Source organism: Streptantibioticus rubrisoli, assembly GCF_024436055.1.
GTDB lineage: Bacteria > Actinomycetota > Actinomycetes > Streptomycetales > Streptomycetaceae > Streptantibioticus_A > Streptantibioticus_A rubrisoli.
Map to the genome: position 1 here is coordinate 1 of NZ_JANFNH010000030.1, position 55397 is coordinate 55397.

Consider the following 55397-nt stretch of genomic DNA (forward strand, 5'->3'; position numbering starts at 1 on the left):
GTGGGGATCCCGCGCGAGGGATCGAGACGTGGCACGCCTTCTCGTTCAGCGGCCACTACGACCCGGAGAACGCGTTCTTCGGGTTCCTGATCGCGTGCAACGAAGAACGCCTCGCCCTCAACGCCGGATTCGCCCAACACCCGCACCGCGACGTGGAGATCGTCACCTGGGTCATCGAGGGCGAGCTGTGCCACGAGGACGACGCGGGGCACCGCGCCCTCGTCCGTGAAGGCGAGATCCAACGCCTGAGCGCGGGCTCAGGCGTCCTGCACAGCGAGCGCAACGCCTCCGCGGACAAACCGCTCAGGTTCCTCCAGATGTGGCTGCACCCCGCCGAGTTCGGCACCCCACCCGCGTACGCGATCACCCGCGGTCAGGACGTCAGCCCGCTGCGCCAGCCCGGCGCGCTGCTCGCGGTGCACACCGCGACCGCCCGGCTGCCCGAGGCCCCGTTCGTCTACGTACACGTCGTGCGCGGCCAACTCCGGCTGGAGGCGGAGCAGTTGGGCCCCGGCGATGCGGCGCGGATCAGGGACGCGGCCGGGCTGACCGCCCACTGCGACGGCCCGGCCGAGTACCTGGTCTGGGCGATGCACGGCGAACCGAGTTACGGCTGAGCGGCTCGGGGCGGGATCCGCTGCGGTTCGGCAGCGCCCGTAAAGGGGCGCGGGGCTGTGTTCATGTGCGGCTCCGCCGCGTGGGCGCGACCAGCCACGAGGTGCCGCGGCCGACCTACGGCACATCGCGGCACTTCCCGCCAAGCGCCTAGCCGCCCAGCTCCGCCAGCACCGCGTCGGTCAGCGCGGGCCACAGCGGATGCGCCCACTCGCCGAAGTCCCGGTCGGTGAGGCAGACGCACGCCGCGTCCGCCACCGGGTCCACCCACAGGAACGTCCCGGACTGCCCGAAGTGGCCGAAGGTGCGCGGCGAGGACGAACTCCCCGTCCAGTGCGGGGACTTGTGGTCCCGGATCTCGAAACCGAGGCCCCAGTCGTTGGGGTTCTGGTGCCCGTACCCGGGCAGTACGCCCTTCAGCCCGGGGAAGGCGACCGCCGTCGCCGCCGCGTGCGTCTGCGCCGCGACCAGCCGCGGGGACAGCAGCTCGGCGGCGAACCGGACCAGGTCGTCCACCGTGGAGACCGCACCCCACGCCGGGGAGGCGGTCAGCTCGGTCGCGGCCATGCCCAGCGGCTCCAGCACCGCCTCGCGCAGATAGTCCGCGAACGGGATGTCGGTGGCCTTGGCGATGTGGTCGGCCAGCACCTCGAAGCCCGCGTTGGAGTACAGCCTGCGGGTGCCCGGCGCGGCCTGTACCTGGTGCTCGTTGAACGCCAGCCCGGAGGCGTGCGCCAGCAGGTGCCGTACCGTCGAGCCCTGCGGGCCCGCGGGCTCGTCCAGCTCGACCGCGCCCTCCTCGATCGCGACCAGCGCCGCGTAGGCGGTGAGCGGCTTGGTGACCGAGGCCAGCCGGAAGCGGTGCCCCGTCGGACCGTACGATCCGGCCACCCGGCCGTCCGCCCGGACCACGGCCGCCGCCGCGGTGGGCACCGGCCAGTTCTCCATCAACCGCAGACTCTCCATGACGGCGAGCGTACTTGCCCGTCCCGACCGGCCTCCCAGGGCCCCGGACGGCCGTGCTTGCCTAGAGTGCACTCGAACTCTCTAGCGTTGAGGACATCGAGGGACCGAGAAGGCGACAGCCGGAAGGGGCGGTACGGCATGACGGTCGTGGAAACCGAACGCAGCGCTGTGACCAGCTGTCTTGAAGTGGCGGCCAGGCAGCGCCCACGCGGTCACGACCGCTACACCATCAGTGAGGTCGTCGCCTACACCGGGCTGAGCGCCCACACCCTGCGCTGGTACGAGCGGATAGGCCTGATGCCGCACGTCGACCGCTCACACACCGGGCAACGCCGCTACACGGACCGTGACCTGGACTGGCTGGATTTCGTCGGCAAGCTGCGGCTGACCGGTATGCCGGTGGCGGACATGGTCCGCTACGCCGAGCTGGTGCGCGAGGGCGACCACACCTACCCCGAGCGGCTGGAGCTGCTGGTGGCGCACCGCGAGGACGTACGCCGCCGGATCACCGAGCTGCGCGACACCCTCGAGGTTCTCGACTACAAGATCGACTTGTACGCGGGCGCCAAGCCGGCGCCGGAGAGGCACTGAGGTTCGATGAGCATCGAGAAGATCAGCCAGGTGGCACTGGGCACCAACGGCCCGCGGGTCGGTGTCCAGGGCCTGGGCTGCATGGGCATGAGCGAGTTCTACGGCGACACCGACGAGGCCGCCGCGCGGGACGCGCTGGACGCGGCGCTGGAGGCGGGCGTCACGCTGTTCGACACCGCTGACGTGTACGGCTCCGGCGCGAACGAGGAGTTCCTCGCCCCGTTCGTCAAGGCGCACCGCGACGAGATCACCCTGGCCACCAAGTTCGCCATCGTCCGCAAGGCGGACGACCCGCACTACCGCGGCATACGCAACGACCGGGCGTATGTGCGGCAGGCCGTCGAGGGGAGCCTGCGGCGCCTGGGCGTCGAGGTGATCGACCTGTACTACATGCACCGCCGCGACCCGCAGGTGCCGCTGGCCGAATCGGTCGGCGCCATGGCCGAGTTGGTGGCCGAGGGCAAGGTCAGGCACCTGGGCCTGTCCGAGGTGACCGGCGCCGAACTGCGCGAGGCGCACGCGGTGCACCCGATCGCCGCGCTCCAGTCGGAGTGGTCGCTGTTCAGCCGTGACGTGGAGAAGTCCGCGGTGCCCGCCGCCGCCGAGCTGGGCGTGGCGTTCGTACCGTACTCGCCGCTCGGCCGGGGCTTCCTGACCGGCGCGTTCGCGGACGCCGCCAAGGACCTGTCCAGCAGCGACTTCCGGCAGTACCAGCCGCGCTTCACCGGCGACAACGCCAAGGCGAACGCGGCGCTGCTGGAGCCGGTGCGCCGGATCGCCGCCGCCCACGGCGCCACGCTCGGCCAGATCGCGCTGGCCTGGGTGCAGCAGCAGGCGAAGCCGCGCGGCCTGGCGGTGGTGCCGATCCCGGGCACCCGCAAGCGGTCCAGGGTGCTGGAGAACACCGCCGCCACCAGGATCACCCTCAGCGACGAGGAGCTGGCGCTGCTGGAGCCGATCGCGGCCAAGGTCGCGGGCGACCGCTACCCGGACATGTCCTCCACGTCCGCCGCGCGCGAGTAGTCAACTCACGAAACGGCACAGGGGTGTTGGGGAGGTACCTCCCCAACACCCCTGTGCCCGCGCGTCGATCAGGCCGCGGCGGCACCCGCCTTGCACGAGGCGTCGCTTGTGGCGCAGCTCACCGATCCGTACTCGCCCAACGCTATGTGGGTGAAGTTCTTCAGGCTCTCCGTGCCGGAGGCGAAGTACCCGGTGTGCTGCTGGGCGCCCGCCGCGGAGATCACCCGGGCGCCGAACGAGCTGGAGACCGGGTCGGTGCCGTGGCCGATACCGGCGACCTCCAGATACGGCACGTCCTGGATCCAGTCGGTGTCGTCCCGTGCCGCCCACACCCGCGCCCGGGTGTGCAGCCCGGCGACGTTGTCCGCGCGCATACCGGGGCTGCCGTAGACCGTGATGTCCGTCACCTTCTGCTGCGGCAGCCGCGCGGCGGCCACCCCGCAGGTCACCGAGCCGTAGGAGTGGCAGAACAACTGGACGCTGGTGTTCTGCGGCAGCGCCCGCACCATGTTGTTGAGCCGGACCGCGCCCGCCTCGGCCATGGTGCCGGTGGAGGCGTCCAGGCCGACGCCCTCCGGCGTGGTGTAGTCCGCCCAGGCGATGACCGCGGTGCGCGCCGCGGGATCGGCGGCCCGCTCGGCGTTGTAGAGCGCCTCGGCCATCCCGTCCGGGGTGGAGTACGGCTTCACGGACTTCTCGAACGACAGGATGTCGGTGTCCACGCCGGGCACCACCACGGAGGTGCGCTGCGCCGTCTCCAGGTCGCCGAAGACCTCGGCCACCCGGCCGCGCCCGCTCGGGTCGAAGGCGAGGATCTGCCGCCCGGGATCGCGCAGCGAGTCGAAGCGGTGCGCGAGCTGGAGCGCGGACTGGCGGCCCTCGGCGGTAAGGTCCGCGGCCTTCGAGCGCTCCAGCTGCCAGCTCTCGGCCTCTGTGAGTGCCTGCCGGTTGGCCTGGTAGCGCAGTTGGACCGGGGCGCCGTTGAGGTTGCCGACCACCAGCGGGTAGCGGTCCGCGAGTTGCCGGGCCTGCGCGTTGCCCAACGAGGCGAAGAACCGGGAGATGGTCGCCGCGCTGGCGGTGTCCGGGTTCGGCAGTCGGCGCCCGGCCACCGAGCCGTGCAGCCAGGCCGACACCGCGGCGGCGCGTGGATCCTGCGGCGGCTTCTGGTGGCGCATGGCGGTCCAGCCACTCGTCGCCAGCAGCACGAAGACCACCATCACGGCCAATGCCGCCCGCCCCGGCGAGGTCAGGTCCTGCGCGATGACGCGCAGCCAGTACCAGCCGAGGGATCGAGGGGAGGAGGGAGCGCCGGCGCGCTCGTCGAAGAGATTCACCGGGGGCCACGATAGGAGAAAGACGCCCCCGACCGTGAATACGGTGACCCAGATCACGTTTATATCGGTCACAAGGGGCCGTTAGTGGCACATGAGTGACGCTGACTCAGTCAACGGGTGATGCTAAGCGGCCTGGGTGACGTGCCTGGCATCCCCGAGGCCGCTTATGTGTCCTGGGTGCGCCATCCGCCGATGAGTGCCGCGCCGAGGGTGTTGAGGTGATCTGCGACACTTCGCCGCATCTGCTCGACGCTGTCGTCGGCGCACTTCCCCCAGTACCCGGACGCCGCCCGGATCACCCCGCCGAACGCCGCCACCAGCACCCGTGGCCGCAGGTCCACCGCCGGATCCAGGCCCTCCCGCCGGGCGATCTCGGCGCTGATCCGCTGCTCCGTCTCGGCCTGCCGCCGCATGCGGGCGGCCAGTAGCGCGGGTGTGGTCTCGATCACCTGGTACATCCGCATGTACAGGTCGAGCGGTACCACCTCGTGGATCGCGGTGTTGACGTCGTCCCAGGTGCCCAGCAGCGCGTTGCGCAGCGCCTCCAACGGCGGTTCCGTGGCGGGCCGTTCGCGCAGCGCGGCCAGGAAGTGGCCCTCGATCAGCTCCTCGACGGCGAGCGCGGCCTGCTCCTTGTTGCTGAAGTAGCGGAAGAAGGTGCGCTGCGAGACCTCCACCGACTCGGCGATCTCGTCCACCGTGGTGCGCTCGAACCCGCGGGTGGTGAACAGCTCCATGGCCGCCCGGGTCAGGGCGTCCCGGGTGCGCTGCTTCTTGCGTTCGCGTAGGCCGGCGGCGCCCGGAGCGGGCTGGGTCGTCGCCGTGGTTCCCGGCATCGCGGCCACCCTCCTCGTCGTGTTGCGGCAGGTCACCATACCCGCGCTGCTTCTGTCAGTTACTGGCAGGTGAAGTCGTTTGTCAAATGTCAGCCACTGACATAATCTCGCGCCCATGAGCCAAGCACCCCTCGTCACCGACCAGATACCGGACCGGATACCGGCGCCCAGAAGGTCGCTGCGCGGTCATCCCTGGCTGACCCTGTTCTCCGTCGCCATCGGCGTGATGATGGTGGCCCTGGACGCCACGATCGTCGCGGTCGCCAACCCGGCCATCCAGCAGCACCTGGGCGCCTCGCTCGCCGACGTGCAGTGGATCACCAACGGCTATCTGCTCGCGCTGGCCGTCGCGCTGATCACCGCGGGCAAGCTCGGTGACCGGTTCGGCCACCGTCAGACGTTCCTGATCGGCATCACCGGATTCGCCCTCACCTCGGGCCTGATCGGCCTGTCCAGCAGCGTCGCCATGGTCATCGCGCTGCGCGTCTTCCAGGGCCTGTTCGGCGCGCTGCTCCAGCCCGCCGCGCTCGGCCTGCTGCGGGCCACCTTCCCGGCGGAGAAGCTGAACACCGCGATCGGCATCTGGGGCGCGGTCATCGGCGCCTCCACCGCCGCCGGGCCGATCATCGGCGGTCTGCTGGTGGAGCACGTCAACTGGCAGTCCGTGTTCTTCATCAACGTGCCGGTCGGCGCGATCGCGTTGGCGCTCGGCCTGCTGATCCTCAAGGACATCCGGGCGGAGAAGGCCCCCAGGTCCTTCGACGTTCCCGGCATCGTGCTGCTGTCGGCCGGGATGTTCTGCCTCATCTGGGGCCTGATCAAGGCTCCCGCCTGGCACTGGAGCTCGCTGAGCACCTGGGCGTTCATCGGCGGGGCCGTGCTGCTGTTCGTGGTCTTCGCCCTGTGGGAGACCAGGTCGCGTGAACCGCTCATCCCGCTGGGGCTGTTCCGCTCGGTACCGCTGTCGGCGGGCACCGTGCTGATGGTGCTGATGGCGTTCGCGTTCATGGGCGGGCTGTTCTTCGTCACCTTCTACCTGCAGAACGTGCACGGCATGAGCCCGGTCGACAGCGGTGTCCATCTGCTTCCGCTCACGGCGATGATGATCGTCGCCTCCCCGGTGGCCGGTGCGCTGATCACCCGGTTCGGGCCGCGCATCCCGCTGGTCGGCGGGATGCTGTTCACCACCGCCGCCATGATCGGCATGTCCCGGCTCACCGCGGACAGCGGCACCGGCACCACCTCGCTGTGGTTCGCGCTGCTCGGTCTCGGACTCGCGCCGGTGATGGTCGGCGCCACCGAAGTCATCGTCGGCAACGCCCCGTTGGAGCTGTCCGGGGTGGCCGGTGGCCTTCAGCAGGCCGCCATGCAGGTCGGCGGCTCGCTGGGCACCGCCGTGCTCGGCGCGGTGATGGCGGCCCGGGTGGACAACCAACTGCCGGGCCACTGGGCCGCCGCGGGCCTGCCCGCGCTGCCGCCCGAGCAGGCGAAGCAGGCCGCCGACGCGGTGGCGGTCGGCGTGCCGCCCGTGCCGCGGGGCGTGCCCGCACAGGTCGCCGAGACCATCACCCGGGTCGCGCACGAGACGTTCGTCTCCGGGATGGGCCTGTCCTTCACAGTGGCCGCGGTCGTCGCGGCGTGCGCCGCGGTGGTGGCGCTGTTCACCAAGCGGGGCGCCAACGCCTCCGAAGGCGGGGGCGTGCACATCTGACCGGTGCGGTCAGGCTGGCGTTCAAACGAATTCCCGCCCATCCGCCCCTCGAAAGGGGCGGATGGGCGGGAATCACCGGCTTACCCGCCGTACGGCGGTTACGCGTCGCCGCCCGCCGCGCCGGGGTCGGCCGCGGCCACGTCCAGGAGCTGGTAGCGGTCGATCGCCTGCTTCAGCGCGGAGCGGTCGATCTTGCCCTCCTTGGCCAGCTCGGTCAGCACCCCGAGCACCACCGACTGCGCGTCGATGTGGAAGAAGCGGCGCGCCGCACCACGGGTGTCGGCGAAGCCGAAGCCGTCCGCACCCAGCGACTGGTAGGTACCCGGAACCCAGCGCGCGATCTGGTCCGGAACCGACCGCATCCAGTCGGAGACGGCCACGAACGGACCCTCGTGACCGGACAGCTTGGTGGTCACGTACGGAACGCGCTGCTCCTCCTCCGGGTGCAGCAGGTTGTACTCCTCGACGGCCACCGCGTCGCGGCGCAGCTCGTTCCAGGAGGTGGCCGACCACACGTCGGCCTTGACGTTCCACTCCTCGGCGAGGATCCGCTGCGCCTCGACCGCCCACGGCACCGCGACACCGGAGGCCAGGATCTGCGCCGGGATCGCGCCGCCCTCGGCGGCCTTGTACCGGTACAGACCCTTGAGGATGCCGTCGACGTCCACGTTCTCCGGCTCGGCGGGCTGCTGGATCGGCTCGTTGTAGACGGTGAGGTAGTAGAAGACGTCCTCGCTGTCCGGGCCGTACATCCGGCGCAGACCGTCCTTGACGATGTGCGCGATCTCGAAGCCGAAGGCCGGGTCGTACGCGACACACGCCGGGTTGGTGGAGGCCAGCAGCTGCGAGTGGCCGTCGGCGTGCTGCAGACCCTCACCGGTCAGCGTGGTGCGGCCAGCGGTCGCACCCAGTACGAAACCGCGCGCGAGCTGGTCGCCCATCTGCCAGAACTGGTCACCGGTGCGCTGGAACCCGAACATCGAGTAGAAGACGTACACCGGGATCATGTGCTCGCCGTGCGTGGCGTACGCCGAGCCCGCGGCGATCAGCGAGGCGGTGCAGCCCGCCTCGGAGATGCCGTCGTGCAGCATCTGCCCGGTCGGCGACTCCTTGTACGCCAGCAGCAGCTCGCGGTCGACCGACTCGTAGGTCTGGCCCAGCGGGTTGTAGATCTTGGCGGACGGGAACAGCGAGTCCATGCCGAAGGTGCGGTACTCGTCCGGCGCGATCGGCACGAAGCGCTTGCCGATCTCCTTGTCCCGCATCAGGTCCTTCAGCAGCCGGACGAACGCCATGGTGGTGGCGATCGACTGCTGGCCGGAGCCCTTCTTGACGGCCGCGTACGCCTTGTCGTCCGGCAGGTTCAGCGGCTTGGCGCGGACCACGCGGGTGGGCACGTAGCCGCCGCACTCCTTGCGGCGGTCGTGCATGTACTGGATCTCCTCGGAGTTCCGGCCCGGGTGGTAGTACGGCGGCAGGCCGGACTCCAGCTCCTTGTCGGAGATCGGCAGGTGCAGCCGGTCGCGGAACCGCTTGAGGTCCTCGACGGTCAGCTTCTTCATCTGGTGGGTCGCGTTGCGGCCCTCGAAGTTCGGGCCGAGCGTCCAGCCCTTGACGGTCTGCGCCAGGATGACGGTCGGCTGGCCCTTGTGCTCCTTGGCCGCCTTGTACGCCGCGTAGATCTTGCGGTGGTCGTGACCGCCACGGCCCAGGTGCAGGATCTGGTCGTCGGTCATGTTCTCGACCATCTTGCGCAGCCGGTGGTCGCCGCCGAAGAAGTGCTCGCGGATGTACGCGCCGGTCTCGGTGGCGTACGTCTGGAACTGGCCGTCCGGCGTCGAGTTCAGCTTGTTGACCAGCACGCCGTCCCGGTCCTGCGCCAGCAGCGGGTCCCAGCTGCGGTCCCAGACCAGCTTGATGACGTTCCAGCCCGCGCCGCGGAACTGCGACTCCAGCTCCTGGATGATCTTGCCGTTGCCGCGCACCGGGCCGTCGAGCCGCTGCAGGTTGCAGTTGACCACGAAGGTCAGGTTGTCCAGGCCCTCACGGGCGGCCAGGGACAGCTGGCCGAGCGACTCCGGCTCGTCCATCTCGCCGTCGCCGAGGAAGGCCCATACGTGCGAGTCGGAGGTGTCGGCGATGCCGCGCGCCTCCAGGTAGCGGTTCATCCGGGCCTGGAAGATCGCGCCGAGCGGGCCGAGGCCCATCGAGACGGTCGGGAACTCCCAGAAGTCCGGCATCAGCCGCGGGTGCGGGTAGCTGGACAGACCGTAGGGGGCCTTGGACTTCTCCTGCCGGAACGCGTCCAGTTGCTGCTCGCTGAGCCGGTCCAGCAGGTAGGCGCGCGCGTAGATGCCGGGGGAGGCGTGCCCCTGGAAGAAGACCTGGTCGCCGCCCTTGCCGTCGTCCTTGCCCCGGAAGAAGTGGTTGAAGCCCACGTCGTACAGCGAGGCGGAGGAGGCGAAGGTCGCGATGTGGCCGCCGACGCCGATGCCGGGGCGCTGGGCGCGCGACACCATGACGGCCGCGTTCCACCGGGTCGCGTTCAGGATCTTGCGCTCGATCTCCTCGTTGCCGGGGAAGAACGGCTCGTCCTTGGTGGCGATGGTGTTGATGTAGTCCGTGCTACGCATCTCCGGCACGGCCACACGCTTCTCGCGAGCGCGCTCGATGAGCCGCAGCATCAGGTAGCGGGCACGCTCACGGCCGCGTTCGTCGATGGCCGCGTCGAGCGAGTCGAGCCATTCCGCCGTCTCCTCGGGATCAAAGTCCGGGACCTGGCTGGGAAGGCCGCCAATGATGATCGGGTTGCGATCGGATCCGGAAGCCACGCTGTTCCTTCGCTACTAGGTAATGCTCTGTTGTGTCGCGCCGCCTCCATCGTGTACCGCGGCTGGAGATCCGTCATCTCTACTGAGTGGTAACTACCACCTAGTGAGACGGGTCGAGACCCGCGACGGTCGGCGCAGTGGCGCGCGAGCGCCTCCGGTACGAGGGTGGGAGGGGGTACCTTCCATGCCCTCAACGGTGTGGGGGAGTGCGGCGGGCGGGCCAAATCGCAACTCTACGCCCAGTCGGGCAGCGGTCGGACACCCGTACCGGAAGCGCTGTTGCGTTCGGGCCGCCCAGACCCCCTACGCCGTCCTAATGCCGCAACCCCGGCAAAACGCCGTGACCGGCGTCACAGAGGTGGGTGCGATGTGAGACGACACGTCAACGTTTGGGCGGGATCGGTAGCTGGGTACTTGCGCGATCCGCCCGCTGCGTGTGGACTACGGCCATCGCCCCGTACACGCGCGGGGCCGACAGACATCCCCAAGTCAGGAGGCAATCCGTGAGCGCGACCGCGGGCCACGCGGAGGAGCGGACCAACCCGGCGAGCCGGTTGGGTTTCGAGCCCGGACAGGTGGTCCAGGAGATCGGCTACGACGACGACGTCGATCGCGAGCTCCGTGAGGGCATCGAGGCCATCATCGGACAGGACCTTGTCGACGAGGACTACGACGACGTGGCCGACGCCGTCCTGCTGTGGTTCCGCGACGAGGACGGCGACCTTACGGACGCCCTGGTGGACGCCATCACTCTGCTTGACGACGGCGGTGTGGTGTGGCTGATGACCCCCAAGACCGGCCGTGACGGTCACATCGAGCCCAGCGACATCAGCGAGGCGGCGCAGACCGCCGGCCTGTCGCAGGGCAAGAGCATCAGCGCCGCCCAGGACTGGACCGGCAGCCGACTGGTGGCCCCCAAGCGCTGAGCGCCCCGCACGACCCGACCCGAACATCCCGCGCGCCCCCGTCAGCCCACCGCTGACGGGGGCGCGCCCTGTTGCCGACCGCCGACAGTGCGAGACTGTGCGTGCCCGCTGCGCCACGAACGGCGTAGCGGTACCGGTGTGACGCGCAAGCGAGATCGGAAGGGAAGCACCCATGGCCATTGAGGTCGGCACCAAGGCCCCCGACTTCGAGCTGAAGAACCAGCACGGCGAGCTGGTCAGGCTCTCCGACTACAAGGGCGAGAAGAACGTCGTCCTGCTGTTCTACCCGTTCGCCTTCACCGGCGTGTGCACCGGCGAGCTGTGCGCCCTGCGCGACGAGCTGCCCAAGTTCGTCAACGACGACGTCCAGCTACTCGCGGTCTCCAACGACTCCCCGTTCAGCCTGCGGGTCTTCGCCGAGCAGGAGGGCCTGGAGTACCCGCTGCTGTCCGACTTCTGGCCGCACGGTGCCGCCAGCCGTGCCTACGGCGTCTTCGACGAGGAGAAGGGCTGCGCGGTGCGCGGCACCTTCATCATCGACAAGGAGGGCGTGGTCCGCTGGACCGTCGTCAACGCGCTGCCGGACGCCCGTGACCTGAACGAGTACACCAAGGCGCTCGCCGAGCTGTGACCCGTTCGCGCGGCGTGCTTCCCGGCGCGCCGCGTGAGCGCTCCCCAGCCGGGGAACCGGTCACTAGGATCAGGGCGTTGATCCGGTTGTACGTACACGCACCAACGGGGGCACCGCGTTCGACGTCCCCCTCGGACATTGGGAGGACTCGTGGGAGTCAGCCTCAGCAAGGGCGGCAACGTCTCACTCTCCAAGGAGGCGCCGAACCTCACCGCGGTCCAGGTGGGTCTCGGCTGGGACGCCCGGACGACCACCGGCGCGGACTTCGACCTGGACGCCAGCGCCCTGCTGACGAACGCGGCCGGACGGGTCCTCACCGACCAGCACTTCGTGTTCTACAACAACCTCAAGAGCCCGGACGGCTCGGTCGAGCACACCGGCGACAACCTCACCGGTGAGGGCGAGGGCGACGACGAGGTCATCAACGTCGACCTGGCACAGGTGCCGCACGAGGTGGACCGGATCGTCTTCCCGGTCTCGATCTACGACGCCGAGGACCGCCAGCAGAGCTTCGGCCAGGTGCGCAACGCCTACATCAGGGTGGTCAACCGCGCGGACAACCGGGAGTTGGCGCGCTACGACCTGACCGAGGACGCCTCCACCGAAACCGCGATGGTCTTCGGCGAGTTGTACCGCAACAACGGCGAGTGGAAGTTCCGTGCCATCGGCCAGGGCTACGCGTCCGGCCTGCGCGGCATCGCCCAGGACTTCGGCGTCAACGTCTGACGCCGCACCGTCCGGCGCCGCGCACCGCGCCACCGCGGCGCCGGACCCGCGGGGACCAAGGAACTTCGGGGAGGAACGAACCACATGGGTGTCACGCTCGCCAAGGGGGGCAACGTCTCCCTCAGCAAGGAAGCACCGAACCTCACACACGTCATGATCGGCCTCGGCTGGGAGGCCAGGTCGACCACCGGTGCGGACTTCGACCTGGACGCCAGCGCCCTGCTGTGCTCGCAGGGCCGGGTGCTGGGCGACGAGTACTTCGTGTTCTACAACAACCTCAAGAGCCCCGAGGGTTCGGTCGAGCACACCGGTGACGAACTGGTCGGCGGCAGCGGTGGCGACGACGAGACGATACTCGTGGACCTCACCAAGGTTCCGGACCGCGTGGACAAGGTGGTCTTCCCGGTCTCGATCTACGACGCCGAGGTCCGCTCACAGGCGTTCGGCCAGGTGCGCAACGCCTACATCAGGGTGGTCAACCAGGCGGACAACCGGGAGTTGGCGCGCTACGACCTGACCGAGGACGCCTCCACCGAAACCGCGATGATCTTCGGTGAGCTCTACCGGTACGGCGGTGAATGGAAGTTCCGTGCGGTGGGCCAGGGGTACGCGTCGGGTCTGCGCGGCATCGCCCTAGACTTTGGGGTCAACGTTTCGTAAAAACGCGGCAGCCGCCGCACCAGGGACCACCAAGGATTGGATCGCCAGTGCTCGTCAGAACGTTCGGCTGGTCATTCGCCATAACCGTCGCCGGACTTGCGTTCGCGGGTGTCCTGTGGGGGTGGCAAGGCCTCGCGGTGGTCGCGATCCTTTCGGTGCTGGAGATCTCGCTCTCCTTCGACAACGCGGTGATCAACGCGGGCATCCTGCGGAAGTTGAACGCCTTCTGGCAGAAGATCTTCCTGACCGTGGGCGTGCTGATCGCCGTCTTCGGCATGCGGCTGGTCTTCCCGGTCGTCATCGTGGCCATCACCGCCAAGATCGGGCCGATCGAAGCGGTCAAGGTGGCGGTGAACGACCCGGACCGCTATCAGCACCTGGTCACCAGCGCCCATCCGGCGATCGCCGCGTTCGGCGGGGTGTTCCTGCTGATGATCTTCCTCGACTTCCTCTTCGAGGACCGGGACCTCCACTGGCTGGCCTGGCTGGAGCGGCCGCTCGCCAAGGTCGGCAAGCTCGACACCCTCTCGGTGATCGTCGCCCTGGTCGCACTGCTGGTCACCGCGACCACGGTGGCCACCTCGGTCCCGCTGCAGGGCGGCGGTACCGCCGACAAGTCGGCGACGGTGCTGCTGGCCGGGGTCGCCGGACTGGTGACGTACCTCGTGGTGGGCGGCGTCTCCGGATTCTTCGAGGGGCGCCTTGAGGAGGACGGCGACGAGGCCGCGGCCGATGCGGACGGCGCCGAAGAGACCGCCCCCGCGCGCAGGGGCGGTGCCTCGGCGCTCGGTCTGGCCGGTAAGGCCGCCTTCTTCATGTTCCTCTACCTGGAGGTCATCGACGCCTCGTTCTCCTTCGACGGCGTCATCGGCGCGTTCGCCATCACCAACGACATCTTCATGATGGCGCTCGGCCTCGGCATCGGCGCGATGTACATCCGCTCGCTCACCGTCTTCCTGGTCCGCAAGGGGACGTTGGACGACTACGTGTACCTGGAGCACGGGGCGCACTACGCGATCGGCGCGCTCGCCGTCATCCTGCTCGTCACCATCAAGCACGAGGTCAACGAGGTCGTCACCGGTCTGGTCGGCGTCGTACTGATCCTCGCCTCGTTCCTTTCCTCCGTGGTACGCAACCGTCGACTCGGGGAAGGCTCCGAGCAGTTGGAGGAGCAGGCGGAGATACCCTCGGGTGTCTGAGCCTGGACGTTGGCCGCGGCAGGGGAGGGCTACATGGCTGGCGTATGGCAGTTCTTGCGGGGCGGGAACAGCTCACCCCAGTTCGACATGGGCATCGCCCACACGGTCACCCTGACCAAGAGGAACCAGGTCGTCTCGCTCAACCACCAGGGCTCGGCGCACGGCAACCTGCGGGTCAACCTCACCTGGTCGATGCGCACTTCGGACTTCAGCGATCCGAACCGCGACCGGGGCGGTCTGTTCCGCAGGCCCTTCGGTCTGTTCAAGCCGGAACTCGTGCAGGCGCAGGGGCCCGCGATGGTCAACGTCGACCTCGACCTCGCCTGTATGTACGAACTGGCCGACGGCAAGAAGGGAGTCGTCCAGCCGCTGGGCAACTTCCTGGGGTCGTTCAACGAGGAGCCGTATATCCAACTCAGCGGTGACGACCGGTTCGGCTCGGGCTCCGGCGAGACGATATACATCAACCTCGACCACAAGGAGCAGTTCCGCAGGCTGCTGGTGTTCGTCTACATCTACGACGGCACCCCGGCGTTCGACCGTACCCACGCGGTCGTCACGCTCTACCCCAGCGCTGGCCCCGCCATCGAGATCGCCCTCACCGAGCGTGCCCCGGAGGCCCGTTCGTGCGCGGTGGTGCTGATCGAGAACAACAAGGGCGAGCTGACCGTGCGGCGCGAGGTGAAGTACGTCTACGGCTTCCAGTCCGAACTGGACCGGCTCTACGGCTGGGGCCTGCAGTGGGGACGGGGCTACAAGTCCAAGGCGTGAGCGCTCCGCTCGAAGTGCCGCGATATGCCGTCGAGCGGCTGCGGCACCGTCGTGGCTGGTCGCGCCCACGCGGCGGAGCCGCACATGAACACAGCCCCGCGCCCCTTAGGGTCGCTAGCGGGAGTCGGGCGGGCTACCGCCCGTGCTGGAACTGCGGCCCCTGCGGCGGCAGGGTGATCGCCGGGACGGTGGGTGCGGCCGCCTGCTGAGTGGCGGTGGCCGGCTGCGGATATCCGTATGCCGGGTGCGGCGGGTAGCCGTATCCGCTCTGCTGTGTGGTGGGCACGGGCGCGGCGGGAGGCGGGAAGCCATAGCCGCCGGGCTGTTGCGGATAGCCGTATGACGGTTGCTGCGGATATCCGTAGCTGCTGGCCGTCAGTTGCTGCGGATAGCCGTACGCGGGCTGGGAGTTCGGCACGGGCGGCACCGCGGGCGGCGGCGGAACGCTGGGCGGCGGGGTCACCGAAGCGGGCGTCGAAGGGGCCACCGAAGCGGGCGCCGGAGCAGACGCCGAAGGGGCCACCGGAGCAGGCGCCGAAGGAGCCACCGGTGCGGCCACCGAAGCGGGCTCCGGGGTCACCGGTGCGGCCACCGAAGCGGGTACCGGCTCAGGCTCGGCGGCGGCCACCGTCGGCTCGGGTGCCTGAGCCTCCGCGTCGTCCACCGCGATGCCGAACTCCGTTGCCAGCCCCACCAGTCCGCTGGCGTACCCCTGCCCCAGCGCACGGAACTTCCACCCGGTACCGCGCCGGTAGAGCTCGCCGCAGATCATCGCGGTCTCTTCGCCGGTGTCCGGTGTGATGTCGAAGGTGGCGACCGGCTCCGAGTCGTCCCCCGCCGCGAGGTCAAGGAGCAGCAACCGCAGCTCGGGAACGCTGCCGAACGCCCCACCGTCCGCGGAGGCGGCCAGCACCACCCGGTCCACCGAGGGCTCCAGCGCGCCTAGTTCGATGTCCAGGCTGTCCGTGAGCCCCCGTCCGTCACGCCGCTTGGGACGGTGCCGGACCCGGCCGGAGGGGTGCCGCGGCTGGTTGTAGAAGACGAAGTCCGAGTCCGAGCGCACCCGTCCGTCACCGCCCAGCAGCAGCGCCGAGGCGTCCACATCGGGCACCCCGGCGCCCGTGTTCCACCGCAGTACCGCGCGGACCGCGGATGCCCGCAGCGGGATGTTGGACCCCTTCACCATCACGTGCGTCATGACGGTAATCCTGCCCTCCCGCCCCCCGGCCGGACAACGCAGGGGTGCGGGCGACATCGATCCGATGGCCGATCACCAACTGATGCCGATCTGACGCCTGATGGTCAAGACTTCATCAAGAGACCGCGTGCGATGATCACCGATGCCTGCCAGGGCGAAGATCCGCGAACCACCGCACACCACTACCGGGAGCCGTATGCACCACCTTGGACCCGCCGTGCCACCGGCGCGGAACGCCCTGTTCCGCAACGTGCCCGCGAACGTCTCCGGGACCGGCCCCGCATGAGCACCGGCACCGCCGTCTGGACCGGTCAGTGGGCCGCCGACCACCTCGGCGTCACGCTCACCGGCTCGCCGGAACTGCCCCGGCTGCTCGGCCTCGCGGTACGGGAGAACGACAAGCGCGCGCACCTGCTGGTCTCCAACGTCCTGGGCAAGTACGTACCGCAGCGCCCGCACATCGTCCACCAGACCGGACTGGCCCTCGGCCGCAGGGTGCTGGCACTGCTGGGCGAGGCCGCCGCCCGTGCCGTGGTGCTCGGCTACGCGGAGGCCGCGGCCGGGCTCGGCCAGTGCGTGGCCGACGGCCTGGGGCGCGCACCGTATCTGCACTCGACGCGCCGCCCGGTGCCCTCGGTACCGCCCGTGGCCCGGTTCGAGGAGGAGCACAGCCACGCCGCCCACCATCTGCTGCTGCCCGCCGACCCCGAACTGCTCGCAGGCGGCGGCCCGTTGGTGCTGGTGGATGACGAACTGTCCACCGGCAACACCCTGCTGAACACCGTACGGGCGCTGCACACCCGCTATCCGCGCGACCACTACGTGGTGGCGGCGCTGGCCGACCTGCGTGGCCCACTGGACCGCGCCCGGCTGACGGCGTGCGCGGCCGAACTCGGCGCCCGCGTGGACGTACTGGCCCTGGCCGCCGGTGAAGTACGGGTCCCGCCCGATGTGTTGACCCGCGGCGCCCACCTGGTACGCCGCTACGGCACGGCCGCACCGCCGCACCCGCCCGCGCCGAGGCGGGGCGCCGTGTCCCGCGTCGACCTCGGCTGGCCGCCCGAACTGCCCGACGGCGCACGGCACGGCTTCACCCCTGGGCACCGCACGCGCCTGGAAGCGGCGCTGCCGGGCATGGTGAACCGGCTGGGCAGCGCACTGCCGCCCGGCGCGCGCCGCGTCCTGGTGCTGGGCTGCGAGGAGTTGATGTACGCGCCACTGCGGCTGGCGGCGGCGCTCGACGCCGAAGCCGACGGCATCGAGGTGTACTTCTCGTCCACCACACGGTCCCCGGCACTCGCCCTCGACGACCCCGGCTACCCGCTGCACACCCGTATCGCCTTCCCCACCCACGACAACCCGTTGGACGGTGCGGGTGAACGTTATGCCTACAACGTGGCGCCGAGCGCCCACGGTATGCGACGCTTCGACGCGATCGCCGTCGTCGTGGACTCCGCGGGCGACACCCCTCGTCTGACGGCGCCCGACGGACTGCTGGCCCGGCTCGCCGCCCACACCGACCGGCTGCTGGTCGCCGCCATCCCCTCGTACGTACCCGAACCGCAGAACCACCCCCACCGGCACTCCACCTTCCCACGGCAGTACAACCCCAACGGCAGGACCGGAACCATGCCTTGTGAACCCCTGCGCGGACCGGCGTTCTCCAGCTACGCCCCGGACGAGGTCGGCTGGCTGCTCAAGGACCTCTCGGAGGTGGCCCTTGAGCAGCCGATCGAGGAGCGCGAGGAGGCGGTGCAAAACGGTGCGCACTACGCCGAGTCACTGCCCGTCGAGTACCAGCCGAGCGCCGAGTACCGGCGGTTGTTCCGCACCGCGCTCGCGCGGTCCGCGCGACGCCTGGCCCGGGCCGTCGGCATCGTCACCGAAACCGTGCTGAGCGAGCGCTCACCGGCGCCGGTGCTGGTCTCACTGGCCCGCGCCGGAACGCCCGTCGGGGTGTTGATGCGCCGCTGGGCGCAGCAGGCGCACGGCCTGGAACTGGCGCACTACACGGTGTCGATCGTGCGTGGCCGGGGCATCGACACCACGGCGCTGCGCTGGATCGCGCAGCGGCACGATCCGTCCGACGTGGTCTTCGTCGACGGCTGGACCGGCAAGGGCGCCATCTGCCGCGAACTGCGCGCCGCACTCGCGCCGTTCCGGCAGATGGGATTCGACCCACGGCTCGCGGTGCTCGCCGACCCGGGCTCCTGCGTGGACACCTTCGGCACCCGCGAGGACTTCCTGATCCCCTCGGCCTGTCTGAACTCCACGGTGACCGGGCTGGTCTCACGCACAGTGCTGCGGCCGGACCTGATCGGTCCCGGCGAGTTCCACGGTGCCAAGTTCTACCGGGAGTTGGCGGAAGCGGACGTCTCCGGGGTCTTCGTCGACACCGTGACGAAGTGCTTCGGAGACGTGGTGGACACCGTCGCCACCGAGGTCAAGGAGGCCCGCGCGCAGGACCGCATCCCGACCTGGGCGGGCTGGGCCGCCGTTGAGCAGATCAGCGCCGAGTACGGGATCGGCGAGGCCAACCTGGTCAAGCCCGGCGTCGGGGAGGCCACCCGGGTGCTGCTGCGCCGGGTGCCCTGGCGGATCCTGGTGCACCGGGGCGCCGGACCGGAGTTGGACCACGTACGGCTGCTCGCCGACCAGCGCGGTGTCCTGGTCGAGGAGGTGGACGACGTGCTCGGCCCGTACCGCTGCGTCGGTCTTGTGCATCCGAGGTTCACCGCGGGGGCGATCGGCGCGGACGGCAGGGCGGTGGTGCGCGGATGACATACGCGTCCGGCGGTACGTTGATCGCGGCGGACCTCGACCGCACCCTCATCTACTCGGCGCAGGCCCTCGCCCTGGCCATGCCCGACGAACAGGCGCCGCGGTTGCTGTGCGTGGAGGTGTGCCACGGCAGGCCGCTGAGCTTCCTCACCGAGCGGGCGGCGGCGCTGCTGGCGGAGTTGGCCGCGGTCACCGAGTTCGTACCCGTCACCACCCGCACCCGGCAGCAGTACCGCCGGGTCCATCTGCCGGGCGGCGAACCGCGGTTCGCGATCTGCGCCAACGGCGGCCACATCCTCGTCGACGGGCGTACCGACCGGGACTGGCACCACGAGGTGCGGCGCTCACTGGACTCGTCGTCCGCGCCGCTCGGCGAGGTACTGGACGAGCTGACGCGGGCGGCCGAGCGCGACTGGCTGCACGCCGCCCGGGTGGCCGAGGACCTGTTCGTGTACCTGGTGGTGGACCGGCAGCGGCTGCCGGAGGGCTGGTTGAAGGAACTGTCCGGCTGGACCGAGGCCCGCGGCTGGACGGTCTCGCTCCAGGGGCGCAAGCTCTACGCGGTGCCCAAACAGCTCACCAAGAGCGCCGCCCTGGCCGAGGTGGTACGGCGCACCGGCGCGGCCCGGGTACTGGCCGCCGGGGACTCGCTGCTCGACACGGATCTGCTGCTCGCCGCCGACAAGGGCTGGCGCCCCGGCCACGGCGAACTGGCCGACACCGGCTGGCACGCCCCGCACATCACCGCCCTGGACACGGTGGGCGCCGCAGCGGGCGAGGGCATCCTGCGGCGGATGGCGGCGTGGGTGGAGGGCACGGTGTTATGAGGCGGCCGGGGCCGAAGGGAGTTCGGGACCTACCGCCACCAAAGTCCCGCCGGGCAGCGGGGTTTGGGGGCTCGCCCCCAGGCCCGCAGGGCCTACCCCCGTACCACCCGCGAGCAGTTGGCCCTGCACCGTTCCACCCGCTCCGCGTTACCCCGCTCGCTCCCGGCGATGAACGCCAACGCCTGATCCCGCGTGCGCCCACCGCGCACATGCCTGCGCAGCAACCGCTCCTCGCGCACCCCGCGAGGAGTGTCCACGTACCACAGCGCGTCCAGCAGCCCACGCACCTCACGCCAGCCGTCGCCGTCGTCCGCGAGGTAGTTGCCCTCGGTGATCACCAGCCGGACCGTCGGCGGCACCACCAGACCGGCCGCCACCGGCTCCTCCAGCCGACGGTCAAAATCGGGTACGTAGACCGGATGTTCCGGCACGCTCCGCAGCCGCCGCAGCAGGTGCACATAGCCATGGACATCAAAGGTGTCCGCGGCCCCCTTGCGGTCGCGCCGTCCCAGCAGATCCAACTGCGCGGTGGACAGATGGAACCCATCCATCGGGACATACCCCACCGAATCCGCACCCAGTCGTTGTCCGACGCCCCGCACCAGCCGTCGGGCCAGCGTCGACTTGCCCGCCGCCGGCGCACCCGCCAGCCCCAACAGCACCCTGCGGCCTGCGATGCTGGGCACCAGAGCCACCGCCGCGTCGATCAAGCTGTCAGAAACGGTCGACATGGCGTAACCCTACGCAACGGTAACCACCACGTGAACCACTGAGGAGCGTCCGGTGACCGAGACCAAGAGCCCGCCGCTAACGCCGGAACTCTACGCATACGTACGGGAGCACAACCCGCCGCTCGACCCGGTCCAGCGCGAACTGGTCGACATTACCCACACCCGGTTCGCGGAATCCGCCGGACTGCAGATCGCCCAGGAACAAGGTCCGCTGCTGAGCTTCCTGGTACGGCTGATCGGCGCCCGGCAGATCGTGGAGGTCGGCACCTTCACCGGCTTCTCGACGCTGTCGATGGCCCGGGCGCTGCCCGAGGACGGCCGGATCATCGCCTGTGACATCTCCGAGGAGTGGACCTCCGTGGGCCGCGAGGCCTGGGCCAAGGCGGGCGTCGCGGACCGCATCGACCTGCGGATCGCCCCCGCGCTGGACACGCTGCGCGCGCTGCCGGACGACGAGCCGTGGATCGACCTGTCGTTCCTCGACGCCGACAAGGGCAACTACCCGCTGTACTGGGAGGAGTTGGTGCGCCGCACCCGGCCCGGCGGCCTGCTGGTGGTGGACAACACGCTGATGCACGGCGGGGTGACCGACCCGAACGCCACGGGCTCCCCGGCCGCCATCCGGGCCTTCAACGACCTGGTACTGGCCGACGAACGCGTCGAGGCGGTACTGCTCACTGTTGCGGACGGAGTGACGTTGGCCCGGAGGGTCGACGCCTGACCTCCCGGCGCGCCGCCTCCTCACGGGCGGCGCGCTCCGGGTTGCGCTGCTTCCAGTACGGGTTGTCGTGTGGCAGGTGGCTGTGCACCCGCCCGTACATCCCGAACGTCATCAGCACCAGCCCGAAGACAAAGCTGAACAGCACGTTCGGCATGCGGAACGCCAGGAAGTTGGCGTTGGTGTCCAGCAGAGCGAGGTTCACGAAGCCGCTGAGCACGAACAGCACGCCGAGCACCATGTTGAGCGTGGACGCGAAGTTGCGGCCGATGACCATCCCCACGAACAGCAGCGCCCCGATCACGATGGACAGCACACTGAGCGCGCCGTTCGAGCTCAGCCCCGCGACCCGCTGGCCGTGCAGCGAGAAGAACCCCACGTGGTTGAGCAGCCCCAGAATCCCGAAGGCCACCAGCACGAGGCCCATCAGCCCCGCACCGACCCGGTACACCTGGCTGAGTCGGTGGTCCACCGGCAGATGTTCGTCCAGTTTCATGGCCCGGCTCCTTGGAGGATACGGTTGCCAGCTGCGCTTGCCCGGTTTCCCGGCTTCGCATTCGCGCCGGTTTCCAGCATCCGCCCATCCGGCCGGTGCGGCCAGCTCAGCCGCAGCAGCCGCCTCCGCAGCAGCCGCCACCCCCGCCACCGGGCGGCGTGGCAGCGGCGGCACCGGCGGTACCGGTCACGGCGACGGTGGAGAGCAGCTTGACGGTGTCCTTATGCCCGTCCGGGCAGCTCGCGGGCGCGGAGGACTCGGCCATCGGCCGGTTCAGCTCGAACGTGGTGCCACAGGCACGGCAGCGGTACTCATAACGAGGCATGCCCGCAGGATAATCGGGCGGCCGGGCGGGAAGAACCGTCGTTCAGCGGGGACGGGCCCGCTCTTCGCGGATGTTGGCGACGACGCGCTCGGCCGTCTGCCGGACCGCCGCCATCTCGGTGAGAAAGGCCCAGTAGTCCGGATGCCGCCCGGTGAGCGCGTCGACCGCGCGGTCCACCCGCCCCACCGCCTCGTCCAGCGGCCGGGCGTGCCGGGGCTCGGGCGTCGTACGACCCTGCATCGCCAGCCGCTGCGCGTCCCGCAGCGCGAACCGCGTCCGGTCGATCTCCGCCCGGGGGTCCCGGCTGACCTCGTTGAGCCGCCGCAGCCGGTCACCGGCCGCGGCGACCGCCGCGTCGGACTCGCCCAGCAGGTCCCGTAGCGCGCTCAGCGCGGCGGTCGCCTCCGGCCACCGCTGCTCGCTGCGCGCGGCCTGCGCCTCGGCCAGCTTCCGCTCGGCCCGGGCGACCGCGTCCGCCGCCTGGTCGGGCACCCGCTGCAGGTCCTGCCAGCAGGCGGCGCTGAACCTGCGGCGCAGCTCGCTCAGCGTGGGCCCGACCTGCTCGGCCCGGGTGGCCAGCGCCTGCGCCCGGGTACGCAGGGAGACCAGCCGCTTGTCGATCTCCGCCGCGCGCTGCGGCAACCGCTCCGCCTCGGCACGGATCTCCTCGGCGGCGCGCCGGGTCTCGTCGGCCCGCCGGATGGTCTCCGGCACGCCGTGCGCCGCCGCGCCCTGGTTGAGCTTGGTCAACTCCGGCCCCAGCGCGGCCAGTCGGGCGGCGAGGTCGTCCGCGGCCAGGCCCGAGGCGCGCACCGCGTCCAGCGCGTTGGTCGCCGCCAGCAGCGACTGCCGGGCCCGCTCCACGGCGGGCGCGAGCCGGGCCAGCTCGTTCTCCGCGCGGGTCAGCATGCCGCTCAGGCCGCGCGCGAACCGTTCCAGCTCGGCGCGGGTCTTCAGGATGTCGTCCCTGGCCAGCGTGAACGCGTTGCGCGCCCGGGTCGCGGTGGCCAGGTCGAGGTCGACGGCGTCCAGGTCGTGCGCGTCGACCGCCGCGATGTACCCGCTGCTGACCTGGTCGATCCGGTGTCCCAGCGACTCGAAGTCGGCGGCGGCCTTGCGCCCGGCCGGGGTGTGGTCGACCGCGGTGATCGTCTCGATGGCGAGGCGCAGCTCGCGCTGGGCGGTGTCCAGCTCGTAGAACGCCTCGGCCGCGGCCTCCTTGGCCGCCTGCGCCTCGGCGCGATGGTTGTCCTCCCCGCGCCGCCACCACGAACGTGCCGTCGTCACATCCCTCTCCCGCTGGTCCGGCCGGGCTCATCCTCCCACTCGGAACCGGCGGACACAGCGCCCGGGGCGGCTCAGCTCGTGCCGCTCACCACGACGGGGCAGTTGCCGCTGTGCGCGGTGACGACGTGCCCGCTGTGCGCGGTGACGACGTGCCCGCTGTGCGCGGTGACCACGTGGCCGCTGCGCGTCTCCCGCGGCATGTCGACGCGGGTGCGGCCGTTGCCGGTCTCGGCGGTCACCTTGTAGGGGGCGCAGGGCAGGTCGACGGTGCCCGAGCCGTTGCGCGAGACGCCGTCCACCCGGTCGGGGACGGTGGTGAGGCCCATCCGCCCCTGCGGGGCCTTCGGGGCGGGGCCTTCAGGCCGGTCCCGGTGATCTGACCGTTGCCGCTGCTCAGGGCGAGGCCGCCGGTGGCGTCGGCGACGGAGACCATGCCGTTGCCACTGCTGATCTTCAGCGGGGCAGCCGAAGCTGGAGGCCTCCACGGCCCCGTCGTTGTCGTCGATGATCAGCGCCTTCCCACCCAGCGCGAAGACCCGACGCCTGGTCCCGCCGCCACTCGACGCGCCGCCCCGCCCCACAACCCCGGGTGGGGTTTCCCCCGCCCCCGGATTTGTCGACCAGGGCCCCGCACAGGGTAACCTGTCCATCCCGCGCCCTTGAGGCGCGAGGGCGCATAGCTCAGCGGTAGAGCGCTGCTCTTACAAAGCAGATGTCGGCGGTTCGAATCCGTCTGTGCCCACCAGCCAAAACGCCCCCGCAGCTCAGCGCTGCGGGGGCGTTGACGGTAGGACTTGACGGCAACCGGGTCAGTCGGTGCGCCGCCGCCGCTTGAGCAGCCTGTCCATATGGCCCATCGCTTCACGGCGGTTGCTGTCCGACACGTGGGTGTAGATGTTCATGGTCACCGCGATCTGCGAGTGCCCGAGGATCTCCATCACCACCCGTGGCGGTACTCCTGCCGCGAACAGAAGCGTCGCGCATCCGTGCCGTGTGTCGTGCAGTCGGATCCTCGGGAGGCCGGACGCGTCCGTGATCCGCTCGAAAGATCGACTGATGTTCCGCGGCTCGACAGGGCGACCGGTCCGCGTCGTGAAGACGTAGCCGCCCTCCTGCCATCGACTGTCGGCGAGGGTCCGCTGCTCGTGTTGGCGGAGACGCTGCCAGCGCAGGGGAGCAATGCACATGAGAGGCAGCGGGATGGAGCGGGTACGCCGGTTCTTCGTGTTGTCCTCGTACAACTCCTTCTGTACGCGTTGGAGTTGATTCCGAACGGTCAACGTCCGGCGCTCCAGGTCGATATCGGTCCAGCGCAAGCCGAGAATCTCACCGCGCCGCATGCCAAGGGCGACGGCCAGCACAAATGCCGTGTAAAGAGGATCTGCCCGTGCTGCCTCCAGGAACGTCAGAGTCTCGTCCAAAGTCCACGGCTTGAGTTCGCGCGGCTGCACGCGGGGCGCTGGCACCAACTGCACGACATTGCGGTTGATCAGTTCCTCCCGGCACGCGGCTGAAAGGGCGCTTCTCAGAACTCGGTGTGATTCCTTCGCTGTTGCTGGCGACGCCTGCGCGGACACGGACGTGATCATTCGCCGCACGTCCGGAACACCCAGCGACTCAAGGCGCTTCGCCCCCAGCAAGGGGACGAGGTAACGGCGAACGTGCGTCTCGTACTTCGCGTACGTGGTCTTCTTACGCTCTGGCCTGACGAACTCCTCAAGCCAGTAGGGGAGCCACTCGGAGAGCTTCGCTGAACGGGTAGGGGTGGGGATCCCCTGCCGGTCGCGCCTGACCAACTCCTGGCGCTTCGTGTCGCATTCATCCCAGGTGGCGCCGTAGACGGTCTTACGCTTACGGGTGCCATCGGGCTGGGGGACGTAGACGCGAGCTTCGTACCGGCCGTCCTTGCGCAGCCAGATGCTTCCTGAGCCGTTGGGGTTCTTCCTACGGGCCATCAGGCGGCGTTCTCCTCAATCTGCTTGTCGCGGTAGGCCCGCAGGCTCTCGGGGGCGATGCGGCGGCATCGGCGGACTTTGAAGCTTTCGAGTTCACGGGAACGAATGAGGTCGTAGACGGTGCTGCGGCTGAGGCGCAGCGCGGCCATTACCTCTGGAACGGTCAGTCCTTCGGGTACGGACATGGGCGTCCCTTCACGGGCGGTGTGGGTAGGTAAGAGCGCGCATGGCGGGGGCTTCGTCGTGGTTCGCAGGGAGGGGCCCGCCGCAGCCGGGCGGCCTGGCACAGACGACGCTGTACGGGCCCCTGCCGGGGATCCGCAACATCCGCCACGCCGCAACATTGCTGGTCAGCGGCTTGAATCTGTGGCGGATAGCGGTTCTGTTGCGGATAGGTGCCGCCTCGCGTGTGCGGGGCGGCACCGGCGCCGATTGGCTGGTCAGCCAGCCACACGCAGGGGTCGTGTGGCGGCTTCCGGCTGCGTGTGGCGGATGCCCGGGAGGGGATCCGCCACACTTTCACCCCCGCTGACCTGCGGTGTGGCGGCTGTTGCGGCTGTTGCGGATTCTCCGGGGGGAGGGGGACAGTAGCGGGCCCACGCGTCGGTGAGGTCTTCGGCGTAGTAGCCCTTCGGTGTGCCGGAGGCGGTGCGGATCCCGCGGGGCCGGATCGGCTTGTTGGCCGGTGTGACGTACTGGCCGAGCAGCTTGGCCAGGGTGCGGGAGTTGATGGGCTTGTCGTCGAGGTCGCCCCACGGCGCATCGTCCATGCCCAAAAGGCATTCGATGATGACGGCGGTGGGCACCCGGTCGGCTCCGCAGAAGACCTTGTCGCGCAGGTCGGTCAGCAGCCTGACCCCGAGCGATGCCTGTTCGTTGTCCTGCTCCGCCCGGATCAGTTCGAGGCAGGCGGCGCGGGCCCGCTCCGGCCAGTGCCCTCCGGCGGCGTCAGCCACGGCGAGCAGGGGTTCCCACACGTCGGCGGGGCGGTCGTTGACGCCTTCGGGCATCTCCGGCCAGGCGTCGGCGATGTCGTCGCGGACGGTGTCGGCCCACTTGGCGAGTCGATCGCGCAGGGCGTTGCCCTGCCTCTCGTGGACGCGGCGGCGGTAGGACTCCACCTTCTCGTTCGGGGCGCGCTTGCGCATGCGGATGATCACCGAGCGGGACAGGATCGTGTCCGGCAGCGAGCCGAGCCCGGCCATGCCCACGGCACAGAAGGAATCGAAGAACCCTGCGGTCTGGTTCGAGCCGTCCCCGACGCACCGCAGCGACTTGCCGCCGCGCCGGTAGCCGGAGTTGAGGAAGCCGCGCACGGCCTCGTCGCCTCCGGCCTTTGGACCGAAGACGGTGTCGATCTCGTCGAAGAGGAGGGTCGGGGGCCCCTCGGGGGCGTCAACGAGCCGGAACAGCCCATTGGCGGATGCGTTGACCGTGGTCACGGCACGTGGGGTGAGGGTCTCGATGATCTCCAGGGCGCGGGACTTGCCCGAGCCCGGTTCGGGGGAGAGGAAGGCGATGCGTGCGGTGCCGTCGAACGCGTCCATGAGGTGTGCGTGGGCGTCCCACAAGGTGACGGCGACGTACGCGGCCTCTCGCGGAAAGATGTTGAAGCGCCGGTGGAACGCTTCGACTTCGTCCAGCAGTGCTGCGCCGTCGATGGCTGGTGCTGTGGGCGGGGTGTTGCTGGTCATGCGGCGTTCCTGCTTTCGGTGGTGCGGAGCGGGCATGCGTCGCGGTGGCCGTCGTGGTCTTCGACCAGCTGGAGCACGTCGGTGCGGCCGGTGGCGGTGCGGTACCGGCCGCACTGGCACCACGAGGTAGCCGACGGGATCGCGCGCCAGTCGGGTGGTGCGGTGACGTGCAGCCAGGCGACCGGGGCGCGTCCGTCGCCGGGCGGGGCCGAGACGGGCGGCTGCGGTCGGGGGCGAAAAGATGAAAGGACGCCCTTACGGGCGGCCTTTTTCTGGCCGCGCAGCGGAGCCGATCTGGCGGTGTGGTCGGCGTGGTTGGGTGCCTGCGGGCTGGTGAGGCGCCGGGTCATTGGGAGCCCCGGACACCGGCGTTGAGCCCATTGGCCACGGCTCGTTGGGCGTATGCCTCGGGTACGCCGACGGCGACGGCGGCGTTGATGATCTGCTGGGCGATGCCGTCCAGGTCGCACGGTCCAGGGCAGTGGGTGTGCTGGGCTGCCAGGAAGCGGGCCACCCCGAACGCCTGGGATCCGGCGCCGGATTGGGTGTGGCTGCTTACCTTGGCCAGCCCGCGTGCCAGGCCGGTGTGGATGTAGGCCTCGGTGTGGCGGCACCCGGTGGCCACGGTCCGGTCCCAGGTGGCGCGCGCTAGGGACGAAGAGGCCACCGGCCCGCGGGCGGGGGTGGCCTCTTCTTTCACGATCAGCGCGCGGACAGCGGATGGCAGGTCCACGATGGTGCCCGTGCCGTGCCCGAGCCAGCGGGCGTAGTTCATGCGCGACTTGATGTCGACCCCGGGTCGGACCGAGTTGGCCGACGGCATGGTGCCTCGGTAGATCCAGTGTTCCCCGCGGGTTGTCTGGACAGTGTGGGTGGGCGGCAGGGTCTGGCGGGCCCAGGCAACGGCCTCGGGGTCGTCCAGGTCCACCACGGTCAGCCCGGCTCCGGCGGGGTGGTAGGCCACGGCGGCGGCCTGCCGCCAGGCCCGAGCCCACGCGCGGGAGGTGATCACATGGGTGTCGGTGGTGGCCGCTGCCCAGGCGTGGCACACGTCAGGGCAGCGGCAGGTGCCAGCGTTCTTCATGTTGGGCCGCCCGCCGCACGCACACCCCGCGCAGGCGCGGCAGTTGCCGAACGGCCCCTTCCCTTCCCGCAAGGGCAGCACCGGCACATTGGCCGCTGCCAGTTCCAGCGCGGTCTGAAGGTGGCCGGTGCCTGGATCCATGCCGCGCGCCAGCGCGGAGGAATGGTCGGGTGTCATGCTGGGGGTGCTCCTGTTCTGTCGAAGGGACGGAGAGCCGGGGCGGTCGCGGTCTTTGGCGAGAGGCGACCGCCCCGGGCGGCGTTAGAACGGCGGCGCGTCGGAGCCCTGCTGAGCCGCCGGGGAAGCACCCCCGACCTGCCAGGCATCGCCGGAAGCGGCCGGGGCGGAGCTGCGGTTGACGCGCTGGACCTGGGCGGTGGCGAACAGCAGGCTGGGGCCGATGTCATCGACTTCCAGCGCGAGCATGGAGCGCTTCTCGTCGTTGTCGGTGGTCCAGTCGAACTGCCGCAGACGGCCGGTGACCACGACGCGGGTTCCCTTGTGCAGCGTCTCCGTGACGTGTTCGGCGAGCGCGCGCCAGGCGGTGCAGCGCATGAACATCGACGTGCCGTCGCGCCATTGGCCGCTGGTCTTGTCGTAGGCGCGGGGGGTGGAGGCGACGGTGAACTTCACCATGGCGGCGCCGCTGGGCGTGAAGCGCAGTTCGGGATCGTCGGTCAGGTTGCCGACGATCGTGAGTGGGGTCTCTCCAGCAGACATGCGGGACCTGCCCTTTCTCGAATGAGTTCAGTGCGAAGCGGGGTGTGACGGGGCCGGTGAGGTCAGCGGTTCGTGCGGGCGGCTGCGGCGTCTTGGTGGGCCATGCTGAACAGGGGGCTTGCGGCCTGGTGCAGGGCGTTGGACAGTTCCGCCAGGCAGCCCGTGGCGGTGGCGAGAGCGGCCAGGGCTGTGGAGACGGGCTTGGCGGGGTGTTCGCCGGTGTCCATGCAGATCTCGTCCTGTCGGGCGCGCTGGTCCAGCTGGTCGGCGAGTTGGAGCAGGGTCTGGGGCATCCGGTCGGTGAGGGCGGTGAGGGCTTGCACGGTGCTGCTGATCTGCGGTGCGGTGAGCTTGCCGTTCAGAGTGATGTGGTTGAGGGTGCGGATCGCTTCGGCGGCGGCCTGGGCCTTATTCGCGGGGTCCGGCTTGGTGGGCATGCGGTTCTCCAGCTCTGTCAGTGCTCCGGGGTAGGGGCGTTTAGCCCCCGGACGGCGACGTGCAGCTCAGCGGCGGTTTGGGTCGCATACCTCGCAGATGTGAAAAGCGTCGGTGGACTCGTGGCAGCGGTCGACACAGCGACGGCACCACGGGGTGTCTCCGTGTCGGGCTGACCCGTCGAATCGGGTGTCGCTGGGGTTGAAGGGCTTGCGGCAGCGCCCGCATGTTGGGGCTGGGGTGTGGGTGGCGGTCATGAACTCGTGTCCTTTCAGAAGCGGTTGGTGAGTCGGTTGTTGCGGCCCCGGACGGTTTGGCGGCCGACGGTGGTGTGCCGGGTGGTGTTGAACACGCTGAAGCTGGTCGTGCCGCCGGTACGGCTCCGAACCTTGGCGACGAAGACACCGGCGACCACGACGGCGACGAAGATGACCGCCCACTTCAGACACTCGACCGCCTCCGGCAGCACGGGGTGGGCCTGGCGTAGCGCCGCGGCGGCGATCCAGAACGCGCCGGAGGCTGCGAGTGCGGTGATCGAGCCGAGGACGACGACCTGGCCGACGATCGGCGGCAGCGCGGCCGGGCGTTCCGGCGGTGTTGTCGAGACTGGGCCACCCGTCGCCGCGTTGGCGGGCTGGTCGGGGGCGGTGGGGATGGCGACGATGCGGCCGATGTGGTCGAGGGCGGCGATGTAGCCCGGTGGCAGGGTGACCGTGTCCGGCGTCAGCGTGGGCGGCGGTTGGTCGGTGCGGGGCGGGTACGGCTCCATAGGAGTGCTCCCGAACGGTGGTTAGCGGACGGCGGAGTTGGCCCAGTCGATGACGCTGGCGACGGCGTGGTTGACGGTGGGCGCGATGCCGGTGGAGGCGAGGAAGAACCCGAACAGCACGCACACGAGGGCGGATCCGAAGCGGACGTACCCGGAGCGCAAGAGCATCAGGAGCAGGATCAGCAGGAGGACCATGAGGGAGACGGTCACGGCCATGAGGCATCTCCGTGGGGTGGAGTGGATGTGGCAGCACGCAGTGAGAGCGGCCCCGGGTAGTGGGGGCCGCTCTCGCGTTGGTGACGTTGTGTGGTTGTACTGGAGTGCGGTTACTGGGTAGTGGGTAGTGGGGTCCCCAGTAGAAATCCCTGGAAGAGGGCTGGTTTTCGGGCTACTGGGGTGTCTACTGGGTAGTGGGGTAGCGCCCCACTACCCGCTACCCGGTAGCTGACAGTGACGGTTCAGGCGTGGTCGGGGTGGAGGTAGACCGAGTGCGGGCCATTGTCCCGGTAGACCAACTGGCCTCGCTCGACTGCTGCTTGGAGGGCGGCGCGGACGGTTTTGCGATCCTTGCCGACCAAGTCCGCGACCGCGGACGGCTTCATGCCCTCTGCCCCCATGGCCTTGATCGCGTCTAGGGCTGTGGGCAGCCATGCCGGGCCCTGCTCGCGTTCGCCGCGCAGTGCGGACAGGTTCAGCCCCGGCACGTCGTCGCTGGGTTCGTTGTCGCGGGCGGGTTCGGGTGTGGTGCCGAACCGTTCGTCGATCTCGCGCATGAACCGCTTGGCGAGCTGGTCGGCCTCCTCCTCATAGGCCCCTTGGTCGCGCAGGGCCCGAAGGTTCAGTCCGCCACCGATGGACGGGTGCCGGCCAGCGTCCTTGGCGAGGCTCGGCGGTAGTTGCTCGACGGGGTGAGCGTCGCGCATCCACGCGATGCGCTCGGCATCCCAGCGCTGGGCGTAGGCGTCTCCAGCAGCCGATCCGGAGACGGCGTCCAACGTCGGGTGCCTGGTGGAGGTAGCGGCCACGATGTCCCGAATCTGGTTCGGAAGGATCCGCCACGCCTTGAACAGCGCGGCTGGGGACTCCGGGGTGCCCATGAACCCGGACCCCTTGTAAGGGGCCTGGTCGACACGCAGCCCCCGGCGGCCGGGGAACATCTTGCCCAGGTCCATCCCCTCGGTCTCACCGCCGGTCAGGGCGACGCGCACTTTGGCTTCGCGGCGGATCATCAGGTTGCCCAGCACACTGCCGGTCGCGCCAAGTGCGGTCAGGATGGTGCGGATGCCCATGGCACGCAGCATGCGAATGACTTCCAGGATTTTCGCGGCGAGTTGCTTCATCTGCCGGTCGGTGCTGGTCAGGATCTCCGCGCCTTCATCGATGACCAGGAGGATTTGGGGGATGTCGGGGCTGATCGGGAGCAGGTCGGTGTTCTTCTTCGCCAGTAAACCCTGGTAGGCCTTCTTGCGGTGCAGGCCGATGGCCAGCGCCGTATCGAGCATCACCATGGCTTCCTCGTGGGAGGCGGCCAGCCAGTCGATGCCGGGCCGAACGGGCTGGTCGTCCTCCCGCTCGATCTCGCCGTTCAGGGCGGGCAGGACCCAGGGCAGCCCGGCTGACCCGGCGTTGAGGTCGATGACCCAGGTCAACGCGTCCTGGGCGCGGGCGAACCCGGCCAGGATCGTGTGGACCATGTTGGTCTTGCCCGAACCGGTCGGGCCCACGACCAGGGCGCACTGTTCGCGCAGGTAGGCGTTCACGATGTCCGCGTTGGTGCGCACGCCCCACGGGATGCCGGTCAGCACCGACAAGGGCCCGTAGTCGTCAGGGTAGAAACAGTCCTCTTTCAGGACGTTGACGGTGGTCACGTCCAGAATGGTCCGGCCCTGGTGGATGCCGGGGGAGGCGGTGGCGGTGCAGCCGTGGGGGAGTTTGGCGTCCGCGGACAGGGCTACGGAGTACTGGGCGATGCGGTCGTAGGTGATCCCGCCCTGCGGTTCCAGGTCCAGGGAGTACCCGGCCCCGGTCTGCCACTTCTCCACGGCCAGCACCCGTACGGTGATGTTGCAGATGCGCTGGATCCGCTCCACCCATTCCGCGGCGATGGCCCGGCGCTCCGCGGACAACTCCCGCGCGATCTGCCGCTGCTGGGCGGCGATCGCTTCCTCTTCGCGGGCCTCCTCATACAAGGCGGTAGAGCGGGCGGCGGCGCCGATGCCGACGCCGATGGTGGCCAGCGATCCGAGCGCGGCCCAGGTCAGCGGTCCGTGGGTGATGGCCCACGTGGTCCACCCGGCTCCGATGAGCCAGGAGGCGGCGCGGGTGGCCAGGGTGCGTCCGGCGTTGCGGACTCGCAGCCCGGCGACGGTGTGGCCGATGGCGCCCGCGGCGCCGACGGCCAGGGCCCAGCCGGGCGGCATGCCGGTTGCGGCGCCGGTGGTGGCGACGGCGAAGGCTCCGGTGGTGGCGGACAGGGCGCCGGTCACGGGTCCGTGACCGGCGGCCCAGTCCAGCACCGGGCCACTGCTGTTATTCGCGGTGGCGGTGCTGCTCATCTCAGACGTTCCATCCCTTCTCGGCGTCGGGGCCGTTGCGGGGGTCCTCGTGGCGGGCGATGTCCTGGGCGTGTACCTGCCGAAACAGCGGGCCCATGTCCTCCGCGACGGCGACGGCGCTCATCAGGGCGCCGAAGATGTCGTTGAAGCCGTCGGCGATCTCCTTCTCCAGCGGGAACTCGCCATCGGAGCGCTCGGCGAGGGTCTTCATCACGTTCGCCACGCTGGTCAGCGCGGCGGGCAGCCCCTCCACCATGGCCAAAATCTCCATGGCGTTCTCGGGCTCGTAGGAGTTGGCGGCCTGCTCCATCTCGGACGCGGCCTCTTCAAACTGGAATCCGGACACGTGCTCTCCTTCACTCACCTCAAGTGCGGTACTGGCAGGGATCCCGACGGCCGGGCGCTCGATGCCTTCGCCCGGCCCCTCCGAACCGTCCGTAGCGGCCTCGGCATCCGCCGCGGCCTCCTGCTCCGCCTGTTCCTCGCGGATTGCCTCGTCCCGCTCCGCGCGCTGCTCGGCAGCCGTGCGGACCAGACGCCGATACAGGCGGCGGCCGGGGTACATCAGCCACGGGATACCGAACTTGCGCCCGATCCACGTGGTCAGGCAGCCGAGCAGGCCGACGGGCAGCGCGAGCAGCGCGGCGAGCAGGCGACGACCGTGGAAACGAGCCGCGGACCGGCGCAGAGCCTTCCGCGCCGCCTTGCGCGCCGGGCCCTTGCGAACCGCGGCACGTTGCGCGGCCACCGTGGCGCCGGTCTTGGCATCGCGCTTGGCGCGGTTCTTGGTAATCGCCGCATCTCGCCCGGCGCGGGCCTTGCGGCTGGCACCACCGAGCAGGCGCCTCCGGAGGCTGTTGCGCTGGCCCGAACCGGCGTTGCTGCCTGCGGGCCTGGTGTTGCGGCGTGCGTCGGCCACCGCGCGACGAGCGGCGGTCGTCAGCCCCCGTTGACCGGCCCGCGACCCGGCCGCTGCCCGCTGCGCGGACCGCAGGGCCCTTACCTGCCCTACCCGGTCCGCGGCCTTTCCCGCAGCGGCGGTCGCGCGGTTGTACGCGCTCCGACCCGCCTTGGTCTGGGTCTTCCCGCCCGTGGCGGTGCTGCCATGCCGAGCGGCCGGGCCGGTCCCGCGACGGCGCTGGCCTGGCACGCTGCCCGACCGGCGACCGCCGCGGCTCGAGCGGGAGCCAAGCGAACGGCTCCCTCCTATCCCCGCACTGCGCAGGCCCGCCCTGCGAGCGGCACCACGGCCAGCGGCGCGCGCTGCGGCGCGTCGGGCCTGGCGGCGTGCGCTGGGCTTGCGGCCGCGTGTGGCAGCCACCGTGCCCAGGACAACAACTCCCGTAGCAGCCACCATGGCGGCGATCGGGCCACCGGCCAGGGAGGTGGCGGCGACCATGCCCACGGTCGTATTCGCACCCGATACAGCGAGTGGGACGACCGGCCAACCACCGGGCGTGTGCTCCACCTCGGCCACGGCCGGGCCCTGTGCCGTCTCGGTCGGGGCGGACACCGGTGGCGGCGGTGTTGTGGGGGCAGCCTCGACGGCTACCGGCTCTGCGCTGAGTTCGGTCATGCTGGTGCACTCCTCTCTGTGAGGGGTAGGGCCCGGCCGGGGCCGTGGAACGTGCCGGCCGGGCCCGCCAACGGGGTTCAAGCCCTTGCAGGGCGAGGCGGAAGGGGTAGGTGGGGATGCCGTACTTCGCGCCGGTGGGGTCGTAGAACCGCACGGCGGATCAACTGGCGATGGATGCGGGGAAGCTGGCGAGGTACGGCTCGCGGTTCTTGACCCGGCCGCGGGCGGTACGGGCCGTCGACTCCGACGCGCCCAGCCCTGCCGCGGCCATGGCGGCCGTCATCTGGCTCGTCGTCGGATGAGCGCCCAGCGTCCCGAACAAGGCCCGCACCAGCCCGTCCACGCGGTTGGCGTAGACGACCGGCGAGCACAGGTCGACGGCCGTCGACCCGGCCTCGACGGCAGGCGCGGACGGCGGCAACTCCGGCACCGGCGCAGACTCGACGGGCTCCGGCGCGGTGTCCACAACCTGTGGGCGGTCGACGGTCGCGGTGGTGGGCGTCGACGGGTGCTCGACGGGCGTCACCACCCGCCGGGCCAGGTAAGCGTGGACCTGCCGCATCAGCGCACCGAAGGCCAGCAGAGCGGCGACTGGTGGGACGGCGGCCACCACGTAGTCCATAGGCTGGGCCTGTGCTCCCACGCCCGCCACGTTCAACGCGATGGAACCCCCGGAACCAATGCTGGCCAGGGCAACCGCCCACCCGTCCACCCGGCGGGCCAACGACGCACGCAGGATGAGCAGTTCACCGATGACGATGAACAGGTCGACGGTGGCGGGCCACGCCCACGACCGCACAGCGGCATCCCCCATGCCATGACGGGCGGCGACCTCTTGCAGATGCTCGTAGCTCAGCCAGAACGCTGCGGCCGTCAACACCACGGTGAGCGCCCCTGCCAAACCGGTGATCGCGCCCTCGACGGTGACGGGCGTCGACGCCCCGTCGACCCCCGTCGACCGCACCCGACACCGGCTCGTCTTCGAACGGTCGGCGACCATCACGCGCCTCCTTCAACGTGACGGGTGTCGTGGGTGCCGGGCCGTCCGGCGCGACGGCCGTTGACGGTCGCGGCCATCGGGCCGTCGGCGATGAACCAGCCCCCACCGGAACGCTTCGCCCGGTACATCGCCTCATCCGCCCGCCGCAGCGCCAGGTCGAACCGAGCCTCGGGAATGTCCTCGCGGGGGCAGGCGCCAAGCGAGGCGCCCACCGGCAGCTCCTCGCGCTCGTAGGGCACTGGCTCGGTCAGCGCTTGGTGGATGTTGTGTAGGTCGAACGGCAGATCACCGGGGACCTGTGGGGTGATGATGGCGGCGAACTCATCGCCCCCGAGCCGTCCGGCTACCCCGTTGAGGACCGCGCACCAGGTCGACAATCGCTGTGCGGCGGTCATGAGCACGGTGTCCCCGGCCGCGTGGCCGTGCGTGTCGTTGAGGTCCTTGAAGCCATCCATGTCCACCAGCAGCACCACCGCACCCTCCTTGCGGAGCAGGCGGCGGGCCCGGGCGGTGAAGGTTTCGCGGGTCCACAGGCGGGTCAGCGGGTCGCGATGGGCGGCATGGAGCCGGTGCCGCATCCAGGCGGCCTGTCCCGACCAGCCGACCGCCCCCGCAGCAGCCAACGCAGTAGTGACGACGCTCATGACGCACCGCCCTGACCGGTAGGGGCGTAGTACCGCAGGCCGGTGCGCTCGAACCGACCCAGAACACCCTCGCGGGTGAGCGTGGCGAGCGAGGACTGGCATGCCGCGCGGGTGATCGGCACACACAGGCGGTGGAAGAGAGCAAGCACCCTGCCGGTGGTCCACACGCCGCCCTTGGCGGCAACTGCCTCACGCAGCAGCCCTACCCGGTCGGGAGCTCCATGGCTCATGCCGCGTCCCCCCACAACGGTGGACGGCCGTACGGCGACGGTGGCGATCAGTTCGACCGGCGAGGTGGGGTCGTCCAGGTCGCGGCTGGTCTCGCACCACTCCCATTCGACGCCCGGCAGCACCTCGTACCCCAACGTGCTCACGCACTCGGCGCGTTGGACCGGTGTGGGGATCGGCTCACCAGTGCGCCAGCGACGTTCGGGCCACCGCGATGCGCTCACGTCGTACAGCACGATGTACAGCACCCAGGCGCCGCTGGTGTTCGTCATCTGCGCTTTCATGCGGCGGCCACCTCCGCGCGCTGGATGCGGCGGTGGAGGCTGACCACCTTGGGCAGCGCCGGGGAGGTGATCAGTTCCGGGACGAGGTGGGTGACGCGGTCGAACAACTCCGGGTCGTCGGTGAGGATGTCGCGGGCCGCGTCCAGGCGGGCCGCGCGCTCCTCGGGGCTCTCGTCGTCCTCGCCGAGCCAGAGCTCCGGGACGATGCCGACGGCCAGTTCGATGAACTCCGAGGCGCTGATGGTCTCGTGGTACGCGATGAACGTACGCATAGGGACTCTCCAGAAGTCGAAGGGACGAAGTAGCCCGGGGCGGTCGCGGTCTTTGGCGAGAGACGACCGCCCCGGGAGAGTTGGGCGCTGGTTACCCGATCCGGTGCGTGTGGATCCGGGTAGCCACCGCGAGTGCGGCGGCGTGGCGGGCTTCCGCCTCCGCCCTCAACTGCTCCGCCTGGTGCGGATGGGGCCGCGGAAGGCGGACGGGCAACGGCTCGCGTTCGTCGCGCTCGTGCTCACTCACCGACGACCACCCCTCGCGCTGGCGTCGTCCTCGCTGCGCTTGTTGGCGTCGGCGACCTTGCGGGCCAGCGCTTCGCGCTCTTGATCTGTCAGACTGGTGATCACAGGTCCTCCGATTCAGGTGCCTGTATCGCGGCGCTCAGGGGGCCTAAGCCCTGGGCGCCGCTTGCGTGTTGACTACTCGGGGCGAGCAGCCACGGCCCTCGACAACACCCGACGGCGTTGCCGGGGACCGTGCGCGCTCGCGCAACCTGCCGGTGAAGCCGCCGTTTACGGCTGGGTTGATCTCACCGGGATGACTCATGCGGGATCGCTGCCGTGCCGGTCCAACACGACGGCCCCTATCGATATCGTTGGTGCACTGGTCCGCCTTTCATCCAGTGGCGGCAGCGGCATGGAGTCCGATGTCGCCTCTCTTGGGTTTGCACTGCAAGGGGGACCGAGTCCCCACTCTCCGGCCGTTGCTCGCGGTCGCCGGGCCACCTCGCCAGTCGGGCCGAAGCCCATTGCGTCCTACCTGGCCTTTAGCGGGATTGCAGCGTCCCCGCCCTCTGCTTCACCCGGGTTGCCCGGGCCTCGAACCACCGGCGCCTCCGACAGCGCATAACCCCAGGTCAGGGGCCGCGTCTCTACGGGGCACGCCGATGCGGCAAGCAAGCTACCTAGGTAGCTTTGCTGTTGGTCATGAAGCTACCTAGGTAGCTCTCGCGGCGTCAAGCCGCCGCGAGCACGAAGGAGAAATGACCTAGGTTGGATACGCTCTAGGTATGAACTGGAGCCCCGAGAACCCCCCGACGGCCAAGGAGATCGCCGCCAAGTTCCGCAGCGACATCGTTGATGGGGTGTACGGCCCCGGCGCCCGGTTGCCCGGCGCCAAGGGCATCGCCAAGAAGCTGGGCGTGGGGCTCATGACGGTGCAGAGCGCGTACAAGCAACTGGCGGCAGACGGGCTGGTCGTTGGCCGTCCGGGGAGCGGGACGTACGTGATCGACCCGGTGAAGGGCGAGCCCACGGCGCAACAGGCAGCTGCGGGCCTGCGTGATCTTCAGGACCAGTTGAAGCATGTCACCTCCCAACTCAGCGATCTCTTGGAGCGCGTGGCGCGGTTGGAGAGCGAGCGGCGACCTGACCGCACTGCCAATAGCAGGTAGTTCGTGCCCGGTTCACTACTCACCATCCGTGCGCTGTAGTCGCGGCGCCTCGTGTGGACACAGGGCTTCGACATTGGCTGTGTCACGGCCTCCTCCTTTCAGTGATGGGACGTTGGGGTGAGGTTCTGCCTCCGGCCCTGCCCCTGCGGCTCAGCCGACCCGCTGCTGCTCCGTTGACGAGAACACTGCCGGGATTTTTCGGTGCTGTGGCTGGTCGGATGCTGCGGTAACGCTGCGGAGGCCGAGCCGAAGAGAGGAAGATCTATTGCGCCCTTGGAGCCGCCTCGGGCCTCGGTGTGGCGGCGGTGCTGCGGGCTTGCTGCGGAGTGCGCGCGTGATCGCGTGTCGCATCACCGCTGGTTGTTAGCTTCGGAGAGTCGGTCGAGGGGGTCTCGGTGGGCACAGTGCAGCGCTGGACAGGAAGGGAATCGCGCGCATTACGGGAAGCCAAGCGCCTTTCGGTGCGGGCGTTCGCAGCTCACGTGGGAGTCGGAAGCCGAACAGTGTCCGACTGGGAGTCGCCTTCTAAGCCGAAGGCGATCAGCAAGGCCATCCAGGAGGCACTGGACACGACCTTGGAGCGAAGCAGCCCGGCAGAGCAGGAGCGGTTCTGGGAAGCCCTCGGCGATGCGCCGAGTGACACCGGACGTTCTGAGACACCGCCAGGCAGCTTCCTCCCCATTCCGAATGCAGAGGCCAGTCTGGTGCGCAGGGACAACGACTTTGAGGGCCTGATCTCGGTCCTGGAGGAAGCCCGGGATGCCGATGGGATCGCGACCGTGGCGGTTGCCGGTCCGGGCGGCTTCGGCAAGACGACCATCGCAACGCAGCTGGTCAACGACGAACGCGTCCGCGACCTCTACCCGGAGATTCTCTGGGTGGAGACCGGCGAGGGCTGCACCCCGGCCCGAGTTGTGGAGCTGATCTCGGACATCTGCGTCCACCTCAGCGGATCCCGGCCTGCCCTCACCGACCCGGAGCAAGCCGGATTTCATCTCGCGCGACTGCTCCAGGACCGACGGGCGCTGCTCGTTGTCGACAATGTTTGGAGCGCTGCCGACCTGAGCCCGTTCCTGCTCGGCGGTGAGAAGTGCGTCCGTCTGGTCACGACGCGGAACGTCCGGGTATGCCCATCGAACGCGCGGGTCGTGCGGCTCGGACCCATGACCGCGAGCGAGATCAGCGAGATGCTCACGCGCAACGTGGCGTCCCTGGACCGCACCGAGGCCCAGCAGCTCGCGGAGTCGCTCGGCGGTTGGCCGCTGCTCGCGCAGATCGTCGGCTCCAATGTGGGTCAGGACGTGGCCGCGGGCGCCGTGTCGCGGCGCGTGGTGGCTGAAGCATCGGAGACCATCCGCGAGTACGGACCGCAGGCGTTCGACGTGCTGGACGCCGATCAGCGCCGCAGCGCCATCGGTCAGGCGATCGCTTCGAGCCTGGACGGCTTGGAAGAGAGCATCGTCCTGAACGGCGCGTCAGACTTGCGGGCCCGCTACCTGTCGTTGGCGGTCTTCCCGGCGGCAACCCCAATTCCTGTGCCCGTGCTCGTGCACTGGTGGAAGACGGCCTTCGGCTGGTCCCCGCAGGCTGTCCGTCAGTTCTGCCGCGTGCTCGCAGACCGCTCCTTGGTCAGTAGCTACCGAGCCGACACCGAGACGATCACGCTTCACGACGTATTCCGCTCCTACCTGCGCCACCTGGCAGCGGACGACTGGAAGCAGCTCCACACGTCGCTACTCGACAGCTACCGCGAGGACATCGCGGGGCAGTGGGCGGAACTCGATCCCGAGCATGGGTACTTGTGGCGCCACCTGCCCCACCACCTTCGCGAAGCAGGGCTTGAGGCCGAACTGGTCTCCCTGCTGTCCTCGCCGGCCTACGTCGTGCGCAAGATCGTGCTGGTGGGCGAGCAGTCCTTGGTAGCCGACGCGGCTGTGCTCGACGCCCTGCCGCGTTCGAGGCGCACGGAGGCTTGGACCGCTGCACGCGTGATGGCGGTGTCCGGCTACCTGCTCACCGGGCTTTCGGAACCGGCCGACGTGGCGGCCACGCTGTCGATCGCGCTGCGCCGATCTTCGGCCCCGATACCGCCAGCGGTGCTCACTGAGGCTTCCTCGCTCAGCGCCGCATTTCGAGCCGGTTGGGTCCGACGCAACCCCGCGCTGGACGCCAAGGACGCAGGTCACGTCGGTGCCGTCGTCAGCGTGGCCACGGAAGCCGGGCTTGTCGCCACCGGTGGTGAGGACGGCACTGTCCGGCTGTGGGACCTGGCAACTCGCCAGACCTTGCGGGTCTTCCGCGCGCATACGGGTTGGGTGTACGCCACTGCGCTGTCCCCGGCGGGGGATCTTGTGGCCTCCGCTGGCGACGACGGCCTGATCCGGCTGTGCCGCACCGATTCCGGAGCCCCGGTCGGTGTCCTCGCGGGGCACTCGCGGCGCATCCGGACCCTTGCGTTCGCCGCTGACGGCAAGCTGCTGGTCTCGGGTGCCGAAGACGGCGCCGTATGCGTGTGGGACGCCGAGCGGCTGCTGTTGGTCCGTCGGATGCAGACCACGGGGACGCCGGTATGGTCGGTTGCTGTCTCGGGCGGCGAAGAACCCGTCGTTGCGGCGAGCGGCGAAGACGAGTTTGTGCGCCTGTTCGATCTCGCTTCCGGGCGGTTGCTCGATGAGAAGGCGCAGCACCGCGACTGGGTGCGGTCCGTGGCCTTTGCTGCCGAATCGGGGCTGCTCGCCTCGGGATCTGGTGACGGATCGGTCGTGGTGTGGACGACGAAGGGCGGCGTGCTCACCCCGGTGCGGCGCACGACGGATCTACCGAGTCGGGTCCGCAGCGTCATCGCGTCCGCGGATGGCGCTCTGGTCATCGCCGCGACGGAAAAGCCGACGATTCACGCGCTGACCGTGGACGGTGAGGCCGGGGTGACGGCACTGCCGCCGGGCGTCGACTGGGTTCGCTCCCTTGCCCGCAGCAGCGACGGCACCGTCGTTGCGGGCTGCGAGGACGGTGCGGTGCGCCTTTGGCCAGCCCACGGCGGCCCGGTGGAAACGCTCGCGAGCGGGTCGAACACGACGTGGTCGACGGCGTTCTCGCGCACCGGAGATGCGGTGCTGATCGGCGACGGCGCCGGGACGGTCGACGTGGCGAACGCTGCTGATTCCACGATGCTGCGGACGCTTCCCGCCGGGTATGGGCGCGTCTGGTCGCTCGCCTCCGGAGCGGACCTTGTGGCTGGCGCTTGCGGCGACGGCGCTGTGCGGGTCTGGTCCCTCACTGACGACGTGTGGGAACTGACCCTCAACCAGGACACGAACCGGTCGTGGGCAGTCGCGCTGGCGCGCACCGCGCCGCGTCTGGCGGCCAGCACCGGGGACGGTCACATCCGCTGTTGGGACCTGCCGAGTGGTGAGCTGCTGTGGTCGCAGGATGTCCACGCCGGCCGACTCCGCTCGATCGCGTTCAACGGCGACGGCCAGGTGCTCGCCGCCTGCGGCGGTGACGGATCTGTCCGCGTCTGGCAGGTGGCGAGCGGCGAGTTCGTCTCCCGTTTCGCCTGCCCGAATGGGTGGGCCCGCGCCGTCACGCTGGACGATCAGGGCACCCGCGCGGCGGTGGGTGCCGGGACCGGCGACATCGCCGTCCGGGACCTGACCGGCGACCGCTTCACCGCCCAGTTGAGCGGCCATTCCGGACGCATCCTGATGGTGGCCTTCACCGAGAATCCGAATCAGCTGGTCTCCGCAGCCGCTGATGGCACCGTGCGGCTTTGGTCGCTCTCCGAGCAGCAGCAGCTCGCCGAAGTTCGCATCGATGGCAGTCTCAACTGTGCCGCCTACGATCCTTTCCAGGGCCGCATCCTCGTCGGCAGTGCCGCCGGCGTGGTCGCCCTCGATCTGACCCCGCTTCGAGAGGGATAGCCGATGACCGACCAGGCCCCGGCGATCATTTCGACTGACTCGCCGTTCGCCACGGACGTGTTCGTAAAGCGCCACCCCGCACTCATAGAACGGATCCTCGGGGCTTGGCCGCTCGATCCGGAGCAGCAGCGTGCTTTGAGGGCGCTGGCAGACGAGAACGTCGACGGGGTCATGGAGCCCCTGCCCGCTGACGCGCCGGGGGCAGATCAGTGGCAAGCATGGGGACGCGCCTATTACGGCAAGCCGTGGACAGCGGCGCCGTTCTTGTGGGCGGAATCCTTCTTCTACCGGCGGCTGCTGGGTGCCGTGGGCTACTTCGATGACGGGCTCTGGCAGGGAGTCGACATCTTCGCGCCGTTCAAGCAGGCAGAGCTAGCGGGCGAAGTGGTCGCCGCCGAGGTTGGCGCGCTGGACCATATTGCGGAACTGGCCGAGGACGATCGCGGCCAGGCGCTCTTGCTGTCGAGCCTCTGGGGCAACCGCGCGGACCTCGGGTTTCAGATCACAGCCGGTCGCGGCTCGGAGACCTCGGGCTTGGTGGCCGACGACAGCGACCAGCTCTGGAAGCTGCTCCAGTCCGCTCGCGGCGGCAGCGTGGCGATCGTCGCCGACAACGCGGGCAGCGAGATGATCGCCGATCTCGTCTTGATCGACCACTTGATCACCTCCGGCACGCTCGGCGAAGTGGTCCTCTACGTGAAGCCCGCCCCGTACTACGTCTCGGACGCGACTATCAGGGATGTCGGCGATTGCCTGCGCAGGTTGTTGGCAGCCGATGGCGCCGCCCGAGGCGTGGGAGAGCGGCTGCGGGGTGCGGCGGCGGACGGGCGACTGCGCGTGTGGACAGACGCGTTTTTCTGCGCGCCGTTCGACTTCACCGCCATGCCAGACAACCTGCGGGCGCAGTTCGCGTCGGTGTCCGCCACCATCCTCAAGGGCGATCTCAACTACCGGCGGCTTGTGGGGGATCGCTGGTGGGATCCCACCGTCCCGTTCGGTGAGGTGACCAGTTACTTCCCAGGCCCGGTTGCGGCTCTCCGCACTCTGAAGTCGGACGTCGTGGTCGGGCTGGAGCCGGGCACCCTGGCCACGCTGGGGGACTCGGGGACCGCATGGCGGACCGCAGGCACTCACGCACTCATCCAGGCGTCCTAGGTCCACCTGTCCGAGCTGTCCAGGTGTCACAGTGTCCCAGCAGGGCGGGTGACCTGCTGATATACCGGGGACAGCTCTGGGACAGGGGAAGTTCAGCAGTCAGTCGGTGCTACGCCGACGAGCCCGGTCAGCACCTCTCGCGTAAGGAGATCGTCGGTTCGCCGAAGCCGCGTGCCAGATCGTGTCCATCATCTACTGACGACACTGGCCTCACCGGTTTCCACCGTGCCTGACACCAACAGCGCAGGGCACCGACATCACGCATTCAACTTCAGTAGCGACGAGAGGGCGCGGAAGCTCAACTTTGGATCTACTTCGAGGAAAGCCGCGATCGCGAGGTGATCACTGCGTGGACAAGTATGGCCACGATGGAGGCGGCTGCAATGAGACGGATAACACTCCAGGTCATCGCGGCGGTCGGCCCTTGCAGCGGAGCATCCAATTGGAGTCTCTGTGACGTATCAATGATGGCGATCACCGGAACCACTATGCGGAAGGGAAGGTTGCGAAGCCTTCCATTTCTCGCCAGATTCCCTGCGAAGCCCAGAAGGGGGCCAAGAATGCAGGCTGCTACGCACCAGACTGCCATCTTTGAAAGAAAGTCGAACCAGTTAATGTAGGTCGTTTTCCCGGAAGGGTCGTTTAGGTCTGCGGCCAGGAAGTTTCCCTGTCCAAGCTTTGTTACGTAGTAAGCAACCACGGCAATGACCAGCGAGGCGATTGCCAGGAGCGCCGACCTTTTCTTGGAAGGTTGCGAGAAGCCGGCACAGAAAGCAAGTGCCGCCCAGGACCATCCAGCCGCCAGGACGAGGTCTGCCACCCGGGCCGACGTACCTCCGACCGCGCCAATTAGGGGAGCCAGTACCCCGAGTGCCCCGCCTGCTAACAGCGCAGTCGTAGATGTCAGAGCCTGGGAAGGCGAGAATGGCACGGCGATCAAGCCCCTTTGTGTGACCAGATGGAAGGTCTAGTATTTATCCTTACCTTTAGCTTAGCCCCTATGATAGCCGATTCCCGTAAACCTGCGGCGATGCTGGCATGACCTGCCAGTAAATGGCCGAAGGTAAGCGGGTGTTGAGCTGATCGGCCAGCGCCGAAGGGGTCCTTCATCGCCTAATTACGAGTTTGTAAATGAAGACCTGGGAGTCGGCAGATCCGGCCACTCCATGATTACTCGAGGATGTGGCCGGAGCTGCTTTGAAGGAAGAACTGAAGCCCATGGTCGAGGGTTACCAAACGAGACACCCCCCACCGCGGCTGGCACTTCAAGCCTCAGCGCCTGCACGCCGACAAGGCGTATGACATCCCCTACCTGCGCAAATGGTTACGCGGCAAGCGCATCGGCGTGCGTATCGCCCGTAAAGGCGTCGAGTCCAGCGAACGGTTGGGCCACCGAAGGTGGGTGATCGAGCGGACGATGTCGTGGCTGTCCGGCTACCGCCGACTCAGCCCCAGCTACGAACGCGATCCCCGGAACTACCCGGCCTTTCTTGGCCTCGCCGCCGCCCTGTGCTGCTACAAGCGACTCATCCGCCTCACCACATAGGACACGGTCTTAGTAGTTAGACCAGTATGCGTGGCACGTGGAGCCCCAGTTGCCGTCCACGTTGGCGTTCGCCCAGGAGCCAGCATTCGCGTACTCCTTGTCGTTCGCGTTTCCGAGGACTGCTGTCGCCGAGTGGGACGATGACGGATTTTCATAATCCGAATAGCACAGCTTCCACCCACTACTGTCCGTGCCGGAGCCGTAACTCCACGTCCCGCCGCCAACATTGATGACGTCCATCGGGTGCATCTTCGATCCACTCCCGATGTGGAAGGTGACCATTCCCCATTCCTTGGGGTGCCCCAGGAAGGCGGGAGGCATGTGGCCTGGTCTGGTGGCCCACGGGTTGCTCGGCGCTGCGGCGGTCGGCGTCCTCTCGACCGCTGCGCTGGCCGAGGAAGTGAGAGCCCCAGCCGTTAATGCTGCGCTCATTGCGACAAGTGCAGCAGTCTTACCGAGGGAATTCATGAGACGTCATGCTCCTTGTAATCCAGCTTGTTGGAGTCTTCCGCTGATCTGGATCTTGCTAGCGACAGCCGAACAGGTTCGAGCTGCCGGGCTTGCACTCCCAGAGCCTGCCATACGAGTCCAGACATGACAAGCGCAATATGCCATTACCTAAATTGGACTGTCTCCTTCTAAAGAACCGGCCGACCGGATTTAGTGGATCCCGCCGATCCGGAAGGACACGCTAAAGAGCCGTCCCCAAAACGTCATTCCGTAACGGGACTTGTGATATGGCGACGCGAAGGCGAGCCGCCGCCTCGGAGCCGCAGCCCGACCGGGACTTGTCCACTTCTCGGGGACGTCTGGTGGCCCACGGCGACATGGCCGGCGCCGCCGCCTACGAGGCCGCCCGCATCGAAGCCGCGCAGCACGCCATCGCCAGCGAACGCGCCGTCGCTCACGAGCGGCTGCTGGCCGACTATGTGGAGGATGCGGCCGGTGCTGCCGCCGCCTTCGGCGACCTGCTGACTCACCAAGAGCGACTGCTGGGGCGGACCCCCCTTCACCCTCGCCAGCCGGAACCACCTGGCCCGTTGGCGGAAAAAGCGGGACGGCGCGGGGCCTCCGGAGCCGTTGCAGTACAGCAGCGGAGTACAGCAACCTCCCCGACCGCAGCCGGCCTGAGCCACCCGGCAGCGACCGAGTGACAGCCTGTATGACTGCCAATGACCGATCCATCTAGAGCTATGGATCAGAAGGCGACACGGACCGTTGAAACCCGGCTGTCTCGGGTCTCCCTATTCGACGACGGGTTCCCAGCGCATGGCTGACGGCAGCGGGTGACGGCAACGTCATCGGACGCGGGCAGTCTTTGGCTGACCTTGACGGAGGCGCGAGCGTCCTCGGTGGGTGGTCCATGCCTACTCCTGCCCTGTCTCGGACGAACTTACAAAGCAGATGTCGGCGGTTCGAATCCGTCTGTGCCCACCAGCAGATAAGCCCCGAAGCGATCAAGCTTCGGGGCTTTTGACATCCGCGTTTGACATCAACGCCGGTGGCCAGGGGCGATCGTTAGCGCTGGCGACGACCCAGCATCCGGTCCATGTGGGCCACGGCTTCCCGCTTCAACGCGTCCGGCACGTGAGTGTAGATGTCCATGGTCACGCTGATCTTGCTGTGCCCGAGGATCTCCATGGCCACGCGGGGATGGACGTTTCCGGCGGCGAGTAGGGTCGCCGCACCGTGCCGGGCGTCGTGGATCCGGATCCGGGGGAGCCCGGCCTTGGCGGTCAGCCGGTGGAACGAGCGCAGGACGTTGCTGCCCTCGACCGGGTGACCGGTCCGGGTGGTGAACACCAGGTCTGTCTCCTGCCAGTTGGCTCCCGCCTTTGCACGCATGGCCTGTTGCCGCATCCGTTGCCATCGCAGCGGAGCAACGCACAGGGCGGGCAGAGGGAGGGTTCGCTTACGACGGTTCTTCGTGTCGTCCTCGTAGTTCTCCCCGCCGACGCGTTGACGCTGCTTCAGTACCTTGAGCGTGCGGCCGTCCAGGTCGATGTCCTGCCAGCGTAGGCCGACGAGTTCGCCCCGACGTAGGCCGAGCCCAACGGCGAGCATGAAGGCCGCGTACAGCGGATCCCGGCGTGCGGCCAAGATGAAGGCCAACGTCTCCTCCAGCGTCCACAGTTGACCTTCGTAGGTGTCCACCTTCGGAGCCTCAACGAGCTTCACGACGTTCCGCGTGATCAGTTCTTCTCGACAGGCCGCCGACAGAGCTGACCGCAGAACCCGGTGCGATTCCCTGGCGGTTGCCTCAGTGGTGGCTTTGGCGATCTGTGTCAACGCCGTCCGAACATCCCGCACGCTCAGCTTCTCCAGCGTCTTCTTGCCCAGCTGGGGGACCAGGTAGAGCCGTACGTGAGTCTCGTACTTGGCGTATGTGGTGCGCTTCCGGCGAGGCTTGACGATCTGCTCCAGCCAGTACGGCAGCCATTCGGCGACCTTGGCCGAGCGAGTGGGTACCGGTACGCCGCTGTCGACCTTCTCCAGCAGTTCACGGCGCTTGGCGTCGCACTCGGCCCAGGTCTTGCCGTAGGCGAACTTGCGGGCGCGGGTGCCGTCGGGCTGGAGCACGTAGACGGCGGCTTGGTACCGGCCGTCCTTGCGGCAGGTGATGGTGCCCGCGCCGTTGGGGTTGCGCTTGCGTTGGGTGGCCATCAGGCAGCCGCCTCCAGTTGGTTCGTGAGGTATTCGCGGACGGCGCGGGCCGGGATGCGGCGAAGGCGGCCGATGGTGATGGAGGGCAGGCGGCGGGACCTGATCAGGTCGTAGACCGTCGAGCGGCCGACTCGCAGCCATGCCATGACCTCTGGCACGGTCAGCAGTGCGTCGTCAGGCATGGGTGGGCTCTCCTTCCGTTCCGGAAGCGGGTGTGAGGGTGGCGGCCAGCCATTCCTCGCCGCGGGTGAGGCCGGTTCCGGCGAAGGTCCAGTGGGCGAGGACGAGCGTCGTCTCGCCGGTTTCGGCGTCCGTTGGGCGGTTGTCGGCCTCGTTGCGAGCGGTGATGGCTTGGAGGCGTCGCCATTCGGCGCGGGCGGTGCGGAGGGCGCCGAGGGTGGTGGAGTAGCGGCGGGTCTTGGTGGAGAAGTGGCCGCGGAAGCCGAGCATGTGTGCCCAGGCCCGGAGCCGGAGGTCCTCCAATTCCCGGCGTCCGCCGAGCGCCCAGGCGGTGCGGATCATGCGTCGGGCGTGGTCGCTGATGGAGAGGCGGGCCAGCTCGGCGAGGAACTTGATCGGCCGGTCAAGGGTGCCCGTCGCTGTCTCGGCGCCCTTGGTCGCGTACTTGGCGATGTAGGCGGCGACCGCGCGATCGGTCAGCTCGGTGTGGCCGTCGAAGTCGGCGCTGCGGATGGTGCGTACGTCGAGCTGGCGACCGAAGGCGAAGACGTGTTGCCGTCCGTCGACGTCCGGGCCGGTGATGTGGGCGGTGGTGGCGGCGCGGATGGCGTCGGTCAGCAGCTCGGCGGTTGCCCAGGCCGGGGGTGGGGTGGTGGCGCCGTCGGGGCCGTCGATGCGGATGACGGCGTGGAAGTGGACCAGGCCGCGCCGCTGGTACTCGGCGACCTTCGCGAAGCTGACCCGCGCGAACCGGCGGAAGGCACGTTGGGCCAGCCCTGCCCGCTTGGCGATCTCGCGGCGCAGGTAGATGGAGAAGCGCCGCCAGAGAGCTCACGCGTGTGCGTTCCAGAGCACCGCGGCTTCGTAGTCGTAGGAGTCGGGGTCGAGTGGCGTCCCCAACTCCGGCGCGTCGGCGGGGTGCACGGCTCCGCAGCGGCAGCGGCCGGAGTCGGGGCGGTTGTGGACCGGGCCGAAGCTGGGGGCGGTGAAGGTGGCGAAGACGCGCGGGTGCGTGGCGACTTGCTCCGGGGTGCCTTTGCCGCCGCGTAGTCCGGCGGTGATGAGCTGGTAGGTGTCGCGGCGGTAGACCTCGGCGCAGGCCGGGCAGCGGGTGGTGCGGCGGTTGTTGCAGCGGACCAGGAGGTGACCGGCGGGAAGCTGATCCGAGGTGATGTGGTGGACAAGTGGACCGATCTCGCCGGTGGCGGTGTCCAACGCGTACTCGGAGCGGTGACCGTCAAGGCGGATCGGGTTGGTGCAGCCGCCCAGGCCGGAGAGTTGGCGCAGCAGCGCGGGCATGGTGCCGAGCGAGGCCAACATGCCGAGTTCCGGCAGCGGGGGCGGGGTGGCCCGGGTGATGATGGTTGTCTCCTTTGCGGCTTAGGTCGTGAAGGGTGGGCTGCCGGGGCGGTGGATGCTTGGCGGTATCTGGGCCGCCCCGGCAGTTGTTGATCAGCGGTGACGGGTGGTGCCGAGCAGGGAGCGCAGGACCACGGCGGCGACCGCCACGGACACGGCCCCGACCGCGACGGCGGTCAGCAGGGCGGTGAGCACGATGCCGACCAGGACCACGGCGGCGACCGCACCGGCGCCGAGCCCGACGGCGGGGGCCATCCGGCGGACCGGAGGCGCCGGGGTATGGGCGCAGCAGCAAGCCGACTCGGGACCGGGCGCCACGGCGGGTGGCGTGTGGGTGCGCGGCTCGGGCAGTTCGGGGTAGGTGGGGCGGATCAGCATGGCGCTGGTCCTTTCAGCGGTGGTTGCCGTTGACGACGCCGACGCCCGTGCGGGTGCCGCTGTCGATGGCGGGGGCAAGGAAGCTGTGGGCGAGGTAGAAGCCGAAGAGGGCGATGACGACGGCGACCCACAGGCGGATGTTCATGAACTTGATCGCGGCCCAGGCGACGACGCCGAGGACGACGACCAGGGGCAGGCTGACGGTCAAGGTTCGGCCTTTCAGCGGACGGGGCAGCGGTGGGTACGGGCCGCCAACTCGGCGGCGGCGCGGGAGTCGTAGTCGCTGGAGAAGCCACAGCGCGGCGTGGTACAGGCGGCGGTGTGCTTCTCACGGCCGCGGTTGTCGTAGGCGGTGCCGACCTGGACCGGGCCGATGCGGGTGACGTTGCGGAAGCGACGGTTCGCGGACACGGCGATCTCCTTTCAGAGCTGGGCGGCGATGGCTTCGGCGAGCGGCGCGGGGACGCCGAGCTGGGCGCGCAGGGTCGGGGTGTCGATGGACCGCCCGGTGCGTTCCTGGTGGGCGGTCGCGAGCTTGCGGGCGTGCTCGACCAGGGCAGCGGGTACCGGCGCAGCGCTGCGCTGTTCGATCGGTTCCGGCGGTGCCGGAGGGGGAGCGCCGCCGTCCGCCTCGGTGCGAAAGGGCGTTTCTTCCTCGTCGGCCAGGTCCAACTCGACCGACGTGACGGACGATTGGACAGGCGGGGGCACTGTGGCGCTGTGCGCCAGGAGCGTGCCACCGAGGAAGGCGACCGCGGGCCATCCGGCGACCAGGATGCGCAACCAGGCCGGGACGGCGCCCAGGTCGAGCAGTCCGGCGGTGGCCACGTTCGCCCCGAGCGAGGCGGCGAGCGCGATCACGAACCAGCACCACCCGGCCGCCTTGGCCGTCCCGGTTCGAAGCCGTCGCCAGGCCGCGACGAGCAGCAGATCGACCGAGATCGGGTAGGCCCAGGCTTTCCAGCCGTTCTGTCCGGCCGCCGAGGCGATGTCGTGCAGGTGGGCGAAGGACAGCGCGGCGGCGATGACCGCCTGGACGAGCACCGCGTCGACACGGGCCAGATACGCGCGCATGGCGCGGCCTCCTTCCTGAAGCAGGCATGGCGGGGGTAGGGACGTGGCGTGATGCGGACACGCCGACCGATGGAGGGGAACGGGTTAGTCGGTCACCGGCAGCGGCTTGACCAGCGACACCGGGCGGTCAACAGGCACGGCGGGCACGGCGGGCCGGAACGGATCGAGCATGGGAACGTCCGGGACGAGGTGAGCCGTCTCAGCGCAGACCGCCGCAGCGTCGCCGAGCGACAGGTACGGGGTGCGGATGCGAGACCAACCGCCGGAGGTATCCCCGACCACGGCCAGGCCAGGCATTTCGGGGGCGATGGCACAAGCCGCGCCGACCGCTTCGGGTGCGATGTCGCCCAGCGCCATCTTCGCGGAGGCTTCGTCGTTCACGCGGTGGCAGACCCGGCCGGTGAGTTGGGCGCGGAGCATCGTGGCGCCCTTGCCCAGCTCGGCCCCGAACTGCTGACCACACACCTCCAGATAGATGCCTGCGGCGCGGCCGAGTTGGGCGAGCCGGATGAGTTGGGTGACCATCTCATCGCGCCGTTCCTCGTCTTTCTTCGTGGCGACCAGGAACAGCTCGGCCACCTCATCCACCAACAGCACGACGGGAACGGGCCGTTCAGTCTCGGGCAGGCCCCAGATGTCCGAGGTGATCTCCTCATCCGGGGTACCCGGGGCGATGCCCTGCCGGGCCTTGATCAGGTCGTACCGGTTCTCCATCAACGAGACCAGCACCGGCAGCAGTTCAGCAGCCTGTTCCGGATCGGTCGCCAGCGCCGACAGCCGAGGAGCGAACGGGGCCAGTTCCACGCCCCGCTTGCAGTCGATCCCCACCAGGGCCACCGGTTGTGGTGCGAGCCCGGCGACCAGATGCCGCAGGAACATCGACTTACCCGACAGCGTGGCGCCCAGGGTGAGCTGGTGGGGTATCGCCCGGTAGTCCCGCACGAACGCCGTCGCATCCTCCCGCAACGCCACCGGCACCCTCAGGAAGCCGCCGCCGGTCTTGCGCGGCATGCGCACTTTCCGCAGCACATCGAAGCCGACCAGCCGCAACTCGACCACGCCCGGTTTGACCACGGTGACATACACGGCGTGAACACCCCAGGCATGCCGCAGCCGTTCCGCCGAGGCAGCCACGTCCGCCGGTTCCTGCCCCGGGGCCAGGCGCAGCCGAAGCCGCATCCCGGTCGCGGTCGGCCGAATGATCCCGCGCCGTGGAGGGACCGGCCGCACCTCCCGGCGAGTGGTCGCCTGAACCAGCAGGGCCCGAAGCCTGGACGGCTGGACGGTCAGACCGCAGGCGTCCATGGTCGAGCCGTACGAGCCCAACAGCTTCGCCGCCGAGACGGGCAAGCCCAGCGTGCACCAGTAGGCGGCCGGGTGCCGGGCCCGGAGGTAGGCAGCCCCGCCACCTAATGCGGCGACCGGACCACCCACCTCCATCAACGTCATCAGATCCGACACGGTCAGGCCCCCACCTCGGCAGGGAAGGCCGCCGGAGCCACCACCTCGGCCCGGTAGGCGATCCCGTGCCGCTGCTGACCGTTGAACGTCGACTCCCACGGCCGCGCCACCAGACCCACCAGCGAGACCGGAGCCCCGACCGCCAGACCCTCGGTAATGCCCCGCTCCGGCACGGTGACCTTGATCAGCGAGGACTCGCCACCCTCGATGTAGACCACGCCGAGCGTCATCAACGTCTCGCCGGTGACCGCGTCGGTGGCGATCTCGCCCGACTGCCGGTCCTTGACCTTCTTCTCCGGAGCCTCGGTCAACAGGATCGTCGCCGCCGAGGTCTCAACACGGATGGAACGCACAGAACTACTCCCTTGCGTTCGCCCCTCGTCATGAGGGGCGCAATTGCTGACGAATGCCTACGCAACGGGAGGTTGACCGCATACGGACTGGGCGCGATACGCTCTAGGAGCGTTGTGCCAACGACGCGCCCGGCCTGAGTGGGCTGCCTCCCGCTCAGGCCACATTCATGTCTGTGGCCCTGTCGCTCGCGCCCCGATGCAGGTCTGCCTTCCTGCTCCGGCGCGTTCGCATGCCCGCGTCACCCGCTCCGCCGGATGCGGAGGAGTCTGCCGACACTCACCACAGTAACCCGTACTCCAAGTACTGTCTAGTACTTCATGTACTAGTCCGCACTTCCTGTACGCCCAACTCGCTTGCAAGCGACCGCAACTGATCCGACGGCGGCTGACTCATGGTCAGCAGGTCCATCACGAGCTGCTTCACACTCGGCATGGCGCGGACCATCTCAGGCGAGAGCTGGCGGGCCATCAGTAGCGCGGAGACAGCGCTGTCGACTTGCCGACGTTGGGCATGCGCACGCGCGATGTCGATCTGGAAGCGTGTCTGTCGCTCGGAGGAGAGCACCGACGCGTCGATGCTCTCCGCGGCCCTGAGAGCCACTCCGGCGTCACCGAGGTCGACGGCGACCGAGACCTCATGAAGCCCGACGTTGGTGGGACCGAACTCGGTGTTGTAATCGTTGCGCCCGGAGCCAACCTGCTCGGCCATGCCCCGGGCGTCCCGCAGGTACGCGTACGCGGTCTCGGCGTCGTTCGCCTTGGCTGCGGCTACTGCCCGCTGCAAGGTCAGTGCCCCGCGCAGGGCGACAGCTTCGATCTGCCCCGACTCCGCCAGCGGGCGGAGTGCGTCAGCGGCAGTGCCGGAGGCTTGGGCGGCCTGGTCGAAGTGGCGCGCACCGAGGAAGACGATGGACAGCCGGAACTCACCGGCCGCCATCAGCAACGGATCGTTGGCCCGTTCGGCGGCGACCACCGAGCGGTCGACGGCGATCCAGGCCGCCTCGGGCTCTCCCATGTTGGCCAGGGCGCCACTGCACGTGTGGTAGGTGGCCGCCAGCAGCCGGAAGAGTCCGGGGCGTTGCTCCTCTGGCGCCGAGCGCGCGGCTGCTTCGAGCCGGGGAACCAGCCGTTCCAACAGGTCGGCCAAGTCGGCGTACTTGCCCTGGTGAGTCAGGTCCCATGCTCGGTCGACCTCGGACCGCAGCGCGGGTACGTCCGGCGGCTCATGGTGGCCGAGGATCGCCTTCAGGGAGTGCGCGGAACTCAGCACCAGGCGTAGGCGGCTCGCCCCGGGCGGCTCACCTTCAGCCACCGATGCCACGATCGGCGCTTCCGCTGCCAGCTCCGCCAAGGGAAGTTCGAGGACTTCGGCGACCTTCTCCAGCACCGTCATGCGGTCGATGCGGCGTACGCCCCGCTCTACCTGGGACACCCAGGCTTCAGAGCGGTTCAACAGGCGGGCGAACTCCTTCTGTGAGAGCCCGCGTCGCTTGCGGTTGAAGGCGATCTTGCGACCGAGCGCCTTCTCATAGTCAGTGCTCAACGTCCACACCCTTGCCGGACACGAAGTCCAAGCGATCGACCTCGGTTGAGGCAAGGTACTGCTCGCGCGCGGAGAGGAAGGCCTTCACGTAGTCCTTCGACTCGTGAGCTTCGAAGGCGTCCCGGTCCCGGTAGAGCTCGTAGAAGATGCGTTCCAGCGGGCGACCGTCAACCCGGTGCACCGTGTAGATCACCGTCCCGGGCTCGTTCGCACGGATCTGTTCACCGGTCCGCGCCACCAAGGAATCGAACTCGGCAGCCGCCGACTCGTCCTTGCACGTGAAACGCACCATCAGCCCGAACATCCGGTTCCCCTCTCGATCGACTCTCGGCTCAGCACCACACCTCGGCGTGAACGCTATGCGCCAGGCGACCCGCACGAAAAGTGCGATCCCGCACTCGGAGTACCCGCACACTCGGTACGGTGCTAGTACTAATTGTACGGCTCGCTGCGATCCGCGTCAGCAGGACGAGGCAGTTGGCGCAGAAAGCCGCAGGTCACCGAGACGGAGGCGGTCCATGCCCACGTACCGACGCACCTTCCCCGGGCGACCAGAAGAGATCCGCAATGCCCGCCACTGGACCCGCGACAGTCTTAACGGCAGTTCGCGTGTCGAGGACGCCGCTCTGATCGTGACCGAGCTCGGCTCCAACGCCCTTCTTCACACCGCGAGCGGCGACGAGACCGGCACCTTCCAGGTCTCGCTCACAACGTCCGGCGCGGGCATCACGATCTCAGTCGCCGACCTCGGGAGTGCGAAGACCGAGCCAAGCATCGAGCACGCCGCCGAGGAGGACCTTCACGGCCGCGGGCTCGGTCTGGTCAGCGTTCTGGCTCAGCGCGTCGAGATCGATGGCGACGACAACGGCCGCACGATCACCGCCTACCTAACCCAGATGCCAGCCAGGCCGGTGATCGCATGCTGACGCTCTTCAACTACTGGTGCGAAGCCGTCGCCCGTGTCGAGGAGAGCGGACACACCCACCTGCTGAGCACGCAACCGGCCAGCACACCGCGCCTGGCGCTGCGATGGCTCCGCGGTCGCGTAAGGGATGTCGCCGAGCAACTCGACCCGGCGCCCGCTCAACCGGCCAGTTACTGGCTCGACGACCAGCTCGAGCATGAACGCGCCTTATCCGCGCTAGCCGCAGGCGAGGCATACGCCTTCGTCCTCGCCGACGACACCACTCGATACGTCCTGTCAGTCCGCCCCATAGGAACCGAACGATGAAGAGCCTGGACCCCAACACCCGTCGCGGCTATTGGTGCGAGTGCTGGACCGCGAGCCCCGTAACTAGCAGCGCTCCTGAACTGTTTGCTTCGTTCGAAGCGGTCACCGCCACGCAGGCTGTGCGCTGGATCTGTGGGGTCCTACGGACGATCGCCTCAGCGCTCGAACCCGACGCAGCCGATCGAGCCTGGACCTGGTTGACCAGCGGCTACGTAGCTGCCCTCGACCACTTGGAGCGCGCCCAGCCATGCGCCTTCACCGTCACCCACGCCAGCACCCGTATCGAGTGGACCGCCCGCCCAGTGCTCTTCCTGGCGCTGGCCCACCGCCAAGGAGTCAACCTGCCAGACTGCACAGAGCGGTTCTGCAGCCATTTCAGGTGATGCCGCACTTGGCTCGCACCTACGGTGAAACGACCAGCCAGCCGAGGAGGAACCGACGACCGTGAGTATCCAACGCCCGCACTCTGTAAGCGTCGCCGGAGTCATCGTGGACGATTAGGACCGGGCTCTCCTCATACGGCGTCGGGACAACGGCCATTGGGAACCACCCGGCGGAGTCCTGGAGGCCGGAGAGAGGATCCCAGAAGCCCTACGACGTGAAGTGCTGGAGGAGACCGGCATCACGATCGAACTCCCGGCAACGCTCACGGGTGTCTACAAGAACATGACCGCCTTGGTCGTCGCTCTCGTCTTCCGTTGCAAGGCCATTGGCGGCAGTCCCACGACTGGAGC

60 protein-coding genes, 1 tRNA gene and 2 pseudogenes (1 of these 63 running past the window's edge) are annotated in these 55397 nt (G+C 69.1%); 24 read left to right on the plus strand and 39 right to left on the minus strand.

Annotation, left to right across the window (positions count from 1 at the left end; genetic code table 11):
- Nucleotides 1–617, plus strand: a 617-nt coding sequence (locus NON19_RS21985) for a pirin family protein (RefSeq protein ID WP_255930563.1), incomplete at its 5' end; no start/stop codon positions are given.
- Nucleotides 618–765: 148 nt separating this feature from the next.
- On the opposite strand, the gene NON19_RS21990 is transcribed toward NON19_RS21985, so the two are convergent.
- Nucleotides 766–1581: a serine hydrolase domain-containing protein gene (locus NON19_RS21990; RefSeq protein ID WP_255930565.1), complete on the minus strand. Its 816-nt coding sequence runs from the start codon at nt 1579–1581 to the stop codon at nt 766–768.
- A 138-nt stretch (nt 1582–1719) separates the two neighbouring features.
- On the opposite strand from NON19_RS21990, the gene NON19_RS21995 reads away from it, so the two are divergent.
- Together NON19_RS21995 and NON19_RS22000 are read left to right on the plus strand one after the other, a co-directional pair.
- On the plus strand, nt 1720–2172 hold the full coding sequence (locus NON19_RS21995; protein ID WP_255930566.1) for a MerR family transcriptional regulator: 453 nt from the start codon (nt 1720–1722) through the stop codon (nt 2170–2172).
- A 6-nt stretch (nt 2173–2178) separates the two neighbouring features.
- Complete coding sequence (locus tag NON19_RS22000; RefSeq protein WP_255930567.1) at nt 2179–3195, plus strand: aldo/keto reductase; 1017 nt, start codon at nt 2179–2181, stop codon at nt 3193–3195.
- A 68-nt stretch (nt 3196–3263) separates the two neighbouring features.
- On the opposite strand, the gene NON19_RS22005 is transcribed toward NON19_RS22000, so the two are convergent.
- Together NON19_RS22005 and NON19_RS22010 are read right to left on the minus strand one after the other, a co-directional pair.
- Nucleotides 3264–4532, minus strand: a complete 1269-nt coding sequence (locus tag NON19_RS22005; RefSeq protein WP_255930568.1) for an alpha/beta hydrolase — start codon at nt 4530–4532, stop codon at nt 3264–3266.
- A 164-nt stretch (nt 4533–4696) separates the two neighbouring features.
- A complete protein-coding gene (locus tag NON19_RS22010) occupies nt 4697–5368 on the minus strand; it encodes a TetR family transcriptional regulator (RefSeq protein WP_255930569.1) in 672 nt (223 codons plus the stop codon).
- A 115-nt stretch (nt 5369–5483) separates the two neighbouring features.
- On the opposite strand from NON19_RS22010, the gene NON19_RS22015 reads away from it, so the two are divergent.
- The gene (locus NON19_RS22015; protein ID WP_255930570.1) at nt 5484–7079 is read left to right on the plus strand and encodes an MFS transporter; all 1596 of its coding nucleotides are present in this window, start codon (nt 5484–5486) and stop codon (nt 7077–7079) included.
- A gap of 98 nt (nt 7080–7177) precedes the next feature.
- On the opposite strand, the gene aceE is transcribed toward NON19_RS22015, so the two are convergent.
- Complete coding sequence (gene aceE, locus NON19_RS22020; RefSeq protein ID WP_255930571.1) at nt 7178–9910, minus strand: pyruvate dehydrogenase (acetyl-transferring), homodimeric type; 2733 nt, start codon at nt 9908–9910, stop codon at nt 7178–7180.
- Between the two features lie 503 nt (nt 9911–10413).
- Between aceE and NON19_RS22025 the strand changes: the two genes are divergently transcribed.
- The 6 genes from NON19_RS22025 (at nt 10414) to NON19_RS22050 (ending at nt 14823) form a co-directional block, all read left to right on the plus strand.
- Entirely contained in the window at nt 10414–10836 is a 423-nt protein-coding gene (locus NON19_RS22025) for a DUF3052 domain-containing protein (RefSeq protein ID WP_255930572.1), read from the plus strand.
- A 172-nt stretch (nt 10837–11008) separates the two neighbouring features.
- On the plus strand, nt 11009–11467 hold the full coding sequence (locus NON19_RS22030; protein ID WP_255930573.1) for a peroxiredoxin: 459 nt from the start codon (nt 11009–11011) through the stop codon (nt 11465–11467).
- Between the two features lie 150 nt (nt 11468–11617).
- The gene (locus NON19_RS22035) at nt 11618–12193 is read left to right on the plus strand and encodes a TerD family protein (RefSeq protein WP_255930575.1); all 576 of its coding nucleotides are present in this window, start codon (nt 11618–11620) and stop codon (nt 12191–12193) included.
- Nucleotides 12194–12277: 84 nt separating this feature from the next.
- Nucleotides 12278–12853, plus strand: a complete 576-nt coding sequence (locus tag NON19_RS22040) for a TerD family protein (RefSeq protein WP_255930577.1) — start codon at nt 12278–12280, stop codon at nt 12851–12853.
- 47 nt (nt 12854–12900) lie between these two features.
- Nucleotides 12901–14052 (plus strand): DUF475 domain-containing protein, encoded by a 1152-nt coding sequence (locus NON19_RS22045; protein WP_255930579.1) that lies wholly within the window; start codon nt 12901–12903, stop codon nt 14050–14052.
- A gap of 33 nt (nt 14053–14085) precedes the next feature.
- Nucleotides 14086–14823 (plus strand): TerD family protein, encoded by a 738-nt coding sequence (locus NON19_RS22050; RefSeq protein ID WP_255930581.1) that lies wholly within the window; start codon nt 14086–14088, stop codon nt 14821–14823.
- A gap of 133 nt (nt 14824–14956) precedes the next feature.
- Here NON19_RS22050 and NON19_RS22055 read toward each other — a convergent pair whose 3' ends face one another.
- Complete coding sequence (locus NON19_RS22055; protein ID WP_255930583.1) at nt 14957–16021, minus strand: TerD family protein; 1065 nt, start codon at nt 16019–16021, stop codon at nt 14957–14959.
- A gap of 282 nt (nt 16022–16303) precedes the next feature.
- Between NON19_RS22055 and NON19_RS22060 the strand changes: the two genes are divergently transcribed.
- Nucleotides 16304–18802, plus strand: coding sequence for a phosphoribosyltransferase (locus NON19_RS22060; protein ID WP_255930585.1), 2499 nt, complete (start codon nt 16304–16306; stop codon nt 18800–18802).
- On the plus strand, nt 18799–19629 hold the full coding sequence (locus NON19_RS22065; RefSeq protein ID WP_255930587.1) for an HAD family hydrolase: 831 nt from the start codon (nt 18799–18801) through the stop codon (nt 19627–19629). Before NON19_RS22060 ends, NON19_RS22065 begins: the two co-directional genes overlap by 4 nt.
- Nucleotides 19630–19721: 92 nt before the next feature.
- Here the strand turns inward: NON19_RS22065 and NON19_RS22070 are convergent, their stop codons facing one another.
- Complete coding sequence (locus NON19_RS22070; protein ID WP_255930589.1) at nt 19722–20360, minus strand: nucleoside/nucleotide kinase family protein; 639 nt, start codon at nt 20358–20360, stop codon at nt 19722–19724.
- A 52-nt stretch (nt 20361–20412) separates the two neighbouring features.
- Between NON19_RS22070 and NON19_RS22075 the strand changes: the two genes are divergently transcribed.
- Nucleotides 20413–21081, plus strand: a complete 669-nt coding sequence (locus NON19_RS22075) for an O-methyltransferase (protein ID WP_255930591.1) — start codon at nt 20413–20415, stop codon at nt 21079–21081.
- Here NON19_RS22075 and NON19_RS22080 read toward each other — a convergent pair.
- From NON19_RS22080 to NON19_RS22095, 4 genes are all read right to left on the minus strand, one after another.
- The gene (locus NON19_RS22080; RefSeq protein ID WP_255930592.1) at nt 21035–21574 is read right to left on the minus strand and encodes a DUF4383 domain-containing protein; all 540 of its coding nucleotides are present in this window, start codon (nt 21572–21574) and stop codon (nt 21035–21037) included. The two genes, NON19_RS22075 and NON19_RS22080, sit on opposite strands and share 47 nt — an antisense overlap.
- A gap of 106 nt (nt 21575–21680) precedes the next feature.
- On the minus strand, nt 21681–21899 hold the full coding sequence (locus NON19_RS22085; RefSeq protein WP_255930593.1) for an FmdB family zinc ribbon protein: 219 nt from the start codon (nt 21897–21899) through the stop codon (nt 21681–21683).
- Between the two features lie 42 nt (nt 21900–21941).
- Nucleotides 21942–23186: a hypothetical protein gene (locus tag NON19_RS22090; RefSeq protein WP_255930594.1), complete on the minus strand. Its 1245-nt coding sequence runs from the start codon at nt 23184–23186 to the stop codon at nt 21942–21944.
- Between the two features lie 71 nt (nt 23187–23257).
- A complete protein-coding gene (locus NON19_RS22095) occupies nt 23258–23512 on the minus strand; it encodes a hypothetical protein (protein ID WP_255930595.1) in 255 nt (84 codons plus the stop codon).
- Between the two features lie 344 nt (nt 23513–23856).
- On the opposite strand from NON19_RS22095, the gene NON19_RS22100 reads away from it, so the two are divergent.
- Nucleotides 23857–23931, plus strand: a tRNA-Val gene (locus NON19_RS22100).
- Between the two features lie 64 nt (nt 23932–23995).
- On the opposite strand, the gene NON19_RS22105 is transcribed toward NON19_RS22100, so the two are convergent.
- The 16 genes from NON19_RS22105 to NON19_RS22180 form a co-directional block, all read right to left on the minus strand.
- On the minus strand, nt 23996–25141 hold the full coding sequence (locus tag NON19_RS22105; RefSeq protein WP_255930596.1) for a tyrosine-type recombinase/integrase: 1146 nt from the start codon (nt 25139–25141) through the stop codon (nt 23996–23998).
- Nucleotides 25141–25326 (minus strand): helix-turn-helix domain-containing protein, encoded by a 186-nt coding sequence (locus NON19_RS22110; RefSeq protein WP_255930597.1) that lies wholly within the window; start codon nt 25324–25326, stop codon nt 25141–25143. Before NON19_RS22110 ends, NON19_RS22105 begins: the two co-directional genes overlap by 1 nt.
- Before the next feature lie 255 nt (nt 25327–25581).
- A complete protein-coding gene (locus NON19_RS22115) occupies nt 25582–26835 on the minus strand; it encodes a DUF3631 domain-containing protein (RefSeq protein WP_255930598.1) in 1254 nt (417 codons plus the stop codon).
- Nucleotides 26832–27185, minus strand: coding sequence for a hypothetical protein (locus tag NON19_RS22120; protein ID WP_255930599.1), 354 nt, complete (start codon nt 27183–27185; stop codon nt 26832–26834). The genes NON19_RS22115 and NON19_RS22120 overlap by 4 nt, the downstream gene beginning before the upstream one ends.
- Entirely contained in the window at nt 27182–28096 is a 915-nt protein-coding gene (locus NON19_RS22125; RefSeq protein ID WP_372514229.1) for a bifunctional DNA primase/polymerase, read from the minus strand. Before NON19_RS22125 ends, NON19_RS22120 begins: the two co-directional genes overlap by 4 nt.
- Nucleotides 28097–28180: 84 nt before the next feature.
- Nucleotides 28181–28639, minus strand: a complete 459-nt coding sequence (gene ssb / locus NON19_RS22130) for a single-stranded DNA-binding protein (protein WP_255930600.1) — start codon at nt 28637–28639, stop codon at nt 28181–28183.
- Nucleotides 28640–28701: 62 nt separating this feature from the next.
- The gene (locus NON19_RS22135; protein ID WP_255930602.1) at nt 28702–29076 is read right to left on the minus strand and encodes a hypothetical protein; all 375 of its coding nucleotides are present in this window, start codon (nt 29074–29076) and stop codon (nt 28702–28704) included.
- 269 nt (nt 29077–29345) lie between these two features.
- Nucleotides 29346–29843, minus strand: coding sequence for a hypothetical protein (locus NON19_RS22140; protein WP_255930604.1), 498 nt, complete (start codon nt 29841–29843; stop codon nt 29346–29348).
- Between the two features lie 21 nt (nt 29844–29864).
- On the minus strand, nt 29865–30059 hold the full coding sequence (locus NON19_RS22145) for a hypothetical protein (RefSeq protein ID WP_255930606.1): 195 nt from the start codon (nt 30057–30059) through the stop codon (nt 29865–29867).
- Between the two features lie 242 nt (nt 30060–30301).
- Nucleotides 30302–32398 (minus strand): P-loop NTPase family protein, encoded by a 2097-nt coding sequence (locus NON19_RS22150; RefSeq protein WP_255930608.1) that lies wholly within the window; start codon nt 32396–32398, stop codon nt 30302–30304.
- Between the two features lies 1 nt (nt 32399).
- Nucleotides 32400–33317: a hypothetical protein gene (locus tag NON19_RS22155; protein WP_255930610.1), complete on the minus strand. Its 918-nt coding sequence runs from the start codon at nt 33315–33317 to the stop codon at nt 32400–32402.
- A gap of 817 nt (nt 33318–34134) precedes the next feature.
- The gene (locus tag NON19_RS22160; RefSeq protein WP_255930612.1) at nt 34135–34974 is read right to left on the minus strand and encodes a DUF2637 domain-containing protein; all 840 of its coding nucleotides are present in this window, start codon (nt 34972–34974) and stop codon (nt 34135–34137) included.
- On the minus strand, nt 34974–35618 hold the full coding sequence (locus tag NON19_RS22165; RefSeq protein WP_255930614.1) for a GGDEF domain-containing protein: 645 nt from the start codon (nt 35616–35618) through the stop codon (nt 34974–34976). The genes NON19_RS22160 and NON19_RS22165 overlap by 1 nt, the downstream gene beginning before the upstream one ends.
- A complete protein-coding gene (locus NON19_RS22170; RefSeq protein ID WP_255930616.1) occupies nt 35615–36118 on the minus strand; it encodes a DUF6303 family protein in 504 nt (167 codons plus the stop codon). The genes NON19_RS22165 and NON19_RS22170 overlap by 4 nt, the downstream gene beginning before the upstream one ends.
- Before the next feature lie 8 nt (nt 36119–36126).
- Nucleotides 36127–36402 (minus strand): hypothetical protein, encoded by a 276-nt coding sequence (locus NON19_RS22175; RefSeq protein WP_255930618.1) that lies wholly within the window; start codon nt 36400–36402, stop codon nt 36127–36129.
- A gap of 91 nt (nt 36403–36493) precedes the next feature.
- Nucleotides 36494–36649, minus strand: coding sequence for a hypothetical protein (locus tag NON19_RS22180; protein ID WP_255930620.1), 156 nt, complete (start codon nt 36647–36649; stop codon nt 36494–36496).
- 120 nt (nt 36650–36769) lie between these two features.
- Between NON19_RS22180 and NON19_RS33755 the strand changes: the two genes are divergently transcribed.
- From NON19_RS33755 to NON19_RS22195, 4 genes are all read left to right on the plus strand, one after another.
- Entirely contained in the window at nt 36770–37255 is a 486-nt protein-coding gene (locus NON19_RS33755) for a DUF4124 domain-containing protein (protein WP_372514231.1), read from the plus strand.
- A 160-nt stretch (nt 37256–37415) separates the two neighbouring features.
- Nucleotides 37416–37799 carry a winged helix-turn-helix domain-containing protein gene (locus NON19_RS22185; protein ID WP_255930622.1) on the plus strand — a complete coding sequence of 128 codons (384 nt, stop codon included), beginning with the start codon at nt 37416–37418 and terminating at the stop codon, nt 37797–37799.
- Nucleotides 37800–38302: 503 nt separating this feature from the next.
- Nucleotides 38303–41719, plus strand: a complete 3417-nt coding sequence (locus tag NON19_RS22190) for a WD40 domain-containing protein (RefSeq protein WP_255930624.1) — start codon at nt 38303–38305, stop codon at nt 41717–41719.
- 3 nt (nt 41720–41722) lie between these two features.
- Complete coding sequence (locus tag NON19_RS22195) at nt 41723–42874, plus strand: damage-control phosphatase ARMT1 family protein (protein ID WP_255930626.1); 1152 nt, start codon at nt 41723–41725, stop codon at nt 42872–42874.
- A 310-nt stretch (nt 42875–43184) separates the two neighbouring features.
- On the opposite strand, the gene NON19_RS22200 is transcribed toward NON19_RS22195, so the two are convergent.
- The gene (locus NON19_RS22200; RefSeq protein WP_504979501.1) at nt 43185–43694 is read right to left on the minus strand and encodes a DUF6518 family protein; all 510 of its coding nucleotides are present in this window, start codon (nt 43692–43694) and stop codon (nt 43185–43187) included.
- 383 nt (nt 43695–44077) lie between these two features.
- Here NON19_RS22200 and NON19_RS22205 point away from each other — a divergent pair.
- Nucleotides 44078–44420 (plus strand): annotated as a pseudogene (locus NON19_RS22205) (transposase); the annotation flags it as partial.
- A gap of 9 nt (nt 44421–44429) precedes the next feature.
- Here NON19_RS22205 and NON19_RS33460 read toward each other — a convergent pair.
- Nucleotides 44430–44888: a lactococcin 972 family bacteriocin gene (locus NON19_RS33460; RefSeq protein WP_308213714.1), complete on the minus strand. Its 459-nt coding sequence runs from the start codon at nt 44886–44888 to the stop codon at nt 44430–44432.
- A gap of 344 nt (nt 44889–45232) precedes the next feature.
- Here NON19_RS33460 and NON19_RS22215 point away from each other — a divergent pair, with 344 nt between their 5' ends.
- Entirely contained in the window at nt 45233–45574 is a 342-nt protein-coding gene (locus NON19_RS22215) for a hypothetical protein (RefSeq protein ID WP_255930628.1), read from the plus strand.
- A gap of 364 nt (nt 45575–45938) precedes the next feature.
- Here the strand turns inward: NON19_RS22215 and NON19_RS22220 are convergent, their stop codons facing one another.
- The 11 genes and pseudogenes from NON19_RS22220 to NON19_RS22270 form a co-directional block, all read right to left on the minus strand.
- Nucleotides 45939–47084: a tyrosine-type recombinase/integrase gene (locus tag NON19_RS22220; RefSeq protein ID WP_255930630.1), complete on the minus strand. Its 1146-nt coding sequence runs from the start codon at nt 47082–47084 to the stop codon at nt 45939–45941.
- A complete protein-coding gene (locus NON19_RS22225; RefSeq protein WP_255930632.1) occupies nt 47084–47266 on the minus strand; it encodes a helix-turn-helix domain-containing protein in 183 nt (60 codons plus the stop codon). Before NON19_RS22225 ends, NON19_RS22220 begins: the two co-directional genes overlap by 1 nt.
- Nucleotides 47259–48584 (minus strand): annotated as a pseudogene (locus NON19_RS22230) (replication initiator). The gene NON19_RS22225 and the pseudogene NON19_RS22230 overlap by 8 nt, the downstream one beginning before the upstream one ends.
- Before the next feature lie 132 nt (nt 48585–48716).
- A complete protein-coding gene (locus NON19_RS22235) occupies nt 48717–48998 on the minus strand; it encodes a DUF6251 family protein (RefSeq protein WP_255930694.1) in 282 nt (93 codons plus the stop codon).
- A 16-nt stretch (nt 48999–49014) separates the two neighbouring features.
- The gene (locus NON19_RS22240; RefSeq protein WP_255930634.1) at nt 49015–49209 is read right to left on the minus strand and encodes a hypothetical protein; all 195 of its coding nucleotides are present in this window, start codon (nt 49207–49209) and stop codon (nt 49015–49017) included.
- An 11-nt stretch (nt 49210–49220) separates the two neighbouring features.
- The gene (locus NON19_RS22245; RefSeq protein WP_255930636.1) at nt 49221–49412 is read right to left on the minus strand and encodes a mobile element transfer protein; all 192 of its coding nucleotides are present in this window, start codon (nt 49410–49412) and stop codon (nt 49221–49223) included.
- A gap of 12 nt (nt 49413–49424) precedes the next feature.
- On the minus strand, nt 49425–50075 hold the full coding sequence (locus NON19_RS22250) for a DUF2637 domain-containing protein (protein WP_255930638.1): 651 nt from the start codon (nt 50073–50075) through the stop codon (nt 49425–49427).
- An 84-nt stretch (nt 50076–50159) separates the two neighbouring features.
- Complete coding sequence (locus NON19_RS22255; protein WP_255930640.1) at nt 50160–51536, minus strand: FtsK/SpoIIIE domain-containing protein; 1377 nt, start codon at nt 51534–51536, stop codon at nt 50160–50162.
- A 2-nt stretch (nt 51537–51538) separates the two neighbouring features.
- Nucleotides 51539–51889, minus strand: a complete 351-nt coding sequence (locus tag NON19_RS22260) for an SCO3933 family regulatory protein (RefSeq protein WP_255930643.1) — start codon at nt 51887–51889, stop codon at nt 51539–51541.
- Nucleotides 51890–52205: 316 nt separating this feature from the next.
- On the minus strand, nt 52206–53441 hold the full coding sequence (locus NON19_RS22265; RefSeq protein ID WP_372514233.1) for a helix-turn-helix domain-containing protein: 1236 nt from the start codon (nt 53439–53441) through the stop codon (nt 52206–52208).
- Entirely contained in the window at nt 53422–53736 is a 315-nt protein-coding gene (locus NON19_RS22270) for a putative quinol monooxygenase (protein ID WP_255930647.1), read from the minus strand. Before NON19_RS22270 ends, NON19_RS22265 begins: the two co-directional genes overlap by 20 nt.
- Before the next feature lie 214 nt (nt 53737–53950).
- Between NON19_RS22270 and NON19_RS22275 the strand changes: the two genes are divergently transcribed.
- From NON19_RS22275 to NON19_RS22290, 4 genes are all read left to right on the plus strand, one after another.
- A complete protein-coding gene (locus NON19_RS22275) occupies nt 53951–54358 on the plus strand; it encodes an ATP-binding protein (protein WP_255930649.1) in 408 nt (135 codons plus the stop codon).
- Nucleotides 54352–54663: a hypothetical protein gene (locus NON19_RS22280; protein WP_255930651.1), complete on the plus strand. Its 312-nt coding sequence runs from the start codon at nt 54352–54354 to the stop codon at nt 54661–54663. Before NON19_RS22275 ends, NON19_RS22280 begins: the two co-directional genes overlap by 7 nt.
- The gene (locus tag NON19_RS22285) at nt 54660–55046 is read left to right on the plus strand and encodes a hypothetical protein (protein ID WP_255930653.1); all 387 of its coding nucleotides are present in this window, start codon (nt 54660–54662) and stop codon (nt 55044–55046) included. Before NON19_RS22280 ends, NON19_RS22285 begins: the two co-directional genes overlap by 4 nt.
- Before the next feature lie 133 nt (nt 55047–55179).
- Nucleotides 55180–55397 carry the 5' portion of an NUDIX hydrolase gene (locus NON19_RS22290; RefSeq protein WP_255930695.1) on the plus strand. The gene runs 142 nt beyond the window's last position, so only the first 218 of its 360 coding nucleotides appear in the window; it begins with the start codon at nt 55180–55182; its stop codon lies off the right edge, out of view.

Bases quoted from the DNA above. Each gene is read 5' to 3' on its own strand.
- NON19_RS21990 (WP_255930565.1), bottom strand. From the start codon at position 1,581: ATGGAGAGTCTGCGGTTGATGGAGAACTGGCCGGTGCCCACCGCGGCG.
- NON19_RS21995 (WP_255930566.1), top strand. From the start codon at position 1,720: ATGACGGTCGTGGAAACCGAACGCAGCGCTGTGACCAGCTGTCTTGAA.
- NON19_RS22000 (WP_255930567.1), top strand. From the start codon at position 2,179: ATGAGCATCGAGAAGATCAGCCAGGTGGCACTGGGCACCAACGGCCCG.
- NON19_RS22010 (WP_255930569.1), bottom strand. From the start codon at position 5,368: ATGCCGGGAACCACGGCGACGACCCAGCCCGCTCCGGGCGCCGCCGGC.
- NON19_RS22015 (WP_255930570.1), top strand. From the start codon at position 5,484: ATGAGCCAAGCACCCCTCGTCACCGACCAGATACCGGACCGGATACCG.
- NON19_RS22030 (WP_255930573.1), top strand. From the start codon at position 11,009: ATGGCCATTGAGGTCGGCACCAAGGCCCCCGACTTCGAGCTGAAGAAC.
- NON19_RS22040 (WP_255930577.1), top strand. From the start codon at position 12,278: ATGGGTGTCACGCTCGCCAAGGGGGGCAACGTCTCCCTCAGCAAGGAA.
- NON19_RS22050 (WP_255930581.1), top strand. From the start codon at position 14,086: ATGGCTGGCGTATGGCAGTTCTTGCGGGGCGGGAACAGCTCACCCCAG.
- NON19_RS22055 (WP_255930583.1), bottom strand. From the start codon at position 16,021: ATGACGCACGTGATGGTGAAGGGGTCCAACATCCCGCTGCGGGCATCC.
- NON19_RS22060 (WP_255930585.1), top strand. From the start codon at position 16,304: ATGAGCACCGGCACCGCCGTCTGGACCGGTCAGTGGGCCGCCGACCAC.
- NON19_RS22065 (WP_255930587.1), top strand. From the start codon at position 18,799: ATGACATACGCGTCCGGCGGTACGTTGATCGCGGCGGACCTCGACCGC.
- NON19_RS22070 (WP_255930589.1), bottom strand. From the start codon at position 20,360: ATGTCGACCGTTTCTGACAGCTTGATCGACGCGGCGGTGGCTCTGGTG.
- NON19_RS22080 (WP_255930592.1), bottom strand. From the start codon at position 21,574: ATGAAACTGGACGAACATCTGCCGGTGGACCACCGACTCAGCCAGGTG.
- NON19_RS22085 (WP_255930593.1), bottom strand. From the start codon at position 21,899: ATGCCTCGTTATGAGTACCGCTGCCGTGCCTGTGGCACCACGTTCGAG.
- NON19_RS22095 (WP_255930595.1), bottom strand. From the start codon at position 23,512: ATGGGCCTCACCACCGTCCCCGACCGGGTGGACGGCGTCTCGCGCAAC.
- NON19_RS22105 (WP_255930596.1), bottom strand. From the start codon at position 25,141: ATGGCCCGTAGGAAGAACCCCAACGGCTCAGGAAGCATCTGGCTGCGC.
- NON19_RS22110 (WP_255930597.1), bottom strand. From the start codon at position 25,326: ATGTCCGTACCCGAAGGACTGACCGTTCCAGAGGTAATGGCCGCGCTG.
- NON19_RS22115 (WP_255930598.1), bottom strand. From the start codon at position 26,835: ATGACCAGCAACACCCCGCCCACAGCACCAGCCATCGACGGCGCAGCA.
- NON19_RS22120 (WP_255930599.1), bottom strand. From the start codon at position 27,185: ATGACCCGGCGCCTCACCAGCCCGCAGGCACCCAACCACGCCGACCAC.
- NON19_RS22125 (WP_372514229.1), bottom strand. From the start codon at position 28,096: ATGACACCCGACCATTCCTCCGCGCTGGCGCGCGGCATGGATCCAGGC.
- ssb (WP_255930600.1), bottom strand. From the start codon at position 28,639: ATGTCTGCTGGAGAGACCCCACTCACGATCGTCGGCAACCTGACCGAC.
- NON19_RS22135 (WP_255930602.1), bottom strand. From the start codon at position 29,076: ATGCCCACCAAGCCGGACCCCGCGAATAAGGCCCAGGCCGCCGCCGAA.
- NON19_RS22140 (WP_255930604.1), bottom strand. From the start codon at position 29,843: ATGGAGCCGTACCCGCCCCGCACCGACCAACCGCCGCCCACGCTGACG.
- NON19_RS22145 (WP_255930606.1), bottom strand. From the start codon at position 30,059: ATGGCCGTGACCGTCTCCCTCATGGTCCTCCTGCTGATCCTGCTCCTG.
- NON19_RS22150 (WP_255930608.1), bottom strand. From the start codon at position 32,398: ATGAGCAGCACCGCCACCGCGAATAACAGCAGTGGCCCGGTGCTGGAC.
- NON19_RS22160 (WP_255930612.1), bottom strand. From the start codon at position 34,974: ATGGTCGCCGACCGTTCGAAGACGAGCCGGTGTCGGGTGCGGTCGACG.
- NON19_RS22165 (WP_255930614.1), bottom strand. From the start codon at position 35,618: ATGAGCGTCGTCACTACTGCGTTGGCTGCTGCGGGGGCGGTCGGCTGG.
- NON19_RS22170 (WP_255930616.1), bottom strand. From the start codon at position 36,118: ATGACGAACACCAGCGGCGCCTGGGTGCTGTACATCGTGCTGTACGAC.
- NON19_RS22175 (WP_255930618.1), bottom strand. From the start codon at position 36,402: ATGCGTACGTTCATCGCGTACCACGAGACCATCAGCGCCTCGGAGTTC.
- NON19_RS22185 (WP_255930622.1), top strand. From the start codon at position 37,416: ATGAACTGGAGCCCCGAGAACCCCCCGACGGCCAAGGAGATCGCCGCC.
- NON19_RS22195 (WP_255930626.1), top strand. From the start codon at position 41,723: ATGACCGACCAGGCCCCGGCGATCATTTCGACTGACTCGCCGTTCGCC.
- NON19_RS33460 (WP_308213714.1), bottom strand. From the start codon at position 44,888: ATGAATTCCCTCGGTAAGACTGCTGCACTTGTCGCAATGAGCGCAGCA.
- NON19_RS22220 (WP_255930630.1), bottom strand. From the start codon at position 47,084: ATGGCCACCCAACGCAAGCGCAACCCCAACGGCGCGGGCACCATCACC.
- NON19_RS22225 (WP_255930632.1), bottom strand. From the start codon at position 47,266: ATGCCTGACGACGCACTGCTGACCGTGCCAGAGGTCATGGCATGGCTG.
- NON19_RS22250 (WP_255930638.1), bottom strand. From the start codon at position 50,075: ATGCGCGCGTATCTGGCCCGTGTCGACGCGGTGCTCGTCCAGGCGGTC.
- NON19_RS22270 (WP_255930647.1), bottom strand. From the start codon at position 53,736: ATGTTCGGGCTGATGGTGCGTTTCACGTGCAAGGACGAGTCGGCGGCT.
- NON19_RS22275 (WP_255930649.1), top strand. From the start codon at position 53,951: ATGCCCACGTACCGACGCACCTTCCCCGGGCGACCAGAAGAGATCCGC.
- NON19_RS22280 (WP_255930651.1), top strand. From the start codon at position 54,352: ATGCTGACGCTCTTCAACTACTGGTGCGAAGCCGTCGCCCGTGTCGAG.
- NON19_RS22285 (WP_255930653.1), top strand. From the start codon at position 54,660: ATGAAGAGCCTGGACCCCAACACCCGTCGCGGCTATTGGTGCGAGTGC.